We start from the raw sequence: 53,919 nt of genomic DNA on the forward strand, positions 1-53,919 counted from the left end.
CAAGGCTGGTGCCTTGCAAGCGCGGGCAACGCCGCAGACGGCCCCTTTGCGAAGCAACCCGAAGGGAAGCTCGCCACAGCCCGCCCCTCGGCGTTGCGCTCCTTGTGCGTGCGGACGCACGCACGGCGTCACGCGCCTTGATGGGCGGGCTGTGGCGAGCTTCGCGACCCCTTGCATAGGATGAACAGGCCCTAGTTGCCCAAGAGGAGTTCGTAGCGGGCAAAGGACGAGGCGCCTTTTCGAATCTCGCTGTGCAGCGAGAACCCGAAGCGTTCATAGAGCGAGCGCAGCGGCGCCCTGTCCGCCACGCAGTCGAGCCGCAGATGCCGGCGGCCCAGGCTCCGGGCGCGTTCGCGCGCAAAGTCCAGCAGCGCCGTCGACACGCCGTGCCCGGCCCAACGCCGACGTACCGCCAGCTTGTGCACGAACGCCGAGCTGCCGCTCTCGATCTCGGGCCAGAAGTACGGGTCTTCCAGGTCGAGCCGCATCACGCCGGCCACTTCGCCGCTCTTCCGCGCGATGAAGTAACGCCCGGCATCGGTGTCGCGCTGCACGCGTTCAAGGCCAACGTCGGAGGCTGACCACAGCGGCCGGCCATCGGCGGCCAGCCATTGGGCCGCTTCGGTCAGGACGGCGGCGACGGTGGCCGCCTCATTGGGGAGGGCTTGTTCGATGTGCATCGCGGTGGCCGAGGATAGCCGACCGCGAAGCCTTCAGAGCACTGGTTGATCGGCCGCAAACCGGCAGCGTGCCCTCGTGCACAGGGCACCGGGTGCTCCCCGCAGCGAAATAAAGGAGGAGCGAAGCGGGGGACATTCGCGGAGGGGAGTACCCGGTGGCCTGTGCACGCGCCCTGAACAACAGCGCCCCGCACCACGCCGCGCAACTCAACAGGCTGCTGCGTGGCCCCAAACAGAGACAGGCTCTCAATCGTGCAGCGACGACAGAAACTGCTTCAGCTCCGGCGTCTGCGGATTGCCGAACAGCTCCGCCGGCGGCCCCATCTCGTGCACGCGGCCCTGGTGCATGAAGATCACGCGGTCGCTGACCTTGCGCGCGAAGCTCATCTCGTGCGTCACCATCAGCAGCGTTATGCCTTCGTCGGCCAGCGATTCCACCACGCGCAGCACCTCGCCCACCAGCTCGGGGTCGAGCGCCGAGGTGATCTCGTCGCACAGCAGCACGGCCGGCTCCATCGCCAGTGCGCGGGCAATGGCCACGCGCTGCTGCTGCCCGCCCGAGAGCTGATCGGGCATGGCGTCGAACTTCTCGGCCAGGCCGACGCGTTCGAGCAGCTTGCGCGCCTGCGAGGCGGTTTCCATCGACGAGCGCTTCTTCACCAGCGTGGGCGCCAGCATCACGTTCTTGCCGACCGTAAGGTGCGGAAACAGGTTGAAGCTCTGGAAGATCATGCCCACGCGCTGGCGCAGCTCGCGCATGGCCATGGCGCTCTCGTGCAGCAGCGGCTTGCCGTCGACGGTGAGCGAGCCTTCCTGGAACACCTCGAGCCCGTTGATGCAGCGCAGCAGCGTGCTCTTGCCCGAGCCGCTCTTGCCGATGATAGCGATCACCTCGCCGCGCTTCACGTCGAGGTCGATGCCCTTCAGCACCTCGTTGGTGCCGTAGGACTTGCGCAGCGCGGTGATGCGCACGATGGGCGCGGCGAACGTGGCGGAGTCCACCGGCGGTCGGGGTTGTTTGTCAAGCACGGCGGCCATGGGTCTTCCTCTCGAGGTTCTTGGCGTACAGGCTCACGGGGAAGCACAGCACGAAGTAAAGCAGCGCCACGCAGCTGAACACCACGAAGGGCTTGAAGGTGGCGTTCGAAATCATGCTGCCGGCCTTGGTGAGCTCGACAAAGCCGATCACCGAGGCCAGCGCCGTGCCCTTGATCACCTGCACCAGGAAGCCGACCGTCGGTGCAATGGCGATCTTCACGGCCTGCGGCAGGATCACATGGCGCATCTGCTCGCCGAAGCTCAGGGCCAGGCTGCCCGAGGCTTCCCACTGGCCCTTCGGAATCGAGGCCACGCAGCCGCGCCAGATCTCGGTGAGAAAGGCGCTGGTGTAGAGCGTGAGCGCCACGCTGGCTGCGGTCCAGGCCGACACGTCGACGCCGAACAGCGCAATGCCGAAGTAGGCGAGAAACAGCTGCATCAGCAGCGGCGTGCCCTGGAAGAGCTGCACATAGAGGCCGACGGCCTTGTTCGCGAACATGCCGCCGCGCAGCCGAAGGAACAGCAGCAGCCCTCCCACGATGCCGCCGCCGACGAAGGCGATGAACGAGAGCACGACAGTCCAGCGCAGCGCCATCAGCAGGTTGCGCAGGATGTCCCAGAGAGAAAAGTCGGTCATGGCGACGGGTTCCTGCGTTCAGCGGCCGAAGAAGAACTTCGGCCCGGCCCAATTGAGCAGCCGCCGCAGCGCAACCGCCAGCGCCAGGTAGATCAGCGTGGCGATGATGAAGGCTTCGAAGGCGCGGAAGTTGCGGCTCTGGATCAGGTTGGCCGCATAGCTCAGCTCCTCGGTGGAGATCTGGCCGCACACCGCGGAGCCCAGCATCACGATGATGATCTGACTCACCATGGCGGGCCACACCTTCTTGAGCGCGGGCGGCAGCACCACGCGGGTGAACACCTGCACCTTGTTGAGCGCCAGGCTCACGGCCGCCTCGATCTGCCCCTTGGGCGTGGCCTCGATGCCGGCGCGGATGATTTCCGTGGCGTAGGCCCCGAGGTTCATCACCATCGCGATGATCGATGCCGTCTCCGGCGTGAGCTTGACGCCCGCCGCGGGCAACCCGAAGAAGATGAAGAAGAGCTGCACGATGAAGGGCGTGTTGCGGATCAGTTCCACATAGCTGCCGGCGACCCAGCGAAGCCACGGCGGCCCGTTGGCGCGCGCCCAGGCGCAGGCCACGCCCACGGCCATGCCGATGACCGTGGCGATGGCTGTCAGGCCGATCGTCCAGGCAACGCCCTTGGCGAGCAGCCGCCAGTCGACAAGAACTGCACCGAAGTCGAATTCCATGGCGGCGCCTTTGTTCGAGGTTCGACGCGGATCAGACGGGCAGGTCGCCGGCGGCCTTGCCGAGCCACTTCTTCGACATTGCGTCGAGCGTGCCGTCCTTCTTGGCCGCTGCGATGATCTCGTTGACCTTGGTCTTCAATGCGGTTTCGCCCTTTGCGACGCCGATGAAGCAGGGGCTGTCCTTCAGCAGCAGCTTGAACTCGGCGCTCACCTTCGGATTCTTGGCGAGCATGTCGCCGGCGACCGCCGCGCTGGTGGCGATGGTTTGCGTCTGGCCGGCCACGAAGGCCGCGATCGTTGCGTTGTTGTCCTCGAAGCGGCGGTAGTCGACATTCGGCGGCGCCACCTTGTTCAGTTCCTGGTCTTCCATCGCGCCGCGTGTCACAGCGACGGTCTTGCCGGCCATGTCGGCAAAGCTGGTGAGCTTCATGCTCTTGGCCGCGTACACGGCCTGGAAGAAGGGCGCATAGGCCGAGGAGAAATCGATCACCTTCTCGCGCTCGGCGTTCTTGCCGAGCGTGGAGATCACGAGGTCGGCCTTCCGGGTCTGCAGGTAGGGGATGCGGTTGGCGCTGGTCACGGGGACCAGCTCGACCTTGACGCCGAGCTTGGCGGCGATCAGTTCGGCCATCTCGATGTCCAGGCCTTGGGGCTTCATGTTCTTGTCGACCGAGCCGTAGGGCGGGTAGTCGGTCGGCACGGCGATCTTGACGGTCTTGGCCTTGAGCACGTTGTCGAGTGCGTTCTGGGCCTGGGCGGCGCCGGTTGCGGCCAGCATGGCGACGGAAGCGAGCGCGAGCGTAAGGTGGCGTTTGGACGAAGAGAAGGTCATAGCAAGGCTCCTAGGTAAGTCGATGAATCGGTGTCGTCGGTGGCGGACGCGGCGGCCTTGCGGCGCTTGGGCTTGCCGGGCGCGGTGGTGTGCGTGTTCTGCAGCGGCGCGAGGGCGTCGCGCAGCTGCGCGAGCGGGTCGGTGGGCGCCTGCACGCGCAGCGCCGACTGCACCGTGCCGATGTGTTCGGCCATCAGTGTCTCGGCGGCCGTGTGGTCGCCACGCTCGAGCGCCGCGACGATCTGCACGTGGTCTTCGCACGACTGCACCGCGTCGTGCGTGCTTTGGTAGAGCATGGCGATCAGCGTGGTGCGCGCCGTGAAGTCGCGCAGCGTGTCGGCCAGCAGCGTGTTGCCCAGGCATTCGGCCAGGCACACGTGAAAGTCGCCGAGCAGGAAGCTGCGGTTGCCGACGTCGCTCTCTTTCAGTGCGGCTTTTTCACGCTGAAGGTGCGCCTTCAGCTGGCGCAGGGCGACCTTGTCGATCTTGCCGGTGCTGCCCGTGCTGCGGATGAGGCCGAGCTCGATGACGCGGCGCGCCTCGAAGGCTTCGCGGGCCTCGTCCTGGGAGGGTTCGATCACGAACCAGCCGCGGCGCGCGCTCACGGTGACGATGCCGCGCGCGGCCAGCCGGGTGAGCGCCTCCCGCACGATGGTGCGGCTGCAGTCGAACAGCATGGCGAGCTGCTGCTCGCCCAGGCGCGAACCCGGCGCGAGCTTCTGCGCCATCACCGCCTCGACGATGCGTGCACTGATTTCGGATGCGGAAATGGCCATAGGCCTGCATACCAGCAGCTTCTGTGCCAACTGGTATGCAAGCGATGTGCACCGAAATGGGTCAAGCGGGCGCCGGATTCAGTCCATTCAGGTGCCCCAACCCCTCAACGCCGCCCCAGCGCGCTGGCCGGCAGGGTCAGCAGCATGAGCAGTGCCGACAGCACCAGCGCTCCGCTCAGGACGTAGAGGCTGGCCGTGAAACCGCCCGTCAGGGTCTTGAGGGCGCCGACCATCATCGGTGCGACCAGCCCGGCGCTGCCGCCGATGGTGCTGATGAGCGCGATGCCGGCGGCCGCGCCGCTCTTCGACATGAAGCTGCCGGGAATAGCCCAGAGCACGGTGAAGGCGCTGGAGATGCCCATCGATGCCAGCGCCAGGCACAGCACGGCGGCGAAGGGGCTGTGCATGAAGAGCGTGGTCAGTGCCAGGCCGGCCGCGCCCGCGAGCGCGCCCAGCGCGAAGTGCCAGCGGCGTTCCTTGTGCCGGTCGGAGTGCCGCCCGACCACGATGTTCGCCGCGATGCCGGCGACCGCGGGAATGACCGAATAGAAGCCGATCTGCAGCACGCTGAGCCCCATCGACTTCAGGATCGTGGGCTGCCAGAAGGATATCGCATAGATGCCGAGGATGATCAGGAAGGACATGAAGCCGATCAGCCACACCCGCCCGTCGCGCATCGCCGCGCCGAAGGTATGGCGCCCGGCGGCACCGTGCACGGCCTGGTCCTCGGCCAGCAAGCGCGCCACGCGCTGCTTCTCCGGGGCCGTGAGCCACGGCGCCTGCGCCGGGCTGTTCGACAGGCAGCGGAAGGCCGCAACGCCGAGCAGCACGCTCGGCAGGCCTTCGAGCAGGAACAGCCACTGCCAGCCGCGCAGCGCCAGCACGCCGTCGAGGTAGGTCATCGTGAGCCCGGCGATCGGCCCCGCGACGATGGGCGCCGCACCGAAGGCCATGAAGAACAGCGCAGTGGCCTGCGCGCGGTGGTGCGACGGGAACCAGAGCGTCAGGTAGAACAGCACGCCCGGCGCAAAGCCGGCCTCGAACACGCCGATCAGGAAGCGCAGCACGTAGAACTGCGTGGGCGTGGCGGCGAACATCATCGCCGCCGACGCGAGCCCCCACAGGCCCATGATGCGCAGCAGCGTCGCGCGCACGCCGATCTTCGCGAGCATCAGGTTGCTCGGAATCTCGAACACCGCGTAGCCGATGAAGAAGATGCCCGCGCCGAGGCCGAACACCGCGTCGCTGAAGCCCAGCTGGTCCTTCATCTGCAGCTGCGCGTAGCCGACGTTGGTGCGGTCGAGGTAGTTCAGCACGTAGCAGGCGCACAGCAGCGGCATCAGGCGCCAGGTGATCTTGCGGAACAGGGCGGCGTCGTCGCGTGCACTGGCATCGGCGGAGGCCGGCGTGCGTGCGTCCGTTGCATCGAGGGTGGCGGTGTTCATGGGGTGTCTCCTTTTGTCGTTCGTGCGCCGGCCCGTCGGGCCCGCACCGGTGTCCCGAAGCTCGTCTCGCCCCACAGGTGGCTTCTGGGGGCCCCCGGAAACAGCCAGTGCGGCGAGCATTCCGCCGACGGCACGACGTTGCTGAAGCCGTGCGAGGACGAGGTGCCGGCCAGGGTCTTCTCCAGCACCATCGACAGGTACTGGTCGTTGCTGCCCTCCTGCGTGTTGCCGTTGAGGATCACTTCCGCGCCCGTCGCCTGCGCATAGCGGCGGATGCCGTTGTGGCGCGACTGCAGCGGCGCCCAGCTGTCGGCCGCCACGCCGTTCTCGCTGCTCACGCGCAGGCCGTCGGCGGTGCGGTAGACCAGCGAATGGTTGCCTTCGGTGTGCCCCGGCGTGTGGACCAGCGCGAGCCCGCGGCCCAGCTGGATGCTGCCATCGAAGGCGGCGATGCGTTCCGCCGGCACGCCGTCGAGGCCGTGCGGGCAGTACCACTCGGCCTGCACCGGAAGCAGGCCGCGCACGCTCGCGAGCTCCTGGCGATGCACCAGCAGCTTGGCGTTCGGCAGCAGCCCCGGTGCCTCTGCATTGCCGAGCCAGCGGCGCACGTCCTGCGTGTGCAGGTGGTCGTAGGTGATGTAGTCGATCTGCTCGGGCGCCACGCCGCAGCCGGCCAGCGCCTGAAGCACGGTCTGGTAGACCGGCGCGATGGCCTTGTGCAGGAATTTCGGCGTCTGATCGCTCAGGCGCTTGAAGTAGGGCGTCTCGTTGCCCGCCTCGAAGTCGGCCGGCGTAAAGAGCAGCGTGCGCAGGCGCCCTTCGAAGTCCTCGTACTGGATCAGCACGGTGCGCGCCAGCAGGTGGACCATGTGCGGCTTGAGCAACTGCTGCGAATACACGCCGGTGAAGGCGAACCACGCGGGGTATGGAATGCGCAGCAGGTTGAAGCTGCGCGCGAAGCGCACCGGCGGCGCGTCGAGGAGGCGTTCACGCAGTCGCTCGGCGCCGTGGCGGATGGCGCGCAGGCGGTCTTGCGGCACGGGTGCATCGCGTGTGCCGTCGAACTCTGCGAGTTGTGCGAAGCCGGTTGGCTCGGGGTCTCGGATCATGATCGTCTCCTTGGAATGAAAGCTTGCTTTTCGATTCGTTGCGTTGTTCGGGGCGCGATCCCGCCGACGGTGTGCTCTGCTCCGCGAATGTCCCCCGGCGCGGCCTAGGGCCGCAGGCCTCCTCCTTTATTTCGCTGCGCAGAGCACACCATCGGCGTGATCGCTCAGAGCACTGGTTGATCGGCTCGCACAAGCGCTGCGCTTATCGTGCGCAGGGCACCGGGTGCTCCCCGCAGCGAAATAAAGGAGGAGCGAAGCGGGGGACATTCGCGGAGGGGAGTACCCGGTGTCCTGTGCACGCGCCCTGAACAAAAACAAGAAACGAGCGCAACTCAGTACATAGAGCGCCCGCCCGATATGTCGAACACTGCACCGGTGCTGAATGAGCAGTCTTCCGACACCAGCCACGCAGCCATGGCAGCCACTTCGTCGACCTCGACGAAGCGCCCCATCGGCACGCGCGAGAGCAGCACGCTGCGCAGTTGTTCGCGGTGCTCGGCCGGCACGCCCGCGAACACCGCAGTGTCGGCCGCCGACGGCGTGATGCAGTTCACCAGCACGCCCGCCAACGCCAGCTCCTTGCCGAGCGACTTGGTCAGCGCGATCAACCCCGCCTTGGAGGCCGAGTACGCGGCGTTGAAGCCGTTGCCCTCCTTGCCCGCGACCGAGGCGATGTTGACGATGCGGCCGCGCTGCTGCGCCTGCATCACCGGCACGACGGCGCGACAGCACAGCCACGCGCCCGTCAGGTTGATGTCGAGCACCTGGCGCCATTGCGCGGGCGTGTGTTCCCAGGACGACACCGTCGGGCCCAGCACGCCCGCGTTGTTGACGAGGATGTCGATGCGGCCGAAGGTCTCCTGCGCCTCTGAGGCCGCGCGCGCAACCTGGTCTTCGTCGCGCACGTCGACAAGCGCGGAGATCGCCGTGCCGAGCGGCGCGAGCTGCCGCACCGCATCCGCCAGCGCCGCTGCCTCCACGTCCCACAGCGCGACGCTTGCGCCGTCCGCCAGGTAGCGCCGCGCGATGGCCAAGCCGATGCCGCGGGCGCCGCCCGTGACGATCGCATGGCGCCCTTCGAGCGGCCGGCCGTGCACAGTGGTCATGCGACGGCGGCCTCGGGCCTGGGTGCCGCGGCCGGCTGGCCGAGGAGCCCGCTGACCAGCGCGCCGACCGCTTCCGCGGGCACGCCGGCCAGTAGCTGCCGCAGCATCGTCAGCGTGTCGAAGTAGACGCGCTCGCAGACCAGCCGGTCGCCCTCGAAGATAAAGAAAGCGTTCATCCGGCAGCGGAAGCTGTTGCCCGTTGGCGGCAAGCCCTTGAGCGGGCCACGGTGCGTGCCGAGCAGCCAGAACTCGACGATCACCGAGTCCTCGGCATGCCGCAGCTGGATGATCTCGTGGCGCTGGTCGGGGAAGGCGCGGCGCGTGTCGGCGTAGTACTGGCGCACGTCGGCGATGCCGTCGTGCACCTCGCCGCTCGGGATCAGCTCGTAGTGCGGGTGCGGGAAGGTGCCGAGCACCGCGTCGAAGTCCTGCCGCGTCTCGTCGGCGAAATGGTCGAGCACGAGGCGCTCGCGGCGGGCTTGAAGTTCGGTCTGGTCTTTCATCGGGGTGTGCTCCATGTGACAGGGGACATCGGGTTGCTGCGAATGCGCCGGCCCGGGCTGCCTGCGTACTATCGGCACCCCCTTGCACCAAGACTGTCCGGTGTTGGCATTCGCCACCCCGGACAAACCCGCGATGCCACGCACGCCCCACCGACCCAGCCCTGCCGCAGCCGATGCGGCGCCGTCACCGCCGCAGGGCAGCGATATGCGCCTCGCCGACGACGTGCAGCAGCGGCTGCTCGCGGTGGCCCACCGGCGCACGCTGGCGCGCGGCGAATCGCTGTTCCACAAAGGCTCGTCGCCCGATGCGCTGTTCGGCGTGGTCAGCGGATCGCTGCGGGTGAGCGTGGTCGCGCCGGGCGGGCGCGAAGCGGTGATCGCGATGCTCGAACCGGGCCATTGGTTCGGCGAGGTGTCGCTGCTGGTCGGGCGCGAGCGCGTCTACGACACCTGCGCGGTCGACGTCACCGAGATGGCCGTGGTCGCGGCGGCGGATTTCCACCGGCTCGTGGCCGAGCACCCCGACGTGCACATGGCCTTCACGCGACTGGTCTGCCTGCGGCTGCGCCAGGCGCTGGCCTGGATCGACGACGTGATCCTGATGCCGCTGCCCGTGCGGCTCGCGCACCAGCTGCTGACGCTGGACGCGCGGGCCACCGGCGCCGCGGACGGCAGCGGCGGCACGCTGCTGGGCGTGTCGCAGGAAGACCTGTCCTTCATGCTCGGCGTGTCGCGCCAGAGCGTGAACCGGCAACTGAAGCTGTGGGAGGAGGACGGCACGCTGCGCGTGCGCTACCGCAGCATCGAGCTGCTCGACCGCGGGCAGCTGGAGCGGCACGCGGCCACGCCAAGATGACCGCGGGCGGTGATCAGTCCATCCGGGCGCCCGAAGCCTTCACCGCCTTCTCCCAGCGCGGCGTCTCCGTCGCCAGGAAGCGCGCGAAGTCCTCGCTGCCCAGGTAGGCCGGGTCCGCGCCCTGGCTCACCATGCGCTCGCGCACCTCGGGGCTGGTCAGCACCTGTTTGAACGCATCGCTCAGCCTGGCGACCACGTCTTTCGGCGTGTCCTTCGGTGCGAGGAAACCGTAGAACCCCACCACCTCGAAGCCCTTGACGCCCGACTCGATGACCGTCGGCACGTCGGGCAGGGCGGGGTTGCGCTCGCGGCTGGTCACGGCCAGGGCGCGCACCTTGCCCTGCTTGTGGTAGTTGGCGGCCTGCGGAATCGACTCGGCCATGAACTGCACCTGCCCGCCCATCAGGTCGGTAAATGCCGGTGCGCTGCCGCGGTAGGGGATGTGCACCATGAAGATGCCGGTCGCGGTCTTGAACATCTCGGGCACGAGGTGGCTGATGCCGCCGTTGCCGGCCGAGCCGTAGTTGACCTGGCCGGGCCGCGCCTTGGCGTAATCGATGAACTGCTTCAGGTTCTGCACTGGCAGCTTGGGCGTGACCAGCAGGGCCAGCGGCTGCATGGCGGTGCGTGCGATGGGCACGAAGTCGCGCTGCGTGTCGTAGGGCAGCTTGCTGTAGAGTGCGCCGTTGATCACGGCCACGCCGGTGTTGGCCAGCATCAGGGTGTAGCCGTCGGCCGGGCTCTTGGCGACGAAGTCGGCGCCCACCGAGCCGCCCGCACCGGGCTTGTAGTCGACGATCAGCGGTTGGCCGAGCACGGCCTGCAGCTTGTCGGTGAGAAGGCGCGCGTGCTGGTCGAGCGGGCCGCCGGCCGGGAAGCCGATGACGACCTTGATCGGCTTGTCGGGGTAGGCGGCCTGTGCAGGGCCGCCGATGCCGAACGATGCGAACGACGCGATTGAAAAAGCCGCCGCGATGGCGGCGCGGACCGGGTGGCGGTGGGCCATGGATCGTCTCCTCTTGTAGTGAAGACGATCATAAGCAGCGCTCAGCCGGCCAGCGTGGCCTTCAGCGTGATCTCCGGCACGCTGGCCAGCGCCTTCGACAATGGGCATCCGGCCTTGGCGGCGGCCGCGATCTGGTGGAACTTGGCTTCGTCGAGGTTCGGCACGGCGGCGTCGAGCTCCAGCGCGATGCGGTCGATCTTGAAGCCTTCGCCATCCTTGGCCAGGCGCACCGCGGCCTTGGTGTCTATGCGGGTGGCGGTGAAGCCCTCTTTCTCCAGAGCGAAGGCAAAGGCCATCGTCAAGCAGGCCGCATGGGCCGCGCCGACGATCTCCTCGGGGTTGGTGCCGCGCTTGTCGTCCTCGAAGCGGCTCGCGAAGCCGTAGGGGTAGGCCTTGAGGGCGCCGGTCTCGGTGCTGACCTGGCCCTTGCCGGTCTTGCCGGCGCCTTCCCAGTGAACGCTTGCGTGCTTGTCTGCTGGCATGGGAGTTCCTTCATTCAGGTGGTGGGTGGAGGGGAGCGACAGGTATCTCCCGGAAAGCCATCCGTGTCTGTAGTCGCACGGCGCATGTTGGGGGAGATCGCCTGTGTGAGAAAAAAGGGCGTCACCAATGTGACGCCCCGGGGGCTTCCCCGATGGGAGGGGCGGCCGGGGCGGCTTAGGCTGGCGTGCCGTCATTTTTCCCCTCTTCTCTCCTCCCCCGCCTGTTCTCACCATGCAACAACGCCCGCATTACAAGTTCTGGCCCAAACGCCTCCCGCATTCGATCACCGTTCCCGTCACCTCGCTCTGGCACAACCTCGCCACCTCCGCCGCGCGCTACCCCGGCAAGGCCGCGCTCGTGTTCTTCGGCCGCGTGGTGAGCTACCGCGAGCTGGCCGACCAGGTCGAGCGGCTGGCCGGCATGCTGCATGCGCTGGGCGTGCAGCGCGGCGACCGCGTGGTCCTGAACATGCAGAACTGCCCGCAACTCGTGATCGCGCACTTCGCGATCCTGCGGGCCAATGCCGTGGTGGTGCCCGTCAACCCGATGAACCGGGCCGAGGAGCTCAAGCACTACATCGTCGACCCCGACGCCAAGGTGGCGATCACCACCGGCGACCTTGCCGGCGAACTGGCCAAGGCCAGCGATGCGCTGCCGCCCGAGCAGCGGCTCGCGCACATGATCGTGACCCAGTTCACCGATGCCTTCGACGCCGACATCACCGGCGACGACGCCCCCGCGCCGGCCTGGAACGCCTGGCTCACCACGCGCCACCCGCTGCCCGCGCTCGCCGATGGCAAGGTGATGGCGTGGACCGATGCGCTCGAGGCCGGCCATCCGCCCCCCGCGCATGGGGTGGGCGCCAACGACATGGCCCTGCTGCCCTACACCAGCGGCACCACCGGCCTGCCCAAGGGCTGCGTGCACCACCATTCGAGCCTGATGCACAACGCCGTGTCGGGCCAGCTCTGGGGCCAGGCCACCTCGGAGGCGGTGGTGCTGGCCGTGGTGCCGATGTTCCACATCACCGGCGTGGTGAGCATGATGCACACCTCGATCCTCGCGGCGGCCACGCTGGTCATCATGCCGCGCTGGGACCGCGAGGTGGCCGGGCGGCTGATCTCGCGCTGGAAGGTCACGAGCTGGACCAACATCCCGACCATGGTCATCGACCTCATGGCCAGCCCCAACTTCGCGAGCTTCGACCTGTCGAGCATGACCCACATCGGCGGCGGCGGCGCCGCGATGCCGCAGGCGGTGGCGCAGCGCCTCTTCGAGCAGTACGGCCTCAAGTACCAGGAGGGCTACGGCCTCACCGAGACCGCCGCGCCCTCGCACACCAACCCGTCGGACAATCCCAAGCAGCAATGCCTGGGCATCCCGTTCATGAGCACCGATGCGCGCGTGGTCGACCCCGACACGCTGGCCGAAATGCCCATTGGCGAATCGGGCGAGATCATCATCCACGGACCCGAGGTGTTCCAGGGCTACTGGAAGCGCCCCGACGCCACAAGAGCCGCCTTCGTCGAGTTCGAGGGCAAGCGCTTCTTCCGCTCGGGCGACATGGGCCGCATGGACGAGGACGGCTATTTCTTCATGACCGACCGCCTCAAACGCATGATCAATGCGAGCGGCTTCAAGGTGTGGCCGGCCGAGGTGGAACTGCTGATGTTCCGCCACCCCGCGATCCAGGAGGCCTGCGTCATTTCGACGAAGGACGACTACCGCGGCGAATCGGTCAAGGCCGTGGTGGTGCTGCGCGCCACGCACAAGGACACCACCGAGCAGCAGATCGTCGACTGGTGCCGCGAGAACATGGCGGTCTACAAGATTCCGCGCACGGTGCAGTTCGTCGATGCGCTGCCCAAGAGCGGCAGCGGCAAGGTGATGTGGCGGCTGCTGCAGGAAGACGAGAACGGGGCCGCGTAACAGCGGGTTCCTGCCCCGGCGCCCGGGCACTTCGCACCGAGAATTCGTGCTTTTGACCGCCACGGTTTTTCCGCCCATGCGCTTGCGCTTTCTCTCCGCGATCTGTCTTTCGCTTCTGCCCCTGCTGACCCAGGCCGCTCCCCGCACCTGCCTCATCGTCGGCATCAGCGACGGCGACACGCTCACCGCGCGCTGCGGCCGCATCGGCGCCTACGAACAGGTCAAAGTGCGCATCGCCGCCATCGATGCGCCCGAAAGAAAGCAGCCGTATGGCCAGCGCAGCAGGCAGGCGCTGAGCCGCCTCTGCTATGCCGAGAAGGCGCTCATCACCGAGCGCGACACCGACCGCTACGGCCGCACCGTGGCCGACGTGAGCTGCAACGGCCAGGATGCTGGCAGCCGCATGGTGTCCGAAGGCTGGGCCTGGGTGTACGACTACAACAAGGTCGCGACCAAGCGCGGCGGTGGGCTCTTCAAGCTGCAGGATGCCGCGCGCAGGCAGGGCCTGGGGTTGTGGGCCGATTCGAAGCCGACGCCGCCCTGGGACTGGCGGCGAGAGCAGCGCGAGCACCACTGGAGCGACGCCTTGTTCTGAGCCTCCGGGCCGCTGTCATGGGGGATTCATGCGGGCGCGAGACCATCGCGGGTTCTCGCAACCCCAGACGACAAGAAGATGGCCAAAGATTTCGAGCAGATGGAGGACTCCAACCCCTCCACCAACCCCACGATCCACGAGGTGTCCGACCCGAAGCGCCGGGTGTTCGTGCGGGGCGGCCTGGCGGCGGCCGTGGCGGGCCTTTTCGGTCCCCTGGCGGCCGGCACGCTGGCCGGTTGCGCCACCACCGGCAGTTCGGTGCGCACGCTGGGGCGGGCCATCGGCTTCAAGAGCGTGCCCATGGCGGCGGTCGACCGGGTCGTCGTGCCCGAGGGCTACAGCACGCAGGTGATCTACCGCTGGGGCGACGCCACCGGCATCGCGGGCCGCATGCCCGCCTTCAAGGCCGACGGCTCCAACACCGCGGACGAACAGGCCCTGCAGGCCGGCATGCACCACGACGGCATGGCCTTCTTCCCGATGGACGGATCGAACCGTGGCCTGCTGGTGCTGAACCATGAATACGTGGACGACGGCCTGTTGCATCCGGACGGCATGAAGACCTGGACGCCTGAGAAGGTGCGCAAGTCGATGAACGCGCACGGCGTGTCGGTGATCGAGCTGCAGCGCGAAGGCGCGAAGTGGTCGCAGGTGCTGCCTTCGCGTTTCGCGCGCCGCATCACCGCGCTCACGCCGATGACGCTGACCGGCCCCGCCGCAGGCCACCCGATGCTGCGCACCGCGGGCGATCCGACGGGTACGCAGGTGCTCGGCACCTACAACAACTGCTCGAACGGCCAGACGCCGTGGGGTACCTACCTGACCTGCGAAGAAAACTTCGCGGATTATTTCGAAGGCACCGACACGCCGGACGCGCACCAGAAGCGCTGGGGCATCAAGAAGGGTAACGGCGCCAAGTACCGCTGGCACGAGCACGAAGAGCGCTTCGACGTGGCGAAGCACCCGAACGAATCGAACCGCTACGGCTGGGTGGTCGAGATCGATCCGCAGGACCCGGCCTCGACGCCGCGCAAGCGCACCGCGCTCGGCCGCGCCGCGCACGAAGGCGCCGCCACCGCGCTCACCAACGACGGGCGCGCGGTGATCTACATGGGCGAGGACTCGCGCTTCGAATACATCTACAAGTTCGTGAGCCGCGACAAGGTGCAGCCGGGCGGCGCCGCCGCGAACCGCGAACTGCTCGACCACGGCACGCTCTACGTGGGCCGCTTCGACGTGGACGGCACCGGCGAATGGCTGCCGCTCGTCCAGGGCAAGAACGGCCTGGTTGCCGACAAGGGCTTCGCGAGCCAGGGCGACGTGCTCGTCAAGGCGCGCCAGGCCAGCGACATCCTGGGCGCCACCAAGATGGACCGCCCCGAATGGACCACCGTCGACCCCCTGACCAAGGAGGTCTACTGCACGCTCACCAACAACAGCAACCGCGGCGCCCCGGGCCAGCCCTTCATGGATGCGGCCAATCCGCGCTCCAACAACACGATGGGCCAGATCATCCGCTGGAAGGAAGGCGGCGACCTCGATGCGACCAAGTTCGCGTGGAACCACCTGGTGCTCGCGGGCGATCCCAAGCAGACGCGCTACGAAGCGCAGGGCAACATCAAGGGCGACACCTTCGGCAGCCCCGACGGCCTGATGGTCGACGCGCGCGGCGTGCTGTGGATCGAGACCGACGTGTCGACCTCCACGCTCGGCAAGGGCGAGTACGCCAACCTGCCCAACAACCAGATGCTGGCCTGCGACCCGACGAAGGGCGAGATCCGCCGCTTCCTGCTCGGCCCGGCCGGCTGCGAGATCACGGGCCTGACGGCCACGCCGGACCTGCGCACGCTCTTCATCAACATCCAGCATCCGGGCGAGCCGGCCAACGAGCGCAGCGATCCGGACCGTCCGCTCGCGGTGTCGAAGTGGCCCGACGGCGCGGGCCGTCCGCGCTCGGCGACCGTGGTCATCACGAAGAACGACGGCGGCGTGATCGGGACCTGATCTACGACTCGCTCTTGCCCTGCACGTCCGCCACCACGCGCGCATTGCGCTGGAAGCTCCAGTAGGCGCCGGCCCAATCCATCATCACGACGATGCGGTTGCGGAAGCCGATCAGGAAATATGCGTGCGCGAACAGCCAGAACAGCCACGCGAGCCGGCCGCTGAAACGCAGCGGGCCCAAGGGCGTGCCCAGGTCCACCACCGCCGAGTTGCGGCCGATGGTGGCGAGGTTGCCGTAGTCGGCATAGCGGAAGGGCACGGTCGGCTGGCCCGCGACGCGGCGCAGGATGTTGGCCGCGGCGGCACGCCCCATCTGCTTGGCGCCGGGCGACACGCCGGGCACCGGCTTCGGCGGCTTGCCGGGCGCATGGCTCATGGCGGCCGCGAGGTCGCCCACCACGCTGATCTCGGGATGGCCGGCCAGGCTCAGGTCGGGCTCGACCTTGATGCGGCCTGCGCGGTCGCATTCGACGCCGGTGGCGCTGCCGAGCATGCGGCCCAGCGGCGAGGCCGCGACGCCGGCGGCCCAGACCACGCAGCTGCTATCGATTCGGTAGCTGTTGACCGCAGCGCCATCGGCGCCGCCGCCCGTCTGCACTTCGAGCCCGGTGCCGTCGATGGCGGTGACGCGCGCATTCAGCCGCACTTCGACGCCCAGCCTTTCCAGTTGCTCGAGTGCCTTCTGGCTCAGGCTTTCGGGCATGGCCTGCAGCACGCGCGGACCGCCTTCGACCAGCAGCACCTGCGAGCTGCCGGGGTCGATGTGGCGGAACTCGCCCGAGAGCGTGTGCTTGGCAATTTCTGCGAGCGTGCCGGCCATCTCGACACCGGTCGGGCCGGCGCCGATCACCACGAAGGTGAGCAGGGCGCGGCGGCGTTCCGGGTCGGTGGTGGTCTCGGCGGTTTCGAACGACATCAGCACGCGGCGGCGGATCTCGAAGGCATCGGCCAGCGTCTTCAGGCCCGGGGCATTGGGCGCCCATTCGTCGTGCCCGAAATAGCTGTGCGTGGCACCGGCGGCGACGATCAGGTGGTCGTAGGGCACGCTGCTGCCGTTGGCCAGCTGCACCGTGCGGCCGGTGGAGTCGATGGCGCTCACTTCGCCGAGCAGCGTCGTGATGTTCGGCTGCTTGCGGAACAGCGTGCGCACCGGCGCCGCGATGGACGGCGCGGCGAGTCCGGCGGTCGCCACCTGGTAGAGCAGGGGCTGGAACAGGTGGTGGTTGGTCTTGTCGATCACCGTGACATCGACGTCGGTGCCCTGCAGCTTGCGGGCCGCCTCGAGTCCGCCGAATCCGCAGCCGACGATGACGACATGGGGCCTGGCCGAAGTGTGGGTCGTTTGCATCGAACGGATGATACGCAGCCCGTCCTGCACGTCCGGCCATCTTGTGCCACAGTGGCTGCCCCGCCGATTGTCCGGGCTGCGATGGCGCGGGGCCTTGTCCTACGCACCGCGGCAATGCCGATGGGCTAAAACTTGCAGTTGACCCGACTGGAGACCCCATGACGCTTTCCCGGCCGATCACACAGGCGGCAAGCGCACTGCGCGACAGGTTTCGCGAGGTGCGCGCCCAGAGCCTGGCGCTTGCCGCTCCGCTTTCCGCCGAAGACCAGTGCATCCAGTCGATGCCCGACGCGAGCCCGACCAAATGGCATCTCGCGCACACCACCTGGTTCTTCGAGACCGTGCTGCTGCAGCCGCATGCCGAGGGCTACCAGCCGTTCGATCCGCGCTTTCATTACCTCTTCAACTCGTACTACGAGGCGCTCGGGCCGCGGCATCCGCGGCCGCACCGGGGGCTGCTCACGCGGCCGTCGGTGGACGGGGTGCATGCGTACCGCCGCCATGTCGACGAGGCGGTGCTTGCGCTGCTCGACGGCGGTATCGGCGAGCAGGACTGGGCTGCGGTCGAGCCCATCGTCACGCTCGGGCTCCATCACGAGCAGCAGCACCAGGAGCTGCTGCTCACCGACATCCTGCACGCCCTGTCGTGCAACCCGATGCTGCCGGCCTACAAGCCCGCGAACGGGCCTGCGCTGCGGCTGGCCGCCGTGCCGCCTGCGGCGCGCTGGCTCTCGCAGCCCGGGGGCATGGTCGAGGTGGGGCATGCGGGGCCGGACTTTTGCTTCGACAACGAGACGCCGCGCCACAAGGCCTTGCTGCAGCCGTATGCCATGGCCGACCGGCTGGTGAACTGCGGCGACTTTGCGCAGTTCATCGCCGATGGCGGCTATCAGCGGCCCGAGCTCTGGCTGTCCGACGGCTGGGCCACGGTGCAGGCGCAGGGCTGGCGTCATCCGGCGTATTGGCTCGCGCCCGACGATCCGCGCCTTGGCCTCGGCTCGCAACAGCCGCAGGGCGGCGGCAATGCGGGCTGGCAGGTGTTCGGCCTGCACGGCGTGCGGCCGATGGAGGCCGATGCGCCGGTGTCGCAACTGAGTTTCTATGAAGCCGCCGCGTACGCCGAATGGGCCGGCGCGCGGTTGCCGACCGAGTTCGAATGGGAAGCTGCCTTCGACGCGCCCGGCATCGCGCAGATGACCGGCCATGTCTGGCAGTGGACGCGTTCGTCCTACGACCCGTATCCCGGATTCCGGCCGATGCCCGGCATCGCGGCCGAATACAACGGCAAGTTCATGGTGGGGCAACTGGTGTTGCGCGGTGGCAGCGTCGCCACGCCGGCCGGGCACACGCGGCCCAGCTATCGCAACTTCTTTCCGCCGGCAGCGCGCTGGCAGTTCTCGGGGCTGCGGCTCGCGAAAGACCTTTGATCATGCGCAATCCAACCTCTTCATCGTCGCTGTCGTCGTTCGTTTCCGCGAAGTTGCAGAAGCAACAACCCTCGCCGGCCGCGGCCGAGGCTGCGCCATTGTCCGAATTCGGCCGGGAGATGCAGGCGGGGCTGGCGCGCTCGCCGCGGAGCATTTCACCCAAGTTCTTCTACGACGTGGCGGGCTCGCAGCTGTTCGACCGCATCTGCGAACTGCCCGAGTACTACCCGACACGCACCGAGCTGCGCATCCTCGGGGAGTGTGCGGGCGAGATCGCTGCGCAGATCGGGCCGAATGCCGAGATCGTGGAGTTCGGCGCGGGGTCGTTGACCAAGGTGCGGCTGCTGCTCGATGCGCTCGAGTCGCCGAAGCGCTATCTGCCGATCGACATTTCGGGGGAGCACCTCGAGGCGGCCGCCGAGCGGTTGAAGGCCGACTATCCGGCGCTCGTGGTGCAGCCCATTGCGGCGGACTACACGATGCCCTTGGTGCTGCCTGCGCCGGTGGCCGGTGCGGGGCGGCGCGTCGGTTTTTTCCCGGGGTCGACGATCGGGAACTTCGAGCCTGACGAGGCGCTGGCTTTCCTGCAGCTGGCGGCGCGGATGCTGCGGGGCGGCGGGCTGTTGATCGGCGTCGATCTGGTGAAGGAACCGGGGCGGCTGCACGCGGCCTACAACGATGCGCAAGGGGTGACTGCGGACTTCAATCTGAATCTCCTGCGCCGTGCCAATGCCGAGCTCGATGCGGATTTCGATCTCGATGGCTTTGCGCACGCAGCGTTCTACAACGCGCCCCGGCAGAGGATCGAGATGCACCTCGTGAGCCGGCGGGCTCAAAGCGTTTCCCTGAATGGGGAACGGTTCGGGTTCGAGGAAGGGGAGACGATTCATACGGAGTACTCGCACAAGTTCACCGTTGAAGGGCTGCGCGCACTTGCCGTGCGGGCGGGGTTTCGGCCTGGGGCGGTCTGGACGGATCCCGAGAGGCTCTTCAGCGTTCACTGGCTGGCGGCCTAGTTTGCTTTTCGAGGCCGGGGCGAGACCCGGCCCCCGAAAAAAACACCCCATAGGGTCCATATCGCCCCGAAGAATCCGGGTCGCCGAAGCAACGGCACAATACCGGTTGCCCCGTGCGGCAGCGCAACGGCCAGCGCCCCCGCCATCCTCCCCCTGGAGACCGAGATCATGAAAGCAACCTGGAACGGCGTCACCGTCGCCGAAAGCGACGACACCGTGCTCGTCGAAGGCAACCACTATTTCCCGATGAGTTCGCTCAATCGCGATCACGTCACCTTCAGCAACCACAAGACCACCTGCCCCTGGAAGGGCACAGCGAGCTATTACTCGCTGCTGATCAACGGCGAGCTCAACACCGACGCCGCCTGGTACTACGCCGACCCGAAGCCCGAAGCCGAGGAAATTCGCGACCGCGTCGCGTTCTGGAAGGACGTGAAGGTCACCGCGTGACCACGGCCGCCTTCACTCCGCCCTTCATCCAGCCCGCCGAACTGCCCGCCGCGCTGCGCGAACAAGGCTATGCGGTGCTGAGCCCGCAAGGCGTCAGCGACTGGCTCGGCGTACCGCTTGCGCAGCTCGAAGCACTGCACGCCGACTGGAACGATCTTCCGCCCGACGACTACCTGAAGGACGGCGGCCGCTACCGCACCCGCCGCCATGCCTGCTTCACCGTCGAAGCCGGCGACAACGCCGCGCTGCAACAGGTGCCGCACCGCGCGCATTGGCAGCCGGTGGAATACAACGCGCTGCACGGAGGCATGCAGCGCTGGTTTGCGCCGATGCGCGAAGACACGGTGGCGCAGCCGGTGTGGCAGCGCCTGCTGCAGCGCCTCGGCACGGCGGCGAGCGACATGCGCGACGCGCCGCAGAAATGGTTCGTCGAGGCGCATCAGTTCCGCATCGACACCGCGGGCGGCATCGGACGTCCGACGCCCGAGGGCGCGCACCGCGACGGTGTCGACCTGGTGGCGGTGGCCCTGGTCGGCCGCCAAGGCATCAAGGGCGGCGAAACGCGCGTCTTCGAGGCCAATGGCCGGCGCGGCGAGCGCTTCACCATGACCGAGCCCTGGACGCTGCTGCTGCTCGACGATGCGCGCGTGATCCACGAATCCACGCCGATCCAGCCCTTGGAAGAGGGCGGCGCAGGGTGGCGCGACACGCTCGTGATCACCTGCCGGGCCAAGGGTTTCCAGGGAGATTGAAGCCCTGTTTCCCGTCGCTGGCTTGAGTCCTACAGGCTCCCTCCGGCACAGGGGTTAAATTCGGGACCCGGCTCGACGGCGAGCCGTGTCTGTCTGCGAACGAAAGCGAGGTCCGCCATGTTCAATCACATCCTGGTTCCCATCGACGGTTCTGAAACCTCCATGCTCGCCGTCAGCAAGGCCAGCGGCCTCGCGCTGGCTTTCGGGAGCCGCATCACGTTGATTCACGTGATCGACAACTACCCCTTCATCGGCGTGGGCGCGGACTATGCGCTCGGCCAGAACGAATACCTTGCCGCTGCCACAGCCAGTGCCAATGCGGCCCTCGCACGCGGCGTGGCGGCGCTGGCGGCCGAAGGGCTGCACAGCGACCAGCGCGTGATCGACGGCCACGTGGTGCACGAAGGCATCGTCGACACCGCCATCGCCATCGCGGCCGACCTCATCGTGATGGGCTCGCACGGCCGCAGCGGCATCGAGAAACTGCTGCTCGGCAGCGTCACGCAGCGCGTGCTGCAGGACGCGACCATGCCGGTGCTGGTGGTCAAGGGCGGCTGAGCGCGAAGCCGGGCTTGCTCTCGAAGCGAAGGGCCTGCTGCGTTGCCGGGTGCACGAAGGCCAGCTCGCTCGCATGCAGAAGCAGGCGCGGTGCACGTGCCTGCAACAAGGCATCTCCATACAGCGCATCGCCGAGGATCGGGTGGCCGATCGACAGCAGGTGCACGCGCAGCTGGTGCGATCGTCCCGTCTGCGGCTCGAGCAGGACGTGGGTCGCAGCGAACTCTCCCTGCACCGACGACGCCAGCGCACGCCAGCGTGTGAGGCTGGGCTTGCCCGCCGGATCGGTCTTCTGCAGCGGCCTGCGCGGCCAGTCGGCCATCAGCGGCGCATCGATGATCGACCAGCCGTCCAGCACGGGCATGACGCCGTCGACGATGGCCTCGTAGCGCTTGTGCACTTGCCGGTCGGCAAAGGCTGCGCTCAGCGCGCGCTGCGTCTCGATGCTGCGCGCCATCACCACCAGGCCGCTGGTTGCCATGTCGAGCCGGTGGACGATCAGCGCGTCGGGCCATTGCCGCATGGCGCGCGCGCTCAGGCAGTCCTGCTTGTCCTCGCCGCGGCCGGGCACGCAGAGCAGGCCTGCGGGCTTCTCGAGCACCAGCAGGTGGGGGTCTTCGTGGATCGGTTGCAGAAGCGGCGTGGTCATGGAGGAAGCCGAGTGTAGAGAGGGCGGCGGTGAAGGCCGCATGCCCCGCTCATGCGCGGCTCATGGCGCCTCGGCTATCCTCGACCCGATGTCCGGCCCCGCCTCCGCCTCTTCTCCAGACGCCGCTGCCCTCGCCCCGGGCGCCGCAGCGCCGCAGCCCAGCTTTTCCGACCTGACGCGCGAGCGTCCGTTCATGCACATGTGGACGGCGCGGCTCTTCGGCACTGCCGCCTCGCAGATGCTGCTGGTGGCCATCGGCTGGCACATGTACGAGCTCACCAGCAGCGCCTGGGACCTCGGCCTTGTCGGCCTCTACCAGTTCGTGCCCGCGCTGCTGCTGGCGCTGCTGGCCGGCCACGTCGTCGACCGCCACCACCGCGGCCGCATCGTGGCGGCCTGCTTTGCGGTGCAGGGGCTGGTGGCGCTGGTGCTGCTGCTCGCGGTGCTGGAAAAACACGACACGCGCGGCCTGCTGCTGGGGCTGTCGCTGGTGCTGGGCGCGGTGCGCGCCTTCCAGATGCCGGCGCAGCAGGCGCTGACGCCGCTGCTGGTGCCGCCCATCATGCTGTCGCGCGCCATGGCCTTCAGCTCGGCCGGCATGCAGGGCGCGATCATCGGCGGCCCGGCCCTCGGCGGGCTGCTGTTCGTGGCGGGGATGGCGGTGGTCTATGGCGCGAGCGTGCTGTTCTTCGCCATCGCCTGCGTGCTGGTGCTGCGGCTGCGCTACGCCTACACGCCGGCCGCGCGCGAGCCGGTCACGCTGGCCACGGTGTTCGCGGGTGTCGACTTCATCTGGAAGCGCAAGCCGGTGCTCGGCGCCGTCTCGCTCGACCTGTTCGCGGTGCTGCTGGGCGGCGCGGTGGCGCTGCTGCCGATCTACGCCAAGGACATCCTGCACACGGGACCCTGGGGGCTCGGCCTGCTGCGGGGCGCGCCGGCCGTGGGTGCGCTGGTGATGTCGATCGCGCTCACGCGGCGCCCGGTCGAGCGGCATGTGGGTCGGACCCTGCTGCTTGCCATCGGGCTCTTCGGCCTGTGCATGGTGGTGTTCGGCATCTCGCAGAGCTTCATCGTCTCGCTGATCGCGCTCGCCGTGTCGGGCGGGGCGGACATGGTCAACGTGGTGATCCGCCAGACGCTGGTGCAGCTCGAAACGCCGGACGCCATGCGCGGCCGGGTGAGCGCGGTCAATTCGATCTTCATCGGCGCGAGCAACCAGCTCGGAGAGTTCGAATCGGGCGCCACGGCGGCGTTGCTCGGTCCCGTGGGATCGGTCGTGGTGGGCGGCGTGGGAACGATGCTGGTGGCGCTGACTTGGTTCCGGCTGTTCCCGTCGCTGGCGCAGCGCGATCGCCTCATGGTGGCGATGCCGGCGGCTGTCAGGTCGGCCTAGAAAACCGAGAACGCCTGGGGCGCATCGAGCGTGAGATCGCTCAGCGCCTCCGCCACGCAGGGCAGGACCCAGCCCTCGTCTTTTTCGTCGGCGCTCAGGCCGGGCCATTCGATGACGTGGCGCACGTTGCCGGACACCAGCTGGCAGATGCAGGTGCGGCAGGTGCCGTTGCGGCAGGAGCTTGGCAGCTCGATGCCGGCCGCTTCGGCCGCCTTCAGGAGCGTGGTGCCGGCTTCGGTCTCGAAGTCGAGGCCCGACGGCGCGAGTCGAACCCTCATCGCTGTGGCGGCTGCTGTTGTTGTTGCTGCTGCTGCTGCTCGCGGCGCTGTTCGCGCAGCATGAAAAGGTAGAGGCTCTCGACCTTTTCGCGCGCCCACGGCGTCTTGCGCAGGAACTTGAGGCTGGAGCCCACGCTCGGGTCGATGGCGAAACAGCGGATGGGAACAAGCTCGCCGAGATGTTCCCAGCCGTAGTGGTCGGCCAGCGCCGTCACGATGGCTTCCAGCGTGAGCCCGTGCAGCGGGTTCCGGGGCTGGGCCGGCTTGGCGGGAGCCGGCGCCGGCGTGTCGTCGGTCACTTGTTCTTGAGCTTGCCGCGCGGGATCACCGCGGTGGTGATCGTGCGGACCGGCTCGATGCCGCCGGTGCCTGCAGGCTTGGGCGGYGAGGTGTCCTTCTTCGGTTTCTTCGCTTCCTTGGTGCTGCGCTGCTGACTCTTGGCCATATCTTTTCTCCTGTTGGTGCTACGGATACAGCGGGCAGTTTAGCGGTGCGGCGACAATATGCGGTTCCACCTGTTTTTCCCGCATTCATGTCAGATTACGAAGTTCGCCCCGCCACGATGCGCGACGCCAAGGCCGTCGCCGAAATCCATGCCCTGGCCGCCAAGGCCGCTTACGAAGGCATCCTTCCCGAAGAAGAGYTGCGCGTGCTGGCCCCCGCCACCCGCGAAGCCAAATGGCGCGAAGCCATCGAATTCAGCGAACCCCAGGTGCAGGTGGCGGTGCAGGACGGCGAAATCGTCGGTTTCGTCGGCTTCGACCGCTCGCGCGACCCCAAGACGCCGTCCACCACGGGCGAGATCTGGGCCATCTACGTCAAGCCCGAGCACTGGGGCAAGGGCGTCGGCGTCGCCCTCTGGGACGCCGCCCGCGAAGGCCTCGAGGAAGAAGGCTGCACCACGGTCACCATCTGGGTGCCCCTGCGCAACGACCGCGCCATGCGCTTCCACGAACTCGCAGGCTTCAAGCGCGAGATGAAGACCGCCAAGACCACCTTGCTGGGCACCGTGCGGATCGAGGAAATCCGCCTCAAGCGCACCGTGGCCTGACGCCCACTCCGCCTCCGGAGTCGCCGCGTACGGTTATTCCCGGCGCGGCCGGTTGCGGCGGATAAGCTCGCCGCTTCTTTTTTCAGACCGATCCTTGCCCATGGCCACCAGCCTGCTCCTGCTGCTCGACGACATCGCCACCGTTCTCGACGACGTGTCGATCCTCACCAAGGTCGCCGCCAAGAAGACGGCCGGCGTCCTCGGCGACGACCTGGCGCTCAACGCGCAGCAGGTGTCCGGCGTCAAGGCCGACCGCGAGCTGCCGGTGGTGTGGGCGGTCTGCAAGGGCTCGTTCGTCAACAAGGCCATCCTGGTGCCCGCCGCGCTGGCCATCGGCACCTGGCTGCCCTGGCTGGTGACGCCGCTCCTGATGATCGGCGGCGCTTTTCTCTGCTTCGAGGGCTTCGAAAAGCTGGCCCACAAGTTCCTGCACAAGAAGGAACACGAGGCCGACACCGAACGCCACGAAAAGGCCATGGCCGACACCGCGGTCGATGTGGTGGCGGCGGAAAAGGACAAGATCAAGGGCGCAGTGCGCACCGACTTCATCCTCTCGGCCGAAATCATCGCCATCACGCTCGGCATCGTGCAGGGACAGCCGTTCACGACGCAGCTGACCGTTCTGGTCGGCATCGCGCTGATCATGACCGTCGGTGTGTACGGCCTCGTGGCCGGCATCGTGAAACTCGATGACGCGGGGCTTTACCTTAGCCAGCGTACCAGCGCTGCGGCACGCGGCCTGGGCCGCGGCATCCTTGCCACGGCGCCCTGGCTCATGAAGGGCCTGTCGGTGGCCGGTACGGCTGCCATGTTCCTCGTGGGCGGCGGCATCCTGGTGCACGGCGTGCCTTCGTTCGGCCATGCCGTCGAAGGCTGGGCGGCCGCCACGGGTGGCGTGTTCGGCACGCTCGGCTCGATGGGCGTGAACGCCGGCGTGGGCCTCGTGGCCGGCGCCATCGTGCTGGCGGTCGTGGAGCTCGTCGGCAAGCTCCTCGGCAAGAAGGGCTGAGCCCTCCGGTCCCACTGTTTCGTTAAGCGCCGGCTTTCACTGGCGCGGTTTGTTGCGCTGGAACAGGCCGACCCCCACCAGCGCCACGCCCAGCGCCAGCGCGAACCAGCCGACCAGGTAGGCGCCGGCCACCATCTCGAACCAGCGCGTGCCCTGCAGAAAACGGGGCGCCAGCAGAACGGCGGCGCCGATCACGAGGCAGAGGATGCCGCGTTCGAGCGTGCGGAGTTGTCTTTTGGGTTGCGCCATGGCTTCTTCGGTCGGGGTGCGTTGCGTCAGTGCGTCATTGTCCCGCGCATCGCGGCCGGGTGCCCCTGCAGCGGAAACGACTTGCCCGTCGGCACCAGCGTGTCGCCATCCACGCGCAGGATCGTGATGTCCTGGTCGATGAAATTGCCCACGTAGAGGTATTTGCCGTCGGCGCTCCACACCGCGCCTTCGGGCAGGCCGCGCACCACCACCTCGTTGGCGCGCGTCACCTTCTTGCCGTCGATCTTCAGCAGCACCACCGAGCCGTTGCGGTTGTAGAAGTAGGCGTTCTTCGCCGAGTTGCTGCCGCGCAGGATCACGGCCACCGCGTGCCTGCCGGTCGGGCTCACGGCCAGGCCTTCGGGGCCGTCGCCCACCACCACCTTGTCGACCACGCGCGGCGGTGTCGCCTCGAGGTCGATCACGCTCACCGTGTCGATCTGGCCATCCGATGCGCCCGAGTTGCCGTTGTCGGCGGTGAGCGCGAGCTTGCCGTCGGGCGTCACGTCCACGTTGTAGGGCCAGAGGCCGGCCGCGAGGTCGACCTTGTTGTAGCTGACCTTCTCGCCGTTCACTTCGAGCAGTGCGATCTTGTGCGTCGGGAACTTGGCGGCCAGCGCGCGTTTGCCGTCGGGCGTGAAGCGCACGTGCGCCACCGAATCGTTCATGGCCACGGTGTCGATCAGCGTCACCTTCTTGCCCGCGATGCGCAGCACGCTGACCGAGTTGTCGGCGCGGTTGGCCACCAGCGCGAGGTTGCCCGCGCGGTTGATCGACAGGCCCGAAGGCTGCTTGCCCACGGTGAGCGTGTCGAGCAGCTTGGGCGGAGTGGTGGTCAGGTCGATCACGAAGAGGCGGTTGTCGGGCACCTGCTTGCGCGCGCCGTTTTCTTCCACCACGTTCAGCGAGTTGGCCACCAGTGCGAGTGTTTCGCCGGGCGTGATCGCGAGGTTGGTCGGCGGGCCGGCGATGGTGTTGTCGAGCTGCAGCGTGCCGACGAGCTTCGGTGCGAGCGGGTCGGTGCCGATGTCGAGCACCTGCACCGTGTCGCGCCCCATCGGCCCGAGGCTCACGACGCCGGCGTCGTTCCACGACTGCTTCTCGTCGTTGGCCACCAGCATCAGCTGGCGCTGCGGAACGGTGGGGGTCAGGCTGGTGCAGCCGGAAAGGGCCGCGAGGGCGGCCAGGGCAAGGGCAGCCAGTGCGGCAGGGCGGAACGTCATGGTGCGGTCTCCGTGTTGTAGGTCTTCGTGGCGCGGGCGGTGCGGCCCGGCAGCGCATGGTAGCGGCACAATCGATGGCCCCCACATCCCAGAGCAGCCCGCATGACCATCGAGATATCCAAGGAAGCGCGCCAGCAGGCGATCACGTCGATCGAGCGCTACTTCAACGAGAACATGGAAGAGAAGATCGGCAACATCGCAGCCGGCGCGCTGCTCGGTTTCTTCCTGGAAGAGGTCGGCCCCATCGTCTACAACAAGGCGGTGGCCGACGTGCAGGAGCGCCTGCAGTCCCGCATTTCGGAGGTCGATCTCGAAGTGCACGAGGACGAGTTCCAGTACTGGCGCAAGTTCGATCGGCAAAAAAAGGGCAAATAGCCTGCGCATGACGTCGCGCGGATGCATCGCCCGCCATTCAAAGATGCTTCCAAACGTTGCAGAATCCCAAGCCATGCAACACCACCGTACGCCCACCCGTTTCGCGCTCCTGCGCACGCTCGCCGCCTTGCCGCTCGTGCTGGCCGCCTCCCTCGCAGCCGCCCAACAGGACCCGGCGTCGTTTCCGCTGGATTCGGTCGGCTACCTGAACGAGGAGCTGCCCCGCATGGAGGCCGCCATTGCCGCCAGGGACCGCAGCTTCTTCCACGGCGCGATGACCCGCACGGTGCAGTTCTCCGARCGCTGGGGCTTCAAGGCGCAGGCCAACCCCGACCTGGCGAAATACCCGATGTGTACCGAGGCCGTGATGGACTACGTGGTGGTCGGCATGTGCAAGCTCACGCCCTCGGGCGATGGGTGCGAGCCCGGCCTGGCGTCGCGCTTCGATGCCAATGTGCAGCGCTGCCGCGAGGTGGCCGCGCGAAAATAGGCGTCCCGTCTTCGGACGAACAAGAAAGTCCTCGCTCCTGGCGCGGGGCGGAGACACCATGGACTACACCCGCTACCAGACCCTCGCCATCACGCGCCGCGGCGCCAACGATGCGGTGCTCGACATCCAGATGCGCGCGGCCAACGGCAAGCTGCCCACGGCGGGCCATGACGGCCACCGCGAGCTCGCCGAGATCTGGCGCGACGTGTCGGCCGACGACACGGTCCGCTGCGCGGTGCTGCGGGGCGAGGGGCAGGGCTTTTCGGGCGGCGGCGATCTCGCGATGGTGCAGGACATGACCACCGACGACGCAGTGCGCCAGCGCGTCTGGAAAGAGGCGCGCGACCTCGTCTACAACCTCATCAACTGCGACAAGCCCATCGTGAGCGCGATGCACGGCCCGGCCGTGGGCGCGGGGCTGGTGGCGGGGCTGCTGGCCGACATCTCCATCGCCACGAAGAACGCGAAGATCGTCGATGGCCACACGCGGCTCGGCGTGGCGGCGGGCGACCATGCGGCCATCGTCTGGCCGCTGCTGTGCGGCATGGCCAAGGCCAAGTACCACCTGCTCTTGTGCGAGCCGGTGAGCGGCGAAGAGGCCGAGCGCATCGGCCTGGTCTCGCTGGCGGTGGACGAGGCCGACCTGCTGCCGCGCGCCTACGAGGTGGCCGACCGGCTCGCGGCCGGCAGCCAGAGCGCGATCCGCCTCACCAAGTACGCACTCAACAACTGGCTGCGCCAGGCCGGGCCGACCTTCGATGCTTCGCTGGCGCTCGAATTCATGGGCTTTGCGGGCGCCGACGTGCGCGAGGGCGTGGCCTCGCTACGCGAGCGGCGCGCGCCGAACTTCGGCTGAAGAAGTCCGGCTCGCTGGATCAGGCCTTCTTCAGGCCTTGAAGCGTTTGCAGCAGCACGACGCGCGTCTGCCCCAGCACCATGCCTTTCCACTCGTCGTTGTCGCAGTAGAACGCGTCGCGCAGCTGCTGGYGGATCTCGCGCTTCTGCGCTTCCGGCGCTTCGGGGTGGCGGCGCAGCCAGGTGTCGGCGCGCAGGCGGGTCAGCACTTCGCCGTCGGGCAGCGTGCCGAACTCGAGGCCCATGGGCGCGATGCTGGCGTTGGGGCATTCGTCGTACGCGATCGACACCACGGGGCCCGACACATCGGCCGAGGCCGAGTCGCCGGCAAAGGGCGCGAACACGTCGGCGCCCCACCAGGCATGCGCCTGCGCCAGGTCGGCCGGCGCATTGCGGCCGGGGTAGATCTTCTCGCCGTGGCCATAGGGGCCGAGGCCGGTGTGGATGTCGATCCAGCCGAGGTGCGTGGCCGAGGCCGCGTACTTGCGCAGGATGGCGCGCATCGTGCCGTTGCTCCAGGAGGGCGCGGTGCCGCCGTAGAACAGGCCGTCGGGCGAGGTGTACTGGCCCCGGGTGACGGCGGCGCGGAAGGCGCGCATGCCGTGCTTCTCGACGTAGGCGGCCACGGCCGCTTCGTCGGCGGGCGTCGGCGGCCATGCCGCGGGCAGCACCAGCGGCTCGACCTCGGCGTATTCCGCATTCACCGGCAGCGGCGCATGGAAGTCGATGTGGTTGCGGTTCAGGTCGATGTTGTCTTCGTTCGTGCGGTGCAGGTGCGAAAAGCCGTGCGGGTTGACCGCGTGCACCAGCAGCAGCGTCACGCCGGCCTGTTCGAGCCGCGTCAGCAGGTCGGCGTCGGCTAGCGTCGCGACCTGTGCGCCCGAGCCGCAGAAGCCTTCGGGGCCGTGCGTGCCCGAGGTGACGAGCAGCACCTTCTTCGCGTCCTTCGCGCCGATCAGCGCCACGTCGGTGGCCAGTTCTTCGCCGAGCGCGCCGCGGTGCGCCGGGTGCACGAAGGACTCGATGGCCGCGCCGTGCTGGGCCGCGGTATCGAGGAACTTGGCGCGGGCTTCGGCATACGTGCCCGAGAAATGGCGGGTCGCGGCAGTGGGTTGGTTTTGCATGGGGTGAAGGCTCCTGTGCATGAGCGTGGGGAATTCGTCAGGCTGCGGCGTAGGCGCCCGCTGCGTCGATGTCGCGGCCCGTGTGGTCGCGCAGCCAGAGCAGGCCGAGCAGCGAGACCACCGTCATCGCCACAAGGTACCAGGCCGGTGCGAGCTTGCTGCCGGTGGCGTTCAGCAGCCATGTGCTGATGAAGGGTGCGAAGCCGCCGAACAGCGCCACGCCCACGCTGTAGACCAGCGACATGCCGCTGGCGCGCACATGCTTCGGAAACATCTCCGGCAGCATCGTGATGCCCGGCACCGTCTGGGCCACGAGACCGATGCTCAGCAGGCCGAGCACGATGAACAGCACGGCGGGCGTCGGCGAGGCGTTGAGCCACAGGAAGCCCGGGTAGATCAGGATCGCGAGCGCAATGCGGCTCCAGAGGATCAGCGGCTTGCGGCCCACCACGTCCGACAGCTTGCCCACGAAGGGCGCCAGCGCGAACGAGATCAGGCCGGTCAGCGCGGCACCGAACAGCGCCACCGACGGCGTGAGGCCGAGCTCGCGCACGGCATACGTCGGCATGTAGAAGGTCACGACATAGGCCGCGGTGGTGCCGCCRACCAGCGAGAGGATCGCGGCCAGCACCGTCCTGCCGTGCTGCGTGCAGACGATCTTCAGGCTGCTTTCGCGCGGCGCGGCTGCAGCCTCGGGCGAGATATGGAGCGACTCTTCGAGATGGCGGCGGATGTACATGCCCACCGGCGCGATCAGCATGCCGAGGATGAACGGCACGCGCCAGCCCCAGCTCTGCATGGCTTCGGGCGTGAGCGAGAAGGTGAGCGCGCCCACCACCACGGCGCCGAGCATCACGCCCAGGCCCTGGCTCGCGAACTGCCAGCTGGCCATGTAGCCGCGGTTGGCGGGCGTGGCGTGTTCGACCAGCAGCGTCGTCGATGCGCCGACCTCGCCGCCGGCCGAGAAGCCCTGGATCAGCCGCGCCAGCACGATGACGACCGGCGCCGCCACGCCGATGGCCGCGTAGGTGGGCGTGAAGGCGATCAGCGCGCAGCCCAGTGCCATCAGGAAGATGGTGAGCGTCATGGCCTTCTTGCGGCCCGCGCGGTCGGCGTACGCGCCGATCACGATGCCGCCGAGCGGCCGCATGATGAAGCCCACGCCGAAGCTCGCCACCGTCAGCAGCAGCTGGCCGTAGGCATTGAAGGTCGGAAAGAACAGCTTGCCGATCACCAGCGCCAGAAAACCGTAGACCGTGAAGTCGAAGAACTCGAGCCCGTTGCCGATGGTGGTGGCGACGATGGTCTGGCGCCGGCGTGAGGGTGACGAGGGCTGGTTGCTTGGGGTGCTCATGTCTCTCCAGTGTTGGCTTTGCTTTTCGAGGATGTCGGTCGAAGGTATCTATGCCTTGACCGCGCCGGATGCTAGAGACTCGCTGCCGTCATGAAAAGACAATAATTGGGCGTCAAAGATAACTTTTGGTTGTCATGAAACCCAATCAGTTGCACGCCTTCGTGGCGGTGGTCGAGCAGATGAGCATTCGCGCTGCGGCCCGTGTGCTGGGCATTTCCCAGCCGGCCGTCACAAAGATCGTGCGCGAGCTGGAGCGCGAGGTCGGCGCGCCGCTGGTGGAGCGCAGCGTCAAGGGCGTGCGGCTCACCGAGTTCGGCCAGGCCTTCGCGCCCCGGGCGCGGCTGCTGCTGGCCGACATGCAGCGCGCGCGCGACGAGATCGCGCAGATCCGCGACGGGCTCACCGGCAAGGTCGCGCTCGCCGTCAGCACATCGTTCGCGCTCACGGTGCTGCCGGCCGCGTTCAAGGACTTCCACACGCGGCTGCCGGCGGTCGACGTGCAGTTCAGCGAAACGGTGCTGCCCTGGATGCTGGCGCGCCTGCGCGAAGGCTCGCTCGACTTCGCGGTGGCGCACGTGGTGCCGGGCCGGCTCGATCCGCAGTTCGAGGCGATGGAGCTCTTTCCGGTGAAGCTGGTGGTGGGCCTGCGCGAACGCCATCCGCTGCGCGCGAGCCGCTCGATTCGGGAGCTCTACAAGGCCGAATGGATTCTTCCGGGCGACGACCATTTCAGCGGTCGCGAGGCCGTGTCGCCGTTGCTGCCGCTGGGCCTGCCGCCGCCGGCGCGGGTGATCCAGGGGCAGTCGGTCACGGTGGCGCTGGCGCTGGTCGGTCAGATGGACCTGGTCGGCCTGTTCGTCGAGCCGTTGGCCACGCTGACCTTCAAGCGCCACGGCATCCGGCGCGTGGAGATCGAGGAGGAACTGCCCATGCTGAGCGTCAGCGTCATCAAGCGCCGCGGGCAGTTGCTGACGCCGGCCGCGCAGCATTTCGTCGAATGCATCCAGCGGGCCTCGGCGGCGGCGATGGGCGCCTAGCGAGGAAGAGGAGGAAAGCCGGCGCCGGCCTCGCCCGGCTTCCAGGGCGGGTACTTGTGCATGGCTCGCTCGAGCAGGTCCGAGGCGGTCCAGTCCGACAGCCATGCCTGCAGGCGGGGCCAGGGCTGGGCGCTGAACCATGCGGGGTCGACCATCGCGAACTGGCGCACGAAGGGCATGACGGCGGCGTCGGCCATCGTCGCGTGAGTGCCGGCCAGATGGCGTGAGGCCGACAGCCTCGTTTCGAGGTCGCGCAGAAACCGGGCGCCGCGTTCGCGCGCGGGTTCGCCGCCATCCGCATGACGGTCGGGGTACTTGTAGCGGTCGAGCTGGGGCTTGAAGTCGCCGTCGCAGATGGCGACCAGCGCGAGCATGTCCTGCAGGGTGCCGGTTCCGGGCTGCAGCCAGCGCTGCGGATCATTGCGCCGCAGGGCCCACAGCATCACGTCCAGGCTCTGTTCGAGCACCGCGCCGTCCGCCATCACCAGCACGGGCACGGTGCCCTTGGGCGAGGCGGCCAGCATTTCGGCGGGCTTGTCGCGCAGCACGACCTCGCGCAGTTCGCAACGCGTATCGCTTGCGATCAACGCGAGCCGGGCCCGCATCGCATAGGGACAGCGACGGAACGAATAGAGAACGGGGAGGGCGGTGGAGGGCATTCGAGTGCCCGATTTTCGACGACCGCGGCCGGCTCGCGCGCGGCCGGGTTTTTCAACACAATGGGCGGCCATGGGCGAACGCCTCTTCCTCCGCCTCGACGACGACCCCCTGCATGGGCCTGAATCGAGCGTGCCCGCCGGCACGCTGCGCGCGTTTGCGGTGAGCGCGGCGCTGCGTCCGCATGTCTCGCACATCCTGCTGTACCGCGAGACCTTCGCCGCAGGGCACGAGATGCTCGAGCGGGTGCTGCCCGATGGCGCGGTGCGCCTGGTCTTCAACCTCGGCGATGCGCCCTCCGCGGGCGAGGATGCCGGACAGCCGGTGGAGGCGATCGGTGCCTCGGCCGCGCCGGCCGTGGTGCGCATGCGCGAGAAGGTGGAGGGCGTGTCCGTCACGCTGCGCCCCGGTGCGGCGGTGGCGCTGCTGGGCTTGCCGGCCGGCGAGATCGCGGGCCATGCCGTCCATCTCGACGACCTCTGGCAGGGCGGCGCGACCGAACTGCTGGAACGCATGGCCGAAGCGACGGACGATGCCGCGCGCGTAGCCATGCTGCAAGCCGCCCTGCAGCGCCGGTTGCTCGACGGCGGCGGTGCCGTTCACGCCACGGCGATGCATGCGGTGCGGCTCATCGCCGCATCGGGCGGCCAGCGGCCGCTGCGCGAGGTGGCGGCAGCCGTCGGCGTCGGCGAGCGGCGTTTGCAGCAGCTCTTCCACGCACATGTCGGGCTGTCGCCCCGKGCCTGGGGCCGGCTCGCGCGGCTGCACGGCTGTCTGCGCGCGCTGCGGCGGCAGCCGGCGCCGGCCTGGGCGGATGTGGCTGTCGAGAGCGGGTTCTACGACCAGTCGCACCTGGTCAACGAGTTCCGGGCGCTCTGTGGCGTCACGCCGACGGAGTTCCTGGGCCGAGCGGCTTCGGTTTCTTCCAAGACGGCGGGTTGAAGGCGCATTACCTTCGTCGGCTTTCAGGCAAGGCAGATCGAAGAAGGAGCAACGGATGACGCAGAACGAGAACACGAACCGCCCGCTGAAGGGCTGCGTGGCGGTGGTGACCGGCGCCAGCCGGGGCGCGGGCCGCGGCATCGCGGTGGAGCTGGGAGCGGCCGGCGCCACGGTGTACGTCACCGGCCGCAGCACGCGTGAACAGCCCGCCGACACCTACGGACAGCTGCTGGCCCTGTCGGACATGGCGAAGGTGCCCGGCAGCATCGACGACACCGCCGACGAGGTCACGCGCATGGGCGGACGCGGCATCGCGGTGCCATGCGACCACACCCGCGAAGAAGAGGTGAAGGCGCTCTTCGCACGCGTGGAGCGCGATGCAGGCCGCCTCGACCTGCTCGTGAACAACGCCTGGGGTGGCCACGAAACCTTCAACGGCGTGTTCGAAGCGCCTTTCTGGGAGCACCCGCTCGCGAACTGGGATTCGATGTTCGACCGCGGCGTGCGCAACCACCTGGTGTCCAGCCGCTGCGCCGCGCCGCTGATGGTGCGGCACAAGCGCGGGCTGATCGCGACCACCACCTTCTGGGACCGCGGCCACTACCTGCGCGGCAACCTCTTCTACGACCTCGCCAAGGCCTCGATGACGCGGCTGGCCTTCGGCATGGCGCAGGAGTTGAAGCCGCACGGCGTGGCCTCGATCGCGGTGTCGCCGGGCTGGATGCGCACCGAGTTCGTCCTGGCCGGCCACAGGACCGACGAGGCGCATTGGCAGGAACGGCCGGCGTTGGCGGCCACCGAGTCGCCGCGCTACCTGGGCCGCGCGGTGGCTGCGCTGGCGGGCGACCCGCAGGTGCTGGAGAAGACGGGGGCGGTGCTGCGCGTGGCCGACCTCGCGCAGGAATACGGCTTCACCGACATCGACGGCCGGCAGGTGAAGGCCTTCGAACTGTAGGACGCGGCGCCCTCGTGTTCGAGAACTGATCGGACCTGCCGCGATGCGGGTGCATGGTCAGCATGGGAGCAATGTGTTCAACCCTCGAACCCTGACCCACCAGGAGGTGATATCCCATGTCTCCCCAAGCCCAGCTTGCACCCGCCATCCAGCTTGCCAGAGCCAACCCCGTCCGGATTCCGGGCGAGAGCGCCGAATACCGCGAAGCCCGCACCGCGCTGCTGGCCGAAGAGATCGAACTTCGCCGGCACATCGAGCGTGTCGCCGAGCAGCGGCGCCAACTGCCTCCGGGCGGCGCCGTGCCGGAGGACTACAGCTTCCGGGGACCGAATGGCCCCGTCAAACTCTCCGAGCTCTTCGGCAGGCACGACACCCTGATCACCTACAACTGGATGTTCGGCCCGAAGCGCGAGCGCCCGTGCCCCATGTGCACGTCGCTCCTGAGCGCCTTCGACGGCGAGATGCCCGACATATTGCAGCGCGTGGCCTTCGCGGTCATCGCCACCTCGCCCATCGAGCGGATGAGGGCCTTTGCCGTCGAGCGCGGCTGGCGCTACCTGCCTCTCTATTCGTCGACCGGCAACACCTTCAACCGCGACTACGCCGGCGAGACGCCCGACAGCGGGGACAACGCGGCGTTCAATGTGTTCCGGCGCGACGGCCAGGCCATCCGGCATTTCTGGGCCGCCGAAATGGGCGGCGGGGCTGCAGACCCCGGACAGGACCCGCGCGGTGCGCCCGACCCGATGCCGATCTGGAACCTGCTCGACATGACGCCCGAAGGCCGAGGCAAGGGATGGTATCCGCAACTGAGCTATTAGCCGTCTCCGGCGACCGGGTTGCAAGAAATGCAACCTTGTTGCGCTTTTCCATATAATGCAATCATGTTGCATATATAGAGAACGCTCCATGACCAGTCGCCTCCCCGTTACCGTCCTGTCCGGCTTTCTCGGCGCCGGCAAGACCACCTTGCTCAACCACATCCTCCACAACCGCGAGGGGCGGCGCGTGGCGGTCATCGTGAACGACATGAGCGAGGTCAACATCGACGCCGCGCTGGTGCGCGACGGCGGCGCCGAGCTCTCGCGCACCGACGAGAAGCTGGTCGAGATGAGCAATGGCTGCATCTGCTGCACGCTGCGCGAAGACCTGCTGATCGAGGTCGGCCGGCTCGCGAAGGAAGGGCGCTTCGACCAGCTGGTGATCGAGTCCACCGGCATCTCCGAGCCCCTGCCCGTGGCCGAGACCTTCACCTTCGCAGGCGAGGACGGCAAGAGCCTGGCCGACGTGGCGCGGCTCGACACCATGGTGACGGTGGTCGATGCCTTCAACTTCCTGCGCGACTACGGCTCGCCCGACAGCCTGGGCCAGCGCGGCCAGTCGCTCGGCGACGAGGACACGCGCACCGTGGTCGACCTGCTGATCGAGCAGATCGAGTTCTGCGACGTGCTGGTGGTCAACAAGACCGACCTCGTCACGCCCGAGGAGCGCGACAGGCTGATGGCGATCCTGCACAGCCTGAATCCGCGGGCCCGCATCGAGGTGTCGGCGTTCGGCCGCGTCGCGCTCGACCGCGTGCTCGACACCGGCCTGTTCGATTTCGAGCAGGCCGAGCAGGCACCCGGATGGCTGGCCGAACTGCGCGGCGAGCACCCGCCCGAAAGCGAGGCCTACGGCATCCGCAGCTTCGTCTACCGCTCGCGCATTCCCTTCCATCCCCAGCGCTTCTGGGACCTCGTGCAAGGCGAGTGGGAGGGCGTGGTGCGCTCCAAGGGCTTCTTCTGGCTTGCGAGCCGCGCCACGCGCGCGGGTTCGTGGTCGCAGGCCGGCGGCGCCTGCCGCTATGGCGCGGCAGGCTTCTGGTGGGCGGCGGTGCCGCGCGAGCATTGGCCGGCCGATCCGGACGCGCTGGAACTGATCCAGAAAAACTGGGACCCCGCAACAGGCGATGCGCGGCAGGAACTGGTGCTGATCGGCATCGGCATGGACGAGGCTGCACTGCGCGCGCAACTCGATGCCTGTTTGCTCACGGAGAACGAAATGCGCTTCGGCGCCTCCTGGTGGCAGAACCTGCCCGATCCGTTCCCGTCCTGGAACGTCTGACCTGAATCAGCGGGCGCAGTCGCCGCAGGTGCCGTGGAGGGTCAGCGCGGTATGGCGCGTGTCGATGCCTTGTTTACGCAAGGCCTTGCCCAGCCGGCCCATCACCTTGGGCAGTTCAGGGTCCGACGGCAGCGCCAGCACCTTGTGGCACTGGTCGCATTCGAAGGTGTTGCCCGAAGCGGCCTCCACATGCCGCGCGAAGCGGTTGACGCGGTCGGCGCCCACCCGGCGGTCGCACAGGCCGGCCTCGACCAGGCGGTCGAGCACGCGGTAGATCGTGACGCGGTCGGGCAGCTCGCCGGTGGCGGTGGTGTAGGCCGCAGCCATTTCGTCGTGCGTCAGGGGCTGCGAGGTGTGTTCGAGCAGTTCGAGCACGGTCTGGGCGGCGCGCGTCACGCGCAGGCCGCTGTCGCGCAGCAGGGATTCGCTGTCGAATACAGCGGCGGCAAGCGGGGGCTTCGGGTGCGGTTTCATGGGCTTCATGCGAAACGCCATTGTGTTGCATCCCCGGGCGTTCTGCGCAACGCGCAGGCAAATCGCCCGCCTGCCATGCCAGATAATCGCCGGCATCGAGATCACCGGGCGGCACGAACAGCATGGACACAGAGCGGGGCGGCGACGTACTCAGCCATGTGCTTGCGACGTACAAGTCCGAACGGGCGGTCACGGCCCGCTTCTCGCTGTCTTCGCCCTGGGCGCTGCATTCGACCGGCGTCGACGGCCCGCTGATCCGCATGTGCACCGGCGCGCCGTACTGGATCGCGGTGGACGGCGCCGAGCCGGTGCCGGTCGCGCCGCACGACATCGCGATGCTGCCGCAAGGCAGCGCGCACACCGTGTCTTCCGCGCCGGGGCTCCAGGCCATGCCGTTCCGCGACCTGATCGCTGCGCACTCCGTCGGCCGGCACGGCGACCATCCCATCGTGTTCTCGCATGGCGGCGGAGGGCCGGCAACCGAGCTCTTTTCGCTGCACCTGTGGATGCCGGCGCAGGGCCTGGGCGCCATCATCGGCAGCCTGCCGCCCCTGATCGTGCTGCGACAGGCGCAGATCCCCACCACCGCATCGCTCGCGCAGGCCATGGCGTCGCTGGTGAACGAAACCGTCGCCCAGCGGCCCGGCTGGCAGCTGTCGGCGGCGCGCATGGCCGACCTGCTGCTGGTGCACATCCTGTGCGAGCACCTGTACGCCCAGCCTCAGTCCCAGCAGACCGGCCGGCTGCGCGGGCTGGACGACGAAAGCATCGCCCGCGCGATGTCGCTGATGCACGAGCGGCCCGCGCATCCGTGGTCGGTGGCCACGCTGGCCCAGGCCAGCTGCCTCTCGCGCACCATCTTCAGCGAGCGCTTTCGCACGCTGGTGGGCGTCACGCCCATGCACTACCTGGGCTCCTACCGCATGACGCTGGCGGCCGAGAAGCTCAAGAACCGGCAGTTGAGCCTGCACCAGGTGGCCGAGGCGGTGGGCTACGCCTCGGAGAAAGCGTTCTCGCGCGCCTTCCAGCGCTGGATGGGCATGACGCCCAGCGCCTATGCCCGCCAGCACGGCGGGCCCGAATTCGCCTGAAATCGCCGCGCCGGACGATCGGTGCCCAAATCCGGTGTGCCGGAGGTTGAGCCGGCGGCATGCGCGCCGAACAATCGGTCCATGGCCATCCAACGCAAAAGAGTCATTCCCGAAGTCCGCAACCCGGCGCTCGAACGCTCCCTCGTGAAGTCGATCGCGTCCGGCGACAACCAGCAGCGGGAAGCCACGGTGAAGAACACCGACGGCGAGCCGCTGCTCCAGTTCGAAGGCGACAGCAACCCCTACCTCGAGCATCAGCGCAACGACCTGCTGCTGAGCCTCCAGCACATGCGCAGCGAGGGCCACGACGAGATGGTCTTCATGTGCATCACGCACTGCAAGGAACTGACCTTCAAGGCCATCCACTGCGAGCTGGCCAACATGCAGGCCCGCATCCGCGCCGACGACGTGGCCGGCGCGCTGCAGCTGGTGCCGCGGGTGCGCGCACTGCTCGAATTCCTGGGCAAGACCTGGGACGTGCTCTCGACCATCACGCCGCACGGGTTCAACCAGTTCCGCAACACGCTGGGCATCGCCTCGGGCCAGCAGTCGTACATGTACCGGCATGTGGAGTTCATCCTGGGCAACAAGTCGGTGCCGCTGGCGCGCGCCCATGCGAACAACCCCGACGTGTGGCCCTACATGGAGCGCGCGCTGAATTCGCCGAGCCTCTACGACGACGTGCTGGCATTGCTGCACCGCCGCGACATCGCCGTGCCGCCGGAGGCGTTGGCGCGCGACTGGTCGGCGCCGTACGAGGCGAGCCCAGGCGTCGAGGCCGCGTGGCTGTGGGTCTACGGCGACCCCACGCCGGAGAACGATCTCTACCGGCTCGGCGAAGCGCTGATGGACATCGCCGACGTGTTCTCGCAGTACCGCTGGCGGCATTTCGTGTCGGTCGAACGCATCCTCGGCTTCAAGCCGGGCACGGGTGGCTCGGCCGGGGTGGGCTGGTTGCGCAGCGTGGTCGATCACCGGTTCTTTCCGGAACTGTGGTCCGTGCGGACCCAACTCTGAATCCATTGCGCATGACTTCAACACAAAGGGTGCTGATCGTCGGCGCCGGCATCGCCGGCTGCTCGGCYGCCATCGCGCTGGCCGACAAGGGCATGCATGTCACGCTGATCGAGAAGCAGGCCGAATGGCGCTTCCAGAGCTCGGGCATCTTCATCTACGGCAACGGGCTCGAGGCGTTGCGCAGGGTCGGAGTGCTGCCGCGCATCCTCGAGGCTGGCTTCGGCATCGCGGACGGCAGGAACGTCTACCTGGATCACCACGGTGCGCCCATCGTCGATGTCTTCTATCCCGCGTCGAGCGGTGGCGCGGTGCCCATCCTGGGTATCAAGCGTGCGGAGATGCACCGCATCCTTGCCGGCCGACTCGATGCGCTCGGCGTCGATATCCGGTTGGCCACGACGGTGACGAAGATCCGTTCAGGCAGCGGCGGCGATCACGCAGACGTCGCGCTCTCCGACGGCTCGACGCAGCGCTTCGACCTCGTCGTCGGCGCCGACGGCATCCGATCGCAGGTGCGCGAGGCCGTGAGCGGCCCGCTGATGCCGCGCTACACCGGCTTCGGCGTCTGGCGCAGCGTGCATGACAGGCCGCGCATGCTGGACGCGAAGATCATGATGATGGGCATCGGCAAGCGTCTGGGCATCATGCCGATCAGCGACGACAAGCTCTACATCTTCGGCACGGTGAGCGAGCCGGCAGGCCACTGGTATCCGCGCGAGACATGGCCCGAACAGATGCGCGCCCGGTTCGCGGAGTTCGGCGGTCCGGCGCGGCAGTTCCTCGATCAGCTTTCGGCGGATTCGGAGGTGCTCTACACCGCGGTCGAGGAAGTGCAGGCGCCGCTGCCCTGGCATGCGGGCCGCGTGCTGCTGATCGGCGATGCGGCGCACGCCTCGACACCGTTCATGGGGCAGGGCGGCGCCATGGCCGTGGAAGACGCCGTGGTGCTGGCCGGGATGCTTGCCGCAGGCGGCATCAGCGAGCAGACCCTGCGTGCCTTCGGCGAGCGTCGTTACCCGATGTGCAGGTTCGTGCAAGATGCCTCGCGCAAGGTGGGCGAGGCGGGCGCGGTAGAAGACGCCGCGAGCTGCGCGCGCCGCAACACGGCGATGCGGGCCACGGCCCAGCAGCAGGTCGATGCGTTCTACCGCGAACTGGACGCATTGCGCGCAATGCCGGCCTAGCGGACCGCCTTGGGGGTTTTTCCTTTTGTTTCAAGCCATCCTGGGTGGGAAGGGGCGGTGCGCAAGTCAGCCAACCGCCCGAATGCGCTAAGGTCTGGTCATTCGCGTCTTTGAATACCTTTGCCCGACCATGTCCCGTCCTCCGATCGAAATCGAAACCGCACCCAACCCCACCGCCACGGTGATCCTGATGCACGGCCTCGGCGCCGACGGCAACGACTTCGTGCCGATCGCCGGCGAGCTCGACCTGTCGGGCGTGGGGCCGGTGCGCTTCGTGTTCCCCAATGCGCCGGTGATTCCGGTCACCCTCAACAACGGCTACCAGATGCCGGCCTGGTTCGACATCGCGGCCCCCGATTTCAACGTGCAGGAAGACGCGGCCGGCCTGCGCCGCTCGCAAGCCACCATCGAGGCCGTGATCGCCAACGAAAAGGCCCGCGGCATTGCCGCCGACCGCATCGTGGTGGCGGGTTTTTCCCAGGGCTGCGCGATGGCGTTGCTGACAGGCCTGCGCCATACCGAGCGCCTGGGCGGCATCGTCGGCCTGTCGGGCTGGCTGCCGCTGGCGGCCAGCACCGCGGCCGAGCGCCACGCGGCCAACCACGACACGCCGGTGTTCCTTGGCCACGGCCGGCAGGACCCGATGGTGCCGATCGCCAGTGCCCTGCAATCGCGAGACGCGCTTGCCGCTTTGGGCTATACCGTCGAGTGGCACGAATACACGATGGCGCATTCGGTCTGCATGGAAGAAGTTGCCGACCTGAACCGCTTCCTGCTGCGCGTGCTGGGCTGAACGGGCCGCTGCGCAACCCACGAGAGAAGAAGGAGACAAGCAATGATCCTGGTCATCGGACATGCCCTGGCGAAGCCCGACACCCTGCAGGCGATGCTGGCCATCAGCACCGAGCACGTGCTGCGCTCGCGCGCCGAATCCGGCTGCATCTCGCACGAAGTCACGACCGACGTGCTCGACCCGCTGCGCCTCACTTTCGTGGAGCGCTGGAGCGACATGGCGGTGCTGCAGGCGCATTTCCGCGTCGATGCCTCGCGCGCGTTTGCCAAGGCGCTCGCGGCCATGGCCGACGGCACGCCGGAGATCCACGTCTACCAGTCGGACGAGATCGACCTGCAGGCGAGCCGCGCCTAGCCTGGTTTTCCTGGAAGCAAAAGGCCCTCGGCCGGCATGGCGTCTATGCAGGCAGCTATCAAAAAAATAGCTGATCGCAGTCTGGCATGCTGCGGGATTCCCTGCGCAAGCAGTGCCCGCGCGCCCGTGCTACCTTCCAGCCCCTCAGAAGATTGATGGGTCATAACAATATGAGCAACAGATTGCAGGAGAGGTTGGGTGCACTTTCAGCCGCACGCCTCCAGGGCATGCGACGCGGGATCGAGAAGGAAAGCCTGCGCGCGCTGCCGGACGGCAAGCTCGCGCTGACGCCGCATCCGCTGGCGCTGGGTTCCGCGCTCACGCATCCGCACATCACGACCGACTTCAGCGAATCGCAGCTCGAGCTCATCACGGGCGTGCACGCGGGCGTCGAATCGGCGCTCGAAGAGCTGACCCGGGTCCACCAGTTCACCTACCGCGTGCTCGACCAGCTCGGCGACGAGCGCCTCTGGGTCTCGAGCATGCCCTGCGGGCTGCCGACCGACGAGACCATTCCGATCGGGCGCTACGGCTCATCGAACGTGGGCCGCGCCAAGAGCGTCTACCGCATGGGCCTGAGCCACCGCTATGGCCGCCGCATGCAGACCATCTCGGGCATCCACTACAACTGGTCGCTGCCCGATGTGTCGAGCGAACAGTACTTTGCGCTGATCCGCAATTTCCGCCGCCACGCCTTTTTGCTGCTCTACCTGTTCGGTGCCTCGCCCGCCTTGTGTTCGAGCTTCGTCGCGGGCCGACCGCACGAGCTACAGCCGCTGGGCGACGGCAGCATGTTCATGCCGCACGGCACGTCGCTGCGCATGGGGCGGTTGGGCTACCAGAGCGATGCGCAGGCCTCGCTGGCCGTGAGCTACAACAGCCTCGACGGCTATGGCGCCTCGCTGCAGGATGCGCTCACGCGCCCGTGGCCGGCGTACGAATCCATCGGCATCCGCAACCTTGGCGGCGACTACAACCAGCTCGGCACCAGCCTGCTGCAGATCGAGAACGAGTTCTACGGCACCATCCGACCCAAGCGCGTGATCAACCCCGGCGAACGCCCGCTGCATGCGCTGCGCGAGCGCGGCGTTGAGTACGTCGAAGTGYGGCTGATGGACCTCGACCCTTTCGAAACGGTGGGCATCAACGCGCAGACCATGCGCTTCATCGATGTGTTCCTGCTGCACTGCCTGTTGAGCGACAGCCCCGACGACACGCCGCAGGAAATCGCCGACCTGGCGCACAACCAGCACCTCACCGCTGCGCGCGGCCGCGAGCCGGGCCTGCGCCTGTCGCGCGGCGGCAGCGAAGTGGTGCTGGCCGACTGGGGCCTCGAGCTGGTTGCGCAGTGCCTGCCCATCGCCGCCGCGCTCGATGCGGCGCAAGGCGGCACGCAGCATGCCGATGCGGTGCGCGCCGCCCAGGCCGCGCTGGAGAACCCCGACAGCCTGCCCTCGGCCCGCGTGCTGGCGGCCGTCGAGCAGCAGCACGGCAACTCCTTCATCGGCTTCGTGCGCGCCCAGTCCGAACAGACCCGCGCCGCGCTGCTGGGCCTGCCTTTCTCGGCCGCGCAGCAGGCCGAGTTCGAGCGCATGACCGCCGAATCGATCCAGGAGCAGAAGCGCATCGAGGCGGCCGACACCATGCCCTTCGAGATCTACCGCGAGCAGTACGTCTCGCCCGCGCGCCTGGGCATGCCCCGCGGCCGCATGGCCGTCGCTGCGTAGGCCGGTCCTTCGCCGCGACGTTCATGGGGACGACAGCGGCGGTGGCGGATGGCCTACAGGCATTGGCCAGCATGGCCCACCGCGCGCGCCGCCGGCGCTGCGAGGATGGTCTCCATGCATTGCGCAAAATCTGCCCCGGTGATGTCACCATGACTTTCAAGGCCTACCTGGTTGAGGACAGCCCCGTGATCCGCGAGAACCTCGTGGGCTTCCTGGAGGACGTGGCCGATGCGGAGGTCGTGGCCTCGGCCAGCACCGAAGAAGAGGCCGTGACCTGGCTGCGCCAGCATCGCGACGATTGGGACATGACCATCGTCGACCTGTTCCTTCAGCGGGGCAACGGGCTGGGGGTGATCAACGCCTGCCGCAACCGCGCGCCGCACCAGAAGGTGGTGGTGCTCAGCAACTACGCCACGGCCGACATGCGCGACCGTTCGACCCGGCTCGGTGCCGATGCCTTCTTCGACAAATCGGCCGAACTCGACCAGCTGGTGGCCTACTGCGCCGCACTTCGCCCGTCGCACGGGTGACTGGGGTTGCGTGCCTGCGGGTGCGCCGCAGGGCTTTTATGGGGTAAAACGCCACGCTGCCGCAGAGCGGCAAGGCCAACCTCCCCAACGAAAGCAACAGAGACTCATGAGCAGCAGCAACAGCATCGACTTCAAGGGCCGCGTGGCCATCGTGACCGGCGCGGGCGGCGGCCTGGGCCGCCAGCATGCGCTGGCCCTGGCGGCGCGCGGCGCCAAGGTGGTGGTCAACGACCTGGGCGGCGCACGCGACGGCTCCGGCGGCTCGGTCGGCGCCGCGCAGGCGGTGGTCGACGAGATCAAGGCGGCCGGCGGCGAAGCCATTGCCAACGGCGCCTCGGTGACCGATTTCGCGGCCGTGCAGGCCATGGTCCAGCAGGCCGTCGATGCCTGGGGCCGCGTCGACATCCTGGTCAACAACGCCGGCATCCTGCGCGACAAGAGCTTTGCCAAGATGGAGCTGGCCGACTTCCAGCTGGTGGTCGACGTGCACCTGATGGGCGCTGTGAACTGCACCAAGGCCGTCTGGGCGCTCATGAACGAGCAGAAGTACGGACGCATCGTGATGACCACCTCGTCCTCCGGCCTGTACGGCAACTTCGGCCAGAGCAACTACGGCGCCGCCAAGCTCGCACTCGTGGGCCTGATGCAGACGCTGAGCATCGAAGGCGCGAAGAACGACATCCGCGTGAACTGCCTCGCGCCCACCGCCGCCACCCGCATGACCGAGGACCTGTTCCCGAAGGACATGCTCGAGGCCTTCCAGCCCGAAGCCGTGGTGCCCGCGATGCTGGTGCTGGCCGCGCAGGACGCACCCAACCGCACCATCCTCTGCGCGGGCGCCGGCGTCTTCGAGGCGGCCCACATCACGCTGACGCAGGGCGCCTGGCTGGGCAGCGGCCCCGATGCGGCCGAGCAACTGGCCGAACGGCTGGCCGAAGTGATCTCGCGCGAGGGCGAGAGCGTGCCGCAGGCCGGCACCGCCCAGGGCAGCAACGAGGTCGCCAAGGCGATGGCGAACGCGAAGAGGGGCTGACCGAACGAAGCTGTTCATGGTGCTTGACCTAGAGTGCACTCAAGCATTTCCAATGAATTCACCGGGATGTCCGGTTCATTCAAACGCCAAGGAAATCAAGCCATGAACACGAGCGACAACAAGGCCCTGGTCCAGCGCATCCATGCCGAGCTGGACAAGGGCAACGGCCAATATTTCATCGACAGCCTGGCCGACGATGCGAGCTGGACGCTGGAGGGCACCACGCCCTGGTCGCGCACCTACGCGGGCAAGGCGGCCATCCGCGAAGAGCTGATCAAGCCGCTGTTCGCGCAGTTCGCCGGGCCCTACGTGAGCAAGACCGAGCGCATCATTGCCGAGGGCGACCGGGTGGTGGTGCTGTTCAGCGGCGACGTGCCCACCAAGACCGGCAAGCGCTACAACAACCGCTACTGCTACGTCTACCGACTCGAAGGAGGCAAGGTGAAAGAGCTGACCGAGTACTTCGACACCGCGCTGGTCCAGGAGGCGCTCGAGGCGCCGCCCGTTGCCGCCCATGCCGACTGAGAAGGGCACCCCCTTCCACATCGGCGAGCTGGCCACTCGCACCGGCCGCACGGTGCACGCCATCCGCTGGTACGAGACGCAGGGCCTCGTGCCCGGCGTGGCGCGCGACGAGGGCGGCAGGCGTCTCTACGGCGAGTTGCACGTCGGCTGGCTCGACCTGATGGAGCGGYTGCGCCGCACCGGCATGTCGATTGCCGAGATGCGCGAATACACCGCGCTCGCGCTGCAGGGCAAGGCCACCTTGCAGCAGCGCCGCGACATGCTCGCGGCGCACCGCACGCGCGTGACCGAGACCATCGCCGAATGGAAGAGGGCGCTGTCGCTGGTCGACCGCAAGATCGACTTCTACGACGCGTGGATGACCAGCGGCCACCGCCCGCCGCTCATTCCCGCCGAGACTCCCCGCCTCCCGCCACCGAAACGGAAAGTCCGATGACCGACACCGCCCTCGCGCCCTTGCCCCTTCTTGCGCTTCCCGCCGGAATCCGCTCGCGCCAGCTCGACAACGGGCGCGGCCTGTCGGTGCACCTGCTCGAGGCCGGCTTCGAGACGCCGGGACGGCCCTGCGTGCTGCTGCTGCACGGCTTTCCGGAGCTGGCCTACAGCTGGCGCAAGGTGATGCTGCCGCTGTCCGAGGCGGGCTACCACGTGGTAGCGCCGGACCAGCGCGGCTACGGCCGCACCACCGGGTGGCAGCAGGGCTACGACGCGGAGCTCGACGAGTTCCGCCTGCTCAACCTCGTGGACGATGCGGTGGGGCTCCTGGCGGTGCTCGGCCACGATTCGGTGGCAGCAGTGGTCGGGCATGACTTCGGCTCGCCGGTGGCGGCGTGGTGCGCGCTGACGCGGCCCGATGTGTTTCGCTCGGTCGTATTGATGAGCGCGCCTTTTGCGGGTCCGCCGGCCGCTGCGGCAACGGGGGGTGCCGAAGCGATGCGCCAGCTGCTCGACGGCCTGGCCGCACTGCAGCCGCCACGCCAGCACTACCAGTGGTACTACTCAGGACGCGAAGCCAATGACCACATGCAGCACGCCCCGCAAGGCCTGCACGCCTTCCTGCGCGCCTACTACCACCACAAGAGCGCCGACTGGCCGCAGAACCAGCCTTTCAAGCTCGCGGCGATGAGCGCCACCGAACTGGCCCGGCTGCCGACCTACTACGTGATGCGGGCCGACCGGACCATGGCCGAAACGGTGGCGGCGGAAATGCCTTCTCCCGAGCAGATCGCCACCTGCCGCTGGCTGCCCGACGACGAACTCGCCGTCTACGCCGCCGAGTACGCGCGCACCGGCTTCCAGGGCGGCCTGCAGTGGTACCGCTGCGGCACCAGCGGGCGCTATGTCGCGGAGATGCAGGCGTGGTCCGACCGCACCATCGATGTGCCCGCATGTTTCATCGCGGGCCGCAGCGACTGGGGCATCTACCAGAGGCCCGGCGACTTCGAGGCCATGCAGGCCGGCGCCTGCACCCGGATGCACGGCGTGCATCTCGTCGAAGGTGCGGGCCACTGGGTGCAGCAGGAACGGCCGGCCGAGGTGAGCCGGCTGCTGCTGCAGTTTCTCTCCGCTACTCCGCGATAAAGCTGCTGTCCTTGCGGATCGAATCGCGGTCGCGGTGGTTGAGGCGGCCCAGCGTGTTGTCGAGCAGGCGTTTGAGCTTGTCGGCTGCGCCGCGGAAGGCCTCGTCGAGGCTCGTCGCGTGCTGCGTCACCGCCAGCGGTTGATGGTGTGCAAGGCGGGCTTCCATCACGCAGCATTTGTCGCCGCCGCCGGCCTTGTCGTGGTTCTCGTCGCTCAGATGCACCTCGACGCGCGTCACGTCCTCGACGAAACGGCTCAGGTGCTGCTTGATCTCGGTATCGGCCCAGCGCTCCAGTGCGTCCTTGTTGTTGATGCCGTTGCTCGTGTTGACCTGAATCTGCATGCAATGTCCCTGCTGGATGGATGAACGAGTCCCTACTGTGCGCCCAAACAGTCCCCCTGCGCGTAGGCATGTTCCTCACCCTCGGGCCGGGCGTGGCCCGGAATGCGGCTTTTCTAGCTCTGGATGTAACTGGTGAGCTGAGTGATCGTCTGCTCGTGCTCCGAAATGATGTCGTCCATCAAGTCCTGGATCGAGATCATCCCCACCACCTTGTCGCCATCGACCACCGGCAGGTGGCGGAACTTGCGCTGGCTCATCAGCGCCATGCAGGCGCGGGTGCGGGTTTGCGGGGTGACGGTCATCACGTCGGGCGTCATGATCTCCGAGACCTTCATCTCCTTGGAGTTCTTGCCCTGCAGCGCCACCTTGCGGGTGTAGTCGCGTTCGGAGAGAAAGCCCACCAGCTTCTCGCCGTCCATCACCATCAGCGCGCCCACCTCGAAGCGGGCCAGCGTGGCCAGCGCGTCGAACACGCTGGTGCCTGGCGAGGTGCGCCAGGCGGCGGAATCGTGGCGCTTGAGCAATTCGGAGACGGGTTTCATCGCGGTAACTCCATCAAAAAGTTTCGATTCACGCCGACGCGCCGGTCGCCGCACTCGGTCAAATCATAGGGGCGGAATCGCCCCCCGCGATGCAAAAACCTCTAGGGGATTGCGCGTGTCATCCGCGCACACCAATTCAAGGTGTTGCGGCGAGCACGCGGCTCAGGGCCACGGGGTTGCCCGCCACCGTCTTGACGAGGCCCTTCTCGTCGAAGTTCACCTGGTACTCCGACCAGCTGTCGCGCCAGTAGCGCCACGTCGGTGCATCGAGGCTCGGGTTCTCGCTGGCCACGGGGTAGCCGACGGCCATCAGCACCTGCTCGCGCGTCATGCCGGGCGCCAACTTCCCGGCCAGGATGGCATCGCGGACCGCGGACGCAAAGGCCGCCATCTTCTGCTTCGGGTCTTCGGTCACCACATAGCGCTGCGCAAAGTCGATCAGCGTGATGTTGCGGCTGTAGTCGTTCTTGATCCGCTGGGGCTTGCCCGCGAGATCGAGGTTGAAAAAGCGGAAGTCGTAGCCCGTGATGCGTGCCGGCGTGCCCACGGCGACGATGCTCGTGCCTTGTTCGTCGTAGTTGATGTCGCTGATCGAATTGCCGTAGGTGCGCATGTTGCAGCACAGGTAGCCGTTGATCAGCGGGCCGGGCGGCGGCGAGGGGCGCTGGGCATGGACGACAGTCACGGGAACGACGGTGGCTGCCAGCAGGATGGCAGCGGCAAGGCGCTTGAGCATGAATTTCCCTCGGTATTTGTTGGATTGGCTGCGGGATGCAGCGCGCGGATTCTAGGGTCGAACAACCTCCTGGGCGAAGGCAGAATGGGGGTTCACAGCTATCGAAAGAATAGCGGCGTGATGAAGCGCACATTCCCGGTTCACAATGCGCACCCGGCCCCCGGCCAACCCTCCCTTGCAGACAGCGCGAAAGAAAGAGCACCCACCGATGGCGATCCAGTGGTTCCCCGGTCACATGTACACGACCCAGAAGGCCATCACCGAGCGGGTGAAGGACATCGACGTGGTCATCGAGCTGCTCGACGCGCGCCTGCCCGGTTCCAGCGCCAACCCGATGCTGGCCGAACTCACGGCCGGCCGGCCCACGCTCAAGGTGCTCAACAAGCAGGACCTGGCCGACCCCGAGCGCACCGCGCTCTGGCTCGCGCACTACAACGCGCTGCCCGCCACGCGCGCCATCGGGCTCGATGCGAGCCAGACCACGCCCGCGCAGCAGATCGTGAAGGCCTGCCACGCGCTGTCGCCCAACCGGGGCGGCATGGCCAAGCCGATGCGCGTGCTGATCTGCGGCATTCCGAACGTGGGCAAGTCCACCCYCATCAACACCCTCACCGGCGGCCGCAAGGCCAAGACCGGCGACGAGGCCGGCATCACCAAGCTGGAACAGCGCATCACGCTGGCCGACGACTTCTACCTGTGGGACACGCCCGGCATGCTGTGGCCGCGCATCGTGGTGCCCAAGAGCGGCTACAACCTCGCGGCCAGCGGGGCGGTGGGGCGCAATGCCTTCGACGAAGAGGAAGTGGCGCTCGAGCTGCTCAACTACCTCAAGACGCACTATGCGGCGGGCATCGCGGAGCGATTCAAGCTGGTCGAGCTCGATGCCGCGACCATTGCCGGGATGAAGGACGAGGACGTGCTCGACACCATCGGCCGCAAGCGCGGCGCGCTGCTGGGCAAGGGCCGCGTCAACCTGCAGAAGGCAGCCGAGATCGTGATGCACGAATTCCGCGCCGGCAACCTCGGGCGCATCACGCTCGAGACCCCCGAGGAGTTTGCGCAGTGGCTGGCGGAAGGGCAGCGCATCGATGCCGAGCGTGCGGCGAAGAAGGCGGCGCGGGGGAAGAAGCGCAAGGCCGTCGATGCGCCCGAAGGTGGCGACGCCCCCCACGCGGATTGAGCGGTCCGGTGCAGGGTTGCAGGTGGATATCGCCAGGAGCGACATGACCAAGGGCGCTGCCTCAGTGCCTCAGCGCATCTGCAGCCGCGCGTCCTTCGGGTAGCTGATGGTGTAGTCCGCCGCCACGCGCGTGGTCTTGCCGGCGTCGAGGTCGAAGCTCCACATCGCGAGGCCCGGCTGCTTGTTCCATGCCAGCTCGCCGGGCTGCGGCGAGAACTGCGCGGCCACGCGCACCTGTTCGTCGACCGAGACCGGTGCCGCCTCGAGCACCTGCACCGCGACGGGCGTGCGGTGGCGGTTTTCCACGACGTAGCCGCGCAGCACCTTGCGTTCGGCGCGCGTGCCGGCAAAGCCGCCCGTGCCCTGGTTGTCGCGCTCGGGCTCGGCCTGCACGCGCACCAGCTCGTCGCGGCCGAAGGAGAGCGTCAGGCGCGCGTCGCGCGGTGCCGTCCACTGGCCGCTGCCCACGAAGTTGCCGTCGCGGTAGAGCTGCAGCGGGCCGGCCGGCCACACGCCCGCGGGCTGCGCGAGTTCGGCGACTAGGAAGGCGCTCGGGTCGACGCGCGGGCTGGTGCGCGCGGCGAGCTTGGCCGTGTCCTCGTACTGGCCCAGCGCCATCGTCACGCGCTGGCCGTTGGAGGGCACGTCGATGCTTTGCGGCACCGCGAATTCGGTGGCGAAGCTGTTGTCGAACACGCTCACGTCGAACAGCGGCGCGCGGCGTTCCGCGAGCGCTTCCCTGGCGGAAGGCGCCGCCGCAACCGGTGCAGGCGCTGCCATGAAGGCCATGTCGGCCTGGGCGCGCTGCGGCGGCGGTTCGATGCCGATGCGCCACGCGCCCGGCGTGCGGCCCGCGGTTTCGCGGCGCGGCTGGCCGGTGGAGAGCACCAGCTTCACGCCGCGCCAGTCTTCGCCCGTGGCCTGCGCCACCAGCGCCTGGCGCTCGATGCGCACCTTCTGCGTGGCGGTGTCGAGCAGCGCGCGGTAGGTGGGCGTCCAGCCGGGGCCGTTGACCTGGTAGCTGAGCTTGACGTCGGCATCGGCGCTGGCGGCCAGCGTGACCGTCACGGCCACCACCTGCGCGCCGTTGCCTTGCGAGCGCGTGCGCTCGGCCAGCAGCGGGTTGAGCTGGCGGTCGATGTCGGTCTGCCTGCGCTGGATCTGGTGCTGCTTCAACAGCGAGTCCTGCCCGGTGCGGCGCATCGCCTCGGTCATTGCGGCGAGGTTGCGCGCATCCATCGGCGCACGGGCGCCCTGGGCCGATTCGCCGCTGCCGCCCGAGAGGCCCTTGAGATAGCCCGTGACCATGCCGAACGCATCGCTCTCGGCCTGCAGCGCGGCCTTCTGGTCTTCGAGCTCGCGGATGCGGCCGTCGAGCGCGCTGGTCGCGCAGCGCGCCGAGAGTTCGCGCGCCTCGCTGAGCACCGAGGTCTCGCCCACCCGCACCGATGCGCCGGCCGACACCTGCAGGCTCTGCACGTCCAGCCCCGCGGGCAGGCAGGCAAAGGTGACCGACCGACTGCCGGCCGCGACGCGCGCCACGCGTTCCACGGTGGCGCTGCCGGGGTAGACCTTGACCTGGGTGATGCGCGAGTCGGCCGGGGCCGGGGGCGGCACCTGGGCGCTGGCGCTCAGGACCAGCCAGCCGGCGGCGGCGACGGTGGCACGGAGAAGAAGGGCGGAGGACGGTGCTTTCATGAAGAGCCTTCGGAAGTGAATGGGTTTGCCTCCACTCATACGGACGGGCTCGTTCAACGGGGTTAAGGCGTTTTCAAAAAATTTTCACCGGGCGTGTGCTGTCGCCAATGCAACCGCAACGGGCTTCCCGGTCACGCGCGTGACGATGCGCGGAGGGGGCAGTTCGTAGAGTGACTCGACTGCATCGTCAACGCGCTTCCTTTCCACGGAGACTCTCCATGCTCGACGTCATCAAGACCATCAACCAAACAGCATCCTTCAACCGCTGGGCCGGCTTCGAGGTCCACCATGCCGCCGACGGCCAGGCCGAGCTGCGCATGAATTGGCGCGAGGAAGACATGGGCCAGTACGCCGGCTTCCTCCACGCCGGCATGATCGCCGCGCTGCTCGACACCGTGAGCGGCTACGCGGCCGCCACGCAGGCGGGCCGCGTGCTGGCCTCGCACTTCTCGGTGAACTGCATCTCGCCCGCCATCGGCCGCGCTTTCGTGGCGCGCGCCCGGGTGGTGAAGGCCGGGCGCAAGCAGGTGTTCGTCGCGGCCGAACTTTATGCGCAGCCCGAAGGCCAGGGCGAGGACGCGCTCAAGCTCGTGGCGACGGGGAACGCCATCCTGGTTCCGGTGGAAGAGAGTCAGCCGAAGCCGGCTGCTGCTTCGCCGCGCGCCTGAGCTTCAGCCCGAACAGCGGCCGCAGCCCGTTGAAGCGGCGGATCAGTCCGTCGGTCAACAGCCAGCAGCCGAGGAGGGTCAGCGCCACCAGCAGCGCGGGTTCCAGCACCGGGCCGAGCGCGAGGGGTGCCAGCGCAGTCACGCCGACGATGATCAGCGTCTGGTGCAGTACGTACCACGGGTACACCGATTCGTTGGCCCAGCGCAGCCAGGGCCATGGGCGGTTCAGGTGGCGGTGGCCGTGGCCCAGGATGGCGGCGACCGCCAGCCACAGGTAGAGCGTGCGCAATGCGTCCATGAGCGGGCCGGAGGCCGGACCCCGGGCGCCGAGCCGCAGCGCGATGAAGGTTGCGATCGCCGCCACGGCCAGCGCGAGCGACACCCGGCGCAGCCGCTCCAGTTCTTTCCAGACGCCCGTGTCCACGCCCATCCAGTAGCCGTAGAGGAACACGGTGAAGTAGATGCTGTGCAGGTAGAAGTCGCGCACCAGGTTGTGCGTGGGCGGGAAGTGCGAGGCCAGCAGCATCGTCCAGGCCAGCAGCGGCAACACCGGCAGCAACAGCAGCTTCCAGCCGCGCAGCCCGTTGAAGCTGCGGCGCACCCACTGGCCGGCCGCCGAATTCAACAGCGGCAGCGTCAGCGCGATCGCTGCCGTGTAGGCAAAGAGATAGGGCAGGTACCAGAGGTGGTTCCAGGTGATGCCGAACTCCGCGCCGTCGAAGGCCCGCTTCGGCCACGGCTCGGCCATCGACAGGTAGCGCAGCAGGAAGGCGCCGAAGCCCGGTGCCACCAGCCCGTCGGCAACGCCCTGTGCGTAGGCCTGGTAGGGCACGATCACCGCCATGCCGAAGACCAGCGGCAGCATCAACCGCACGCCGCGGCTGCGCAGCAGCGCCCAGGTGCCCTGGTGGCGGCTCAGGAAGCCGAGCGACACGCCCGAGATCAGGAACACCAGGTCCATGCGCCAGAGGTTCAGCACCCGCATCGGCCACTGCAGCCATTCGGCCGCATGCGGGCTCTTGAGGTGCCACGGCCAGTCGGCCACGTAATACATGCCCACGTGATAGAGGATCACGAACAGGAAGGCCAGTGCGCGCAGCGCATCGATGTCGTGGCGTCGGTGCGCGCCGGGCAATGGTGTGGTGGTCGGCAGGTTCATCGCGGGTCCTCGAAGCAGAAGATGGGGCGATGGTGTGGCCCGGTGCCGTGCCGCGGGACGGCGCCGGGACGGATGGCCCCCGTTTTGTGACGAGCGGCGGTCCCCAAGGGACGAAATTCGCCCGCCGGCGGTGCGGATGGCGAGAATCCCGGGCATGAGAGATTCCCGCAGGAACCTGTACGAGCGCTACGAGCCGATCCGCCGGTATGTCGAGGTGGGCTTCTGGATCGTGCTGATGGCGCTGCAGGCGGTGTTCAGCACCCTGGTGGCGGTGGTCGATGCCCGCTCCCGCACCGTGCCGCGCGCCACCTGGGA

The 53,919-nt window shown here is 68.0% G+C and carries 62 protein-coding genes (1 of these 62 only partly in view); 34 read left to right on the top strand and 28 right to left on the bottom strand.

Annotated features, from left to right (window positions below; all coding sequences use genetic code 11):
• Positions 1-191 precede the first annotated feature (191 nt).
• From AC1DXX_RS16390 to AC1DXX_RS16435, 10 genes are all read right to left on the bottom strand, one after another.
• Positions 192-680: a GNAT family N-acetyltransferase gene (locus tag AC1DXX_RS16390; RefSeq protein WP_478135258.1), complete on the bottom strand. Its 489-nt coding sequence runs from the start codon at positions 678-680 to the stop codon at positions 192-194.
• 246 nt (positions 681-926) lie between these two features.
• Complete coding sequence (locus AC1DXX_RS16395; RefSeq protein WP_478135259.1) at positions 927-1,718, bottom strand: amino acid ABC transporter ATP-binding protein; 792 nt, start codon at positions 1,716-1,718, stop codon at positions 927-929.
• Complete coding sequence (locus AC1DXX_RS16400) at positions 1,702-2,355, bottom strand: amino acid ABC transporter permease (protein ID WP_478135260.1); 654 nt, start codon at positions 2,353-2,355, stop codon at positions 1,702-1,704. The genes AC1DXX_RS16395 and AC1DXX_RS16400 overlap by 17 nt, the downstream gene beginning before the upstream one ends.
• A gap of 18 nt (positions 2,356-2,373) precedes the next feature.
• A complete protein-coding gene (locus tag AC1DXX_RS16405) occupies positions 2,374-3,030 on the bottom strand; it encodes an amino acid ABC transporter permease (protein ID WP_478135261.1) in 657 nt (218 codons plus the stop codon).
• Positions 3,031-3,061: 31 nt separating this feature from the next.
• Positions 3,062-3,862: a transporter substrate-binding domain-containing protein gene (locus AC1DXX_RS16410; protein WP_478135262.1), complete on the bottom strand. Its 801-nt coding sequence runs from the start codon at positions 3,860-3,862 to the stop codon at positions 3,062-3,064.
• On the bottom strand, positions 3,859-4,638 hold the full coding sequence (locus AC1DXX_RS16415; protein ID WP_478135263.1) for a GntR family transcriptional regulator: 780 nt from the start codon (positions 4,636-4,638) through the stop codon (positions 3,859-3,861). Before AC1DXX_RS16415 ends, AC1DXX_RS16410 begins: the two co-directional genes overlap by 4 nt.
• Positions 4,639-4,742: 104 nt before the next feature.
• Positions 4,743-6,083 (bottom strand): MFS transporter, encoded by a 1,341-nt coding sequence (locus AC1DXX_RS16420; RefSeq protein ID WP_478135264.1) that lies wholly within the window; start codon positions 6,081-6,083, stop codon positions 4,743-4,745.
• The gene (locus tag AC1DXX_RS16425; protein ID WP_478135265.1) at positions 6,080-7,192 is read right to left on the bottom strand and encodes an MBL fold metallo-hydrolase; all 1,113 of its coding nucleotides are present in this window, start codon (positions 7,190-7,192) and stop codon (positions 6,080-6,082) included. Before AC1DXX_RS16425 ends, AC1DXX_RS16420 begins: the two co-directional genes overlap by 4 nt.
• Before the next feature lie 332 nt (positions 7,193-7,524).
• Positions 7,525-8,298 (bottom strand): SDR family NAD(P)-dependent oxidoreductase, encoded by a 774-nt coding sequence (locus AC1DXX_RS16430; RefSeq protein ID WP_478135266.1) that lies wholly within the window; start codon positions 8,296-8,298, stop codon positions 7,525-7,527.
• Entirely contained in the window at positions 8,295-8,801 is a 507-nt protein-coding gene (locus tag AC1DXX_RS16435; RefSeq protein WP_478135267.1) for an ester cyclase, read from the bottom strand. Before AC1DXX_RS16435 ends, AC1DXX_RS16430 begins: the two co-directional genes overlap by 4 nt.
• Before the next feature lie 133 nt (positions 8,802-8,934).
• Between AC1DXX_RS16435 and AC1DXX_RS16440 the strand changes: the two genes are divergently transcribed.
• A complete protein-coding gene (locus tag AC1DXX_RS16440; RefSeq protein ID WP_478135268.1) occupies positions 8,935-9,657 on the top strand; it encodes a Crp/Fnr family transcriptional regulator in 723 nt (240 codons plus the stop codon).
• A gap of 13 nt (positions 9,658-9,670) precedes the next feature.
• Here AC1DXX_RS16440 and AC1DXX_RS16445 read toward each other — a convergent pair whose 3' ends face one another.
• Together AC1DXX_RS16445 and AC1DXX_RS16450 are read right to left on the bottom strand one after the other, a co-directional pair.
• Entirely contained in the window at positions 9,671-10,663 is a 993-nt protein-coding gene (locus tag AC1DXX_RS16445) for a Bug family tripartite tricarboxylate transporter substrate binding protein (protein WP_478135269.1), read from the bottom strand.
• Between the two features lie 41 nt (positions 10,664-10,704).
• Complete coding sequence (locus tag AC1DXX_RS16450) at positions 10,705-11,145, bottom strand: OsmC family protein (RefSeq protein WP_478135270.1); 441 nt, start codon at positions 11,143-11,145, stop codon at positions 10,705-10,707.
• Positions 11,146-11,377: 232 nt separating this feature from the next.
• Here AC1DXX_RS16450 and AC1DXX_RS16455 point away from each other — a divergent pair, with 232 nt between their 5' ends.
• From AC1DXX_RS16455 to AC1DXX_RS16465, 3 genes are all read left to right on the top strand, one after another.
• A complete protein-coding gene (locus tag AC1DXX_RS16455; protein WP_478135271.1) occupies positions 11,378-13,075 on the top strand; it encodes a long-chain fatty acid--CoA ligase in 1,698 nt (565 codons plus the stop codon).
• A gap of 76 nt (positions 13,076-13,151) precedes the next feature.
• Positions 13,152-13,670: a thermonuclease family protein gene (locus AC1DXX_RS16460; RefSeq protein ID WP_478135272.1), complete on the top strand. Its 519-nt coding sequence runs from the start codon at positions 13,152-13,154 to the stop codon at positions 13,668-13,670.
• A 78-nt stretch (positions 13,671-13,748) separates the two neighbouring features.
• On the top strand, positions 13,749-15,674 hold the full coding sequence (locus AC1DXX_RS16465) for a PhoX family protein (protein WP_478135273.1): 1,926 nt from the start codon (positions 13,749-13,751) through the stop codon (positions 15,672-15,674).
• 1 nt (position 15,675) lies between these two features.
• Here AC1DXX_RS16465 and AC1DXX_RS16470 read toward each other — a convergent pair whose 3' ends face one another.
• A complete protein-coding gene (locus tag AC1DXX_RS16470; RefSeq protein ID WP_478135274.1) occupies positions 15,676-17,022 on the bottom strand; it encodes an NAD(P)/FAD-dependent oxidoreductase in 1,347 nt (448 codons plus the stop codon).
• 158 nt (positions 17,023-17,180) lie between these two features.
• Between AC1DXX_RS16470 and egtB the strand changes: the two genes are divergently transcribed.
• The 5 genes from egtB (at position 17,181) to AC1DXX_RS16495 (ending at position 21,225) form a co-directional block, all read left to right on the top strand.
• Entirely contained in the window at positions 17,181-18,449 is a 1,269-nt protein-coding gene (egtB, locus tag AC1DXX_RS16475) for an ergothioneine biosynthesis protein EgtB (RefSeq protein ID WP_478135275.1), read from the top strand.
• Between the two features lie 2 nt (positions 18,450-18,451).
• Entirely contained in the window at positions 18,452-19,465 is a 1,014-nt protein-coding gene (gene egtD, locus AC1DXX_RS16480) for an L-histidine N(alpha)-methyltransferase (protein ID WP_478135276.1), read from the top strand.
• A gap of 168 nt (positions 19,466-19,633) precedes the next feature.
• Positions 19,634-19,915, top strand: a complete 282-nt coding sequence (locus tag AC1DXX_RS16485; protein ID WP_478135277.1) for a DUF427 domain-containing protein — start codon at positions 19,634-19,636, stop codon at positions 19,913-19,915.
• On the top strand, positions 19,912-20,667 hold the full coding sequence (locus AC1DXX_RS16490; protein WP_478135278.1) for a 2OG-Fe dioxygenase family protein: 756 nt from the start codon (positions 19,912-19,914) through the stop codon (positions 20,665-20,667). Before AC1DXX_RS16485 ends, AC1DXX_RS16490 begins: the two co-directional genes overlap by 4 nt.
• A 117-nt stretch (positions 20,668-20,784) precedes the next feature.
• A complete protein-coding gene (locus AC1DXX_RS16495) occupies positions 20,785-21,225 on the top strand; it encodes a universal stress protein (protein ID WP_013542598.1) in 441 nt (146 codons plus the stop codon).
• Here the strand turns inward: AC1DXX_RS16495 and AC1DXX_RS16500 are convergent.
• Entirely contained in the window at positions 21,212-21,874 is a 663-nt protein-coding gene (locus AC1DXX_RS16500) for an RluA family pseudouridine synthase (RefSeq protein ID WP_478135279.1), read from the bottom strand. The two genes, AC1DXX_RS16495 and AC1DXX_RS16500, sit on opposite strands and share 14 nt — an antisense overlap.
• Before the next feature lie 88 nt (positions 21,875-21,962).
• Here AC1DXX_RS16500 and AC1DXX_RS16505 point away from each other — a divergent pair, with 88 nt between their 5' ends.
• A complete protein-coding gene (locus AC1DXX_RS16505) occupies positions 21,963-23,267 on the top strand; it encodes an MFS transporter (protein WP_478135280.1) in 1,305 nt (434 codons plus the stop codon).
• Here the strand turns inward: AC1DXX_RS16505 and AC1DXX_RS16510 are convergent.
• Genes AC1DXX_RS16510 through AC1DXX_RS16520 form a run of 3 tightly spaced genes read right to left on the bottom strand, consistent with a single transcriptional unit; the run spans position 23,264 to position 23,990 of the window.
• A complete protein-coding gene (locus AC1DXX_RS16510) occupies positions 23,264-23,545 on the bottom strand; it encodes a 2Fe-2S iron-sulfur cluster-binding protein (RefSeq protein ID WP_478135281.1) in 282 nt (93 codons plus the stop codon). The two genes, AC1DXX_RS16505 and AC1DXX_RS16510, sit on opposite strands and share 4 nt — an antisense overlap.
• Positions 23,542-23,844 (bottom strand): VF530 family protein, encoded by a 303-nt coding sequence (locus AC1DXX_RS16515; RefSeq protein ID WP_478135282.1) that lies wholly within the window; start codon positions 23,842-23,844, stop codon positions 23,542-23,544. Before AC1DXX_RS16515 ends, AC1DXX_RS16510 begins: the two co-directional genes overlap by 4 nt.
• Positions 23,841-23,990: a hypothetical protein gene (locus tag AC1DXX_RS16520; protein WP_478135283.1), complete on the bottom strand. Its 150-nt coding sequence runs from the start codon at positions 23,988-23,990 to the stop codon at positions 23,841-23,843. The genes AC1DXX_RS16515 and AC1DXX_RS16520 overlap by 4 nt, the downstream gene beginning before the upstream one ends.
• An 87-nt stretch (positions 23,991-24,077) precedes the next feature.
• Between AC1DXX_RS16520 and AC1DXX_RS16525 the strand changes: the two genes are divergently transcribed.
• Together AC1DXX_RS16525 and AC1DXX_RS16530 are read left to right on the top strand one after the other, a co-directional pair.
• Positions 24,078-24,596, top strand: a complete 519-nt coding sequence (locus AC1DXX_RS16525) for an N-acetyltransferase family protein (RefSeq protein ID WP_478135284.1) — start codon at positions 24,078-24,080, stop codon at positions 24,594-24,596.
• A gap of 100 nt (positions 24,597-24,696) precedes the next feature.
• On the top strand, positions 24,697-25,605 hold the full coding sequence (locus AC1DXX_RS16530) for a DUF808 domain-containing protein (protein ID WP_478135285.1): 909 nt from the start codon (positions 24,697-24,699) through the stop codon (positions 25,603-25,605).
• 36 nt (positions 25,606-25,641) lie between these two features.
• On the opposite strand, the gene AC1DXX_RS16535 is transcribed toward AC1DXX_RS16530, so the two are convergent.
• Positions 25,642-25,854, bottom strand: coding sequence for a hypothetical protein (locus AC1DXX_RS16535; protein WP_478135286.1), 213 nt, complete (start codon positions 25,852-25,854; stop codon positions 25,642-25,644).
• Positions 25,855-25,880: 26 nt separating this feature from the next.
• Positions 25,881-27,077, bottom strand: coding sequence for a lactonase family protein (locus AC1DXX_RS16540; RefSeq protein WP_478135287.1), 1,197 nt, complete (start codon positions 27,075-27,077; stop codon positions 25,881-25,883).
• Positions 27,078-27,179: 102 nt separating this feature from the next.
• On the opposite strand from AC1DXX_RS16540, the gene AC1DXX_RS16545 reads away from it, so the two are divergent.
• The 3 genes from AC1DXX_RS16545 (at position 27,180) to AC1DXX_RS16555 (ending at position 28,798) form a co-directional block, all read left to right on the top strand.
• Positions 27,180-27,452: a DUF2164 domain-containing protein gene (locus AC1DXX_RS16545; RefSeq protein WP_478135288.1), complete on the top strand. Its 273-nt coding sequence runs from the start codon at positions 27,180-27,182 to the stop codon at positions 27,450-27,452.
• A gap of 73 nt (positions 27,453-27,525) precedes the next feature.
• Positions 27,526-27,942 carry a hypothetical protein gene (locus AC1DXX_RS16550; RefSeq protein WP_478135289.1) on the top strand — a complete coding sequence of 139 codons (417 nt, stop codon included), beginning with the start codon at positions 27,526-27,528 and terminating at the stop codon, positions 27,940-27,942.
• Positions 27,943-28,000: 58 nt separating this feature from the next.
• Positions 28,001-28,798: an enoyl-CoA hydratase/isomerase family protein gene (locus tag AC1DXX_RS16555; protein WP_478135290.1), complete on the top strand. Its 798-nt coding sequence runs from the start codon at positions 28,001-28,003 to the stop codon at positions 28,796-28,798.
• 19 nt (positions 28,799-28,817) lie between these two features.
• Here AC1DXX_RS16555 and AC1DXX_RS16560 read toward each other — a convergent pair whose 3' ends face one another.
• Entirely contained in the window at positions 28,818-29,921 is a 1,104-nt protein-coding gene (locus AC1DXX_RS16560; protein WP_478135291.1) for a M14 family metallopeptidase, read from the bottom strand.
• Between the two features lie 37 nt (positions 29,922-29,958).
• Positions 29,959-31,275, bottom strand: coding sequence for an MFS transporter (locus AC1DXX_RS16565; RefSeq protein ID WP_478135292.1), 1,317 nt, complete (start codon positions 31,273-31,275; stop codon positions 29,959-29,961).
• A 134-nt stretch (positions 31,276-31,409) separates the two neighbouring features.
• On the opposite strand from AC1DXX_RS16565, the gene AC1DXX_RS16570 reads away from it, so the two are divergent.
• Positions 31,410-32,312, top strand: coding sequence for a LysR family transcriptional regulator (locus tag AC1DXX_RS16570; protein WP_478135293.1), 903 nt, complete (start codon positions 31,410-31,412; stop codon positions 32,310-32,312).
• Here the strand turns inward: AC1DXX_RS16570 and AC1DXX_RS16575 are convergent.
• Positions 32,309-32,971, bottom strand: a complete 663-nt coding sequence (locus AC1DXX_RS16575) for a glutathione S-transferase (RefSeq protein ID WP_478135294.1) — start codon at positions 32,969-32,971, stop codon at positions 32,309-32,311. The genes AC1DXX_RS16570 and AC1DXX_RS16575 overlap by 4 nt on opposite strands.
• Positions 32,972-33,041: 70 nt before the next feature.
• On the opposite strand from AC1DXX_RS16575, the gene AC1DXX_RS16580 reads away from it, so the two are divergent.
• The 4 genes from AC1DXX_RS16580 (at position 33,042) to zigA (ending at position 36,969) form a co-directional block, all read left to right on the top strand.
• The gene (locus tag AC1DXX_RS16580; protein ID WP_478135295.1) at positions 33,042-33,911 is read left to right on the top strand and encodes an AraC family transcriptional regulator; all 870 of its coding nucleotides are present in this window, start codon (positions 33,042-33,044) and stop codon (positions 33,909-33,911) included.
• Between the two features lie 55 nt (positions 33,912-33,966).
• Positions 33,967-34,866 (top strand): SDR family NAD(P)-dependent oxidoreductase, encoded by a 900-nt coding sequence (locus tag AC1DXX_RS16585; protein ID WP_478135296.1) that lies wholly within the window; start codon positions 33,967-33,969, stop codon positions 34,864-34,866.
• A 116-nt stretch (positions 34,867-34,982) separates the two neighbouring features.
• The gene (locus tag AC1DXX_RS16590) at positions 34,983-35,687 is read left to right on the top strand and encodes a DUF899 family protein (protein ID WP_478135297.1); all 705 of its coding nucleotides are present in this window, start codon (positions 34,983-34,985) and stop codon (positions 35,685-35,687) included.
• 88 nt (positions 35,688-35,775) lie between these two features.
• Positions 35,776-36,969 carry a zinc metallochaperone GTPase ZigA gene (gene zigA, locus AC1DXX_RS16595; protein ID WP_478135298.1) on the top strand — a complete coding sequence of 398 codons (1,194 nt, stop codon included), beginning with the start codon at positions 35,776-35,778 and terminating at the stop codon, positions 36,967-36,969.
• 6 nt (positions 36,970-36,975) lie between these two features.
• Here zigA and AC1DXX_RS16600 read toward each other — a convergent pair whose 3' ends face one another.
• Positions 36,976-37,452 carry a Fur family transcriptional regulator gene (locus tag AC1DXX_RS16600; RefSeq protein ID WP_478135299.1) on the bottom strand — a complete coding sequence of 159 codons (477 nt, stop codon included), beginning with the start codon at positions 37,450-37,452 and terminating at the stop codon, positions 36,976-36,978.
• A gap of 113 nt (positions 37,453-37,565) precedes the next feature.
• Between AC1DXX_RS16600 and AC1DXX_RS16605 the strand changes: the two genes are divergently transcribed.
• From AC1DXX_RS16605 to AC1DXX_RS16655, 11 genes are all read left to right on the top strand, one after another.
• On the top strand, positions 37,566-38,534 hold the full coding sequence (locus AC1DXX_RS16605; RefSeq protein WP_478135300.1) for an AraC family transcriptional regulator: 969 nt from the start codon (positions 37,566-37,568) through the stop codon (positions 38,532-38,534).
• 81 nt (positions 38,535-38,615) lie between these two features.
• Positions 38,616-39,551 (top strand): tryptophan 2,3-dioxygenase, encoded by a 936-nt coding sequence (locus AC1DXX_RS16610; protein WP_478135301.1) that lies wholly within the window; start codon positions 38,616-38,618, stop codon positions 39,549-39,551.
• An 11-nt stretch (positions 39,552-39,562) separates the two neighbouring features.
• Positions 39,563-40,735, top strand: coding sequence for an FAD-dependent oxidoreductase (locus tag AC1DXX_RS16615; protein ID WP_478135302.1), 1,173 nt, complete (start codon positions 39,563-39,565; stop codon positions 40,733-40,735).
• Positions 40,736-40,865: 130 nt separating this feature from the next.
• Complete coding sequence (locus AC1DXX_RS16620) at positions 40,866-41,528, top strand: alpha/beta hydrolase (protein ID WP_478135303.1); 663 nt, start codon at positions 40,866-40,868, stop codon at positions 41,526-41,528.
• A gap of 42 nt (positions 41,529-41,570) precedes the next feature.
• A complete protein-coding gene (locus tag AC1DXX_RS16625) occupies positions 41,571-41,882 on the top strand; it encodes a putative quinol monooxygenase (RefSeq protein ID WP_478135304.1) in 312 nt (103 codons plus the stop codon).
• A gap of 170 nt (positions 41,883-42,052) precedes the next feature.
• On the top strand, positions 42,053-43,609 hold the full coding sequence (gshA, locus tag AC1DXX_RS16630; RefSeq protein ID WP_478135305.1) for a glutamate--cysteine ligase: 1,557 nt from the start codon (positions 42,053-42,055) through the stop codon (positions 43,607-43,609).
• Positions 43,610-43,758: 149 nt separating this feature from the next.
• The gene (locus AC1DXX_RS16635; RefSeq protein ID WP_478135306.1) at positions 43,759-44,139 is read left to right on the top strand and encodes a response regulator; all 381 of its coding nucleotides are present in this window, start codon (positions 43,759-43,761) and stop codon (positions 44,137-44,139) included.
• Between the two features lie 106 nt (positions 44,140-44,245).
• The gene (locus AC1DXX_RS16640) at positions 44,246-45,172 is read left to right on the top strand and encodes an SDR family NAD(P)-dependent oxidoreductase (protein WP_478135307.1); all 927 of its coding nucleotides are present in this window, start codon (positions 44,246-44,248) and stop codon (positions 45,170-45,172) included.
• Between the two features lie 102 nt (positions 45,173-45,274).
• On the top strand, positions 45,275-45,697 hold the full coding sequence (locus tag AC1DXX_RS16645) for a nuclear transport factor 2 family protein (protein WP_478135308.1): 423 nt from the start codon (positions 45,275-45,277) through the stop codon (positions 45,695-45,697).
• Positions 45,687-46,133: a MerR family transcriptional regulator gene (locus AC1DXX_RS16650; RefSeq protein ID WP_478135309.1), complete on the top strand. Its 447-nt coding sequence runs from the start codon at positions 45,687-45,689 to the stop codon at positions 46,131-46,133. The genes AC1DXX_RS16645 and AC1DXX_RS16650 overlap by 11 nt, the downstream gene beginning before the upstream one ends.
• Positions 46,130-47,278 (top strand): alpha/beta hydrolase, encoded by a 1,149-nt coding sequence (locus tag AC1DXX_RS16655; RefSeq protein ID WP_478135310.1) that lies wholly within the window; start codon positions 46,130-46,132, stop codon positions 47,276-47,278. Before AC1DXX_RS16650 ends, AC1DXX_RS16655 begins: the two co-directional genes overlap by 4 nt.
• Here the strand turns inward: AC1DXX_RS16655 and AC1DXX_RS16660 are convergent.
• From AC1DXX_RS16660 to bamE, 3 genes are all read right to left on the bottom strand, one after another.
• Positions 47,265-47,621 (bottom strand): HPF/RaiA family ribosome-associated protein, encoded by a 357-nt coding sequence (locus tag AC1DXX_RS16660; RefSeq protein WP_478135311.1) that lies wholly within the window; start codon positions 47,619-47,621, stop codon positions 47,265-47,267. The two genes, AC1DXX_RS16655 and AC1DXX_RS16660, sit on opposite strands and share 14 nt — an antisense overlap.
• A gap of 113 nt (positions 47,622-47,734) precedes the next feature.
• Positions 47,735-48,163 carry a CBS domain-containing protein gene (locus AC1DXX_RS16665; protein WP_478135312.1) on the bottom strand — a complete coding sequence of 143 codons (429 nt, stop codon included), beginning with the start codon at positions 48,161-48,163 and terminating at the stop codon, positions 47,735-47,737.
• A 136-nt stretch (positions 48,164-48,299) separates the two neighbouring features.
• Positions 48,300-48,899, bottom strand: a complete 600-nt coding sequence (gene bamE, locus AC1DXX_RS16670; RefSeq protein ID WP_478135313.1) for an outer membrane protein assembly factor BamE domain-containing protein — start codon at positions 48,897-48,899, stop codon at positions 48,300-48,302.
• 208 nt (positions 48,900-49,107) lie between these two features.
• Here bamE and ylqF point away from each other — a divergent pair, with 208 nt between their 5' ends.
• Complete coding sequence (ylqF, locus tag AC1DXX_RS16675; protein WP_478135314.1) at positions 49,108-50,079, top strand: ribosome biogenesis GTPase YlqF; 972 nt, start codon at positions 49,108-49,110, stop codon at positions 50,077-50,079.
• Between the two features lie 69 nt (positions 50,080-50,148).
• Here the strand turns inward: ylqF and AC1DXX_RS16680 are convergent, their stop codons facing one another.
• Positions 50,149-51,777, bottom strand: coding sequence for a DUF4139 domain-containing protein (locus AC1DXX_RS16680; protein ID WP_478135315.1), 1,629 nt, complete (start codon positions 51,775-51,777; stop codon positions 50,149-50,151).
• A gap of 218 nt (positions 51,778-51,995) precedes the next feature.
• Between AC1DXX_RS16680 and AC1DXX_RS16685 the strand changes: the two genes are divergently transcribed.
• Positions 51,996-52,445, top strand: a complete 450-nt coding sequence (locus AC1DXX_RS16685) for a PaaI family thioesterase (protein ID WP_478135316.1) — start codon at positions 51,996-51,998, stop codon at positions 52,443-52,445.
• Here the strand turns inward: AC1DXX_RS16685 and AC1DXX_RS16690 are convergent.
• A complete protein-coding gene (locus AC1DXX_RS16690; protein WP_478135317.1) occupies positions 52,360-53,604 on the bottom strand; it encodes an acyltransferase family protein in 1,245 nt (414 codons plus the stop codon). The genes AC1DXX_RS16685 and AC1DXX_RS16690 overlap by 86 nt on opposite strands.
• Before the next feature lie 154 nt (positions 53,605-53,758).
• Between AC1DXX_RS16690 and AC1DXX_RS16695 the strand changes: the two genes are divergently transcribed.
• Positions 53,759-53,919 carry the 5' end (the start) of a LytTR family DNA-binding domain-containing protein gene (locus AC1DXX_RS16695; protein WP_478135318.1) on the top strand. Its footprint extends 760 nt past the window's final position, so only the first 161 of its 921 coding nucleotides appear in the window; its start codon is at positions 53,759-53,761; its stop codon lies off the right edge, out of view.

It is taken from the genome of Variovorax sp. P4_B10 (assembly GCF_056402375.1).

Coding starts and splice junctions, on each gene's coding strand:
- AC1DXX_RS16625 (WP_478135304.1), top strand. CDS start 41,571: ATGATCCTGGTCATCGGACATGCCCTGGCGAAGCCCGACACCCTGCAG.
- AC1DXX_RS16505 (WP_478135280.1), top strand. CDS start 21,963: ATGTCCGGCCCCGCCTCCGCCTCTTCTCCAGACGCCGCTGCCCTCGCC.
- AC1DXX_RS16390 (WP_478135258.1), bottom strand. CDS start 680: ATGCACATCGAACAAGCCCTCCCCAATGAGGCGGCCACCGTCGCCGCC.
- AC1DXX_RS16585 (WP_478135296.1), top strand. CDS start 33,967: ATGACGCAGAACGAGAACACGAACCGCCCGCTGAAGGGCTGCGTGGCG.
- AC1DXX_RS16555 (WP_478135290.1), top strand. CDS start 28,001: ATGGACTACACCCGCTACCAGACCCTCGCCATCACGCGCCGCGGCGCC.
- AC1DXX_RS16410 (WP_478135262.1), bottom strand. CDS start 3,862: ATGACCTTCTCTTCGTCCAAACGCCACCTTACGCTCGCGCTCGCTTCC.
- AC1DXX_RS16450 (WP_478135270.1), bottom strand. CDS start 11,145: ATGCCAGCAGACAAGCACGCAAGCGTTCACTGGGAAGGCGCCGGCAAG.
- AC1DXX_RS16605 (WP_478135300.1), top strand. CDS start 37,566: ATGGACACAGAGCGGGGCGGCGACGTACTCAGCCATGTGCTTGCGACG.
- AC1DXX_RS16445 (WP_478135269.1), bottom strand. CDS start 10,663: ATGGCCCACCGCCACCCGGTCCGCGCCGCCATCGCGGCGGCTTTTTCA.
- AC1DXX_RS16455 (WP_478135271.1), top strand. CDS start 11,378: ATGCAACAACGCCCGCATTACAAGTTCTGGCCCAAACGCCTCCCGCAT.
- AC1DXX_RS16500 (WP_478135279.1), bottom strand. CDS start 21,874: ATGACCACGCCGCTTCTGCAACCGATCCACGAAGACCCCCACCTGCTG.
- AC1DXX_RS16680 (WP_478135315.1), bottom strand. CDS start 51,777: ATGAAAGCACCGTCCTCCGCCCTTCTTCTCCGTGCCACCGTCGCCGCC.
- AC1DXX_RS16470 (WP_478135274.1), bottom strand. CDS start 17,022: ATGCAAACGACCCACACTTCGGCCAGGCCCCATGTCGTCATCGTCGGC.
- AC1DXX_RS16530 (WP_478135285.1), top strand. CDS start 24,697: ATGGCCACCAGCCTGCTCCTGCTGCTCGACGACATCGCCACCGTTCTC.
- AC1DXX_RS16395 (WP_478135259.1), bottom strand. CDS start 1,718: ATGGCCGCCGTGCTTGACAAACAACCCCGACCGCCGGTGGACTCCGCC.
- AC1DXX_RS16460 (WP_478135272.1), top strand. CDS start 13,152: ATGCGCTTGCGCTTTCTCTCCGCGATCTGTCTTTCGCTTCTGCCCCTG.
- bamE (WP_478135313.1), bottom strand. CDS start 48,899: ATGCTCAAGCGCCTTGCCGCTGCCATCCTGCTGGCAGCCACCGTCGTT.
- AC1DXX_RS16415 (WP_478135263.1), bottom strand. CDS start 4,638: ATGGCCATTTCCGCATCCGAAATCAGTGCACGCATCGTCGAGGCGGTG.
- zigA (WP_478135298.1), top strand. CDS start 35,776: ATGACCAGTCGCCTCCCCGTTACCGTCCTGTCCGGCTTTCTCGGCGCC.
- AC1DXX_RS16485 (WP_478135277.1), top strand. CDS start 19,634: ATGAAAGCAACCTGGAACGGCGTCACCGTCGCCGAAAGCGACGACACC.
- AC1DXX_RS16690 (WP_478135317.1), bottom strand. CDS start 53,604: ATGAACCTGCCGACCACCACACCATTGCCCGGCGCGCACCGACGCCAC.
- AC1DXX_RS16440 (WP_478135268.1), top strand. CDS start 8,935: ATGCCACGCACGCCCCACCGACCCAGCCCTGCCGCAGCCGATGCGGCG.
- AC1DXX_RS16540 (WP_478135287.1), bottom strand. CDS start 27,077: ATGACGTTCCGCCCTGCCGCACTGGCTGCCCTTGCCCTGGCCGCCCTC.
- AC1DXX_RS16575 (WP_478135294.1), bottom strand. CDS start 32,971: ATGCCCTCCACCGCCCTCCCCGTTCTCTATTCGTTCCGTCGCTGTCCC.
- AC1DXX_RS16425 (WP_478135265.1), bottom strand. CDS start 7,192: ATGATCCGAGACCCCGAGCCAACCGGCTTCGCACAACTCGCAGAGTTC.
- AC1DXX_RS16570 (WP_478135293.1), top strand. CDS start 31,410: ATGAAACCCAATCAGTTGCACGCCTTCGTGGCGGTGGTCGAGCAGATG.
- AC1DXX_RS16620 (WP_478135303.1), top strand. CDS start 40,866: ATGTCCCGTCCTCCGATCGAAATCGAAACCGCACCCAACCCCACCGCC.
- AC1DXX_RS16430 (WP_478135266.1), bottom strand. CDS start 8,298: ATGACCACTGTGCACGGCCGGCCGCTCGAAGGGCGCCATGCGATCGTC.
- AC1DXX_RS16660 (WP_478135311.1), bottom strand. CDS start 47,621: ATGCAGATTCAGGTCAACACGAGCAACGGCATCAACAACAAGGACGCA.
- egtB (WP_478135275.1), top strand. CDS start 17,181: ATGACGCTTTCCCGGCCGATCACACAGGCGGCAAGCGCACTGCGCGAC.
- AC1DXX_RS16640 (WP_478135307.1), top strand. CDS start 44,246: ATGAGCAGCAGCAACAGCATCGACTTCAAGGGCCGCGTGGCCATCGTG.
- egtD (WP_478135276.1), top strand. CDS start 18,452: ATGCGCAATCCAACCTCTTCATCGTCGCTGTCGTCGTTCGTTTCCGCG.
- AC1DXX_RS16655 (WP_478135310.1), top strand. CDS start 46,130: ATGACCGACACCGCCCTCGCGCCCTTGCCCCTTCTTGCGCTTCCCGCC.
- AC1DXX_RS16535 (WP_478135286.1), bottom strand. CDS start 25,854: ATGGCGCAACCCAAAAGACAACTCCGCACGCTCGAACGCGGCATCCTC.
- AC1DXX_RS16400 (WP_478135260.1), bottom strand. CDS start 2,355: ATGACCGACTTTTCTCTCTGGGACATCCTGCGCAACCTGCTGATGGCG.
- AC1DXX_RS16590 (WP_478135297.1), top strand. CDS start 34,983: ATGTCTCCCCAAGCCCAGCTTGCACCCGCCATCCAGCTTGCCAGAGCC.
- AC1DXX_RS16635 (WP_478135306.1), top strand. CDS start 43,759: ATGACTTTCAAGGCCTACCTGGTTGAGGACAGCCCCGTGATCCGCGAG.
- AC1DXX_RS16495 (WP_013542598.1), top strand. CDS start 20,785: ATGTTCAATCACATCCTGGTTCCCATCGACGGTTCTGAAACCTCCATG.
- AC1DXX_RS16510 (WP_478135281.1), bottom strand. CDS start 23,545: ATGAGGGTTCGACTCGCGCCGTCGGGCCTCGACTTCGAGACCGAAGCC.
- AC1DXX_RS16665 (WP_478135312.1), bottom strand. CDS start 48,163: ATGAAACCCGTCTCCGAATTGCTCAAGCGCCACGATTCCGCCGCCTGG.
- AC1DXX_RS16685 (WP_478135316.1), top strand. CDS start 51,996: ATGCTCGACGTCATCAAGACCATCAACCAAACAGCATCCTTCAACCGC.
- AC1DXX_RS16610 (WP_478135301.1), top strand. CDS start 38,616: ATGGCCATCCAACGCAAAAGAGTCATTCCCGAAGTCCGCAACCCGGCG.
- AC1DXX_RS16600 (WP_478135299.1), bottom strand. CDS start 37,452: ATGAAGCCCATGAAACCGCACCCGAAGCCCCCGCTTGCCGCCGCTGTA.
- AC1DXX_RS16645 (WP_478135308.1), top strand. CDS start 45,275: ATGAACACGAGCGACAACAAGGCCCTGGTCCAGCGCATCCATGCCGAG.
- AC1DXX_RS16465 (WP_478135273.1), top strand. CDS start 13,749: ATGGCCAAAGATTTCGAGCAGATGGAGGACTCCAACCCCTCCACCAAC.
- AC1DXX_RS16435 (WP_478135267.1), bottom strand. CDS start 8,801: ATGAAAGACCAGACCGAACTTCAAGCCCGCCGCGAGCGCCTCGTGCTC.
- AC1DXX_RS16420 (WP_478135264.1), bottom strand. CDS start 6,083: ATGAACACCGCCACCCTCGATGCAACGGACGCACGCACGCCGGCCTCC.
- AC1DXX_RS16545 (WP_478135288.1), top strand. CDS start 27,180: ATGACCATCGAGATATCCAAGGAAGCGCGCCAGCAGGCGATCACGTCG.
- AC1DXX_RS16405 (WP_478135261.1), bottom strand. CDS start 3,030: ATGGAATTCGACTTCGGTGCAGTTCTTGTCGACTGGCGGCTGCTCGCC.